Below are 55,661 nucleotides of genomic sequence, written 5' to 3' on the forward strand. Positions count from 1 at the left end.
TGGCGTCGGTGGCCTGCACCGGCTCGCCGCCGCCTGCCGCCACGACGTGGACCTGGGGCTTGCCCTTGGCGTCGGCGCGCACGAAGGCGATGCGCGAGGCGTCGGGCGAGAGCTTCGGGGAGCCGTCGGCGACGCCGCGGGTGAGGCGGCGCGGAGCGCCGTCGGGAAGGTCTACGCGCCACAGCTGGCCGACGGCCCGGTTGGCGGCGATGTCGGGACGCGACGACGCGAAGACGGCGAAGGAGCCGTCAGCGGCGATCTCGGGGCGTCCGACGGAGACGAGGGTCTCGATGTCCTGTGCCCGCATCGATCACTCCGCCCCGAACGACGTGACGTCGCCGACCAGACGGGTGTTGTCGGCAGGCACCGGCTCGAGCGCGGCGAGGGCGACCTCGGCGGCGAACTCGGAGACGTTGTAGAGCTTGCCCGCGTCCTCGCGGCGGGCGGCGATCGCGCCCGGGTTCGCACGCTCGAGCAGCGTCGCGGTGATGGTGCCCTCGATCATGTCGCCCGAGACGACCACGAACTCGACGCCGCGCTCGGTCAGCGCGGGGATCCGCTCGCGCAGGGCGTCCTCGCCGGCGCGCTTGGAGAGGGCCACCGGCTCGTACTCGGGCATCGTCGGAGTCGTGCGGATGAAGTGGGCCTGGTGGCTCGTCACGAACACGACCCTCGAGCCGTCGCCCAGAAGCGGGAGCGCGGTCTCGAGCACGCTCACCTGGGCGTCGCGGTTGAGCAGCAGCGCGTAGTCCTCGGCCATCCCGGACTCCATGCCGCCCGACGCGTTGAGCACGAGGATGTCGAGCGCTCCGAACGTGCGACCGACCTCGTCGAACATCGCCTGGACGGATGCCGGATCCGTGAGATCCGCACCGACGACGAGCACCTGCACGCCGAGTTCACGCAGCTCCGTCGCGAGCTTCTCGGCCCGCGGAGCCTTGTTGCGGTAGTTGATGACGACGTTCGCGCCGGCCTGTGCGAGGTAGCGCGCGGTGTCGGCGCCGATGCCGCGCGACGAGCCCGTCACGAGTGCTGTCTTGCCGCTCAGGGAACTCTCGGGAAGCGGGTTGGATGTCTCAGTCACGTGTAGACCCTACCTGCTAGGTTCGAGCGTAGGAGGCGCATCGTGGAGCTCATCGAGACCGTCGAACAATGGGCGTGGATCGGCTGGCTGGTGCTGATCCTGGTGTTCCTCGTGATCGAGATGCTGACTCTCGACTTCACCTTCCTGATGCTCAGCATCGGCGGTCTGGCCGGCCTGCTCACGGACCTGCTGGGCGCTCCGATCTGGCTCCAGGTGATCATCGCCGCCGGGGTCGCCGCGATCCTCGTTCTGCTGTTGCGACCGCCCTTGCTGCGCCGCCTCCGCCGCGGCGAAGACCCGACGCCCTCCAACGTCGACGCCCTCATCGGGCTGCGCGGCACGGTCGTCTCGTCGGTCGGCGCGCACAGCGGCCAGGTCAAGCTCGCCAACGGCGACATCTGGACGGCCCGGACCGAATCCGGCGACCTCGACCCGGGCACGCCGGTGCGCGTCACCCGCATCGACGGCGCGACCGCGGTGGTGCGGTCCGACTCCCCCACTCCCCTGTCCCCCGCATCTGAGGACCCGCTCGCATGAACGACATCAGCTCGGCCATCCCGACCGCGATCGGATGGATCCTCGCGATCGCGGTCTTCATCTTCGTGCTGGTCGTGATCTTCCGCTCGATCCGCATCATCCCGCAGGCCAACGCCGGCATCGTCGAGCGCCTCGGCCGCTATCACAAGACCCTCATGCCGGGCCTGAACCTGCTGGTCCCGTTCATCGACCGGCTGCGTCCGCTCATCGACATGCGCGAGCAGGTCGTCTCGTTCCCGCCGCAGCCCGTGATCACCGAAGACAACCTGGTGGTCTCGATCGACACGGTCGTGTACTTCCAGGTCACCGACGCGCGTGCCGCCACATACGAGATCGCCAACTACCTCGGAGCGGTCGAGCAGCTGACCACGACCACCCTCCGCAATGTGGTCGGCGGGCTGAACCTCGAAGAGGCGCTCACCAGCCGCGACAACATCAACGGCCAGCTGCGCGTCGTGCTCGACGAGGCCACCGGCAAGTGGGGCATCCGCGTCTCCCGTGTCGAGCTGAAGGCCATCGACCCGCCGCACTCGATCCAGGACTCGATGGAGAAGCAGATGAGGGCCGAGCGCGAGCGTCGCGCGACCATCCTCACTGCCGAGGGCTCGAAGCAGTCCCAGATCCTCGAGGCGGAGGGCCGCCGTCAGGCCGAGATCCTCAAAGCCGAGGGCGACAAGCAGGCCGCGGTGCTGCGCGCGCAGGGCGAGGCCGAGGCGATCCAGACCGTGTTCGACGCGATCCACTCCGGCAACCCCGACGACAAGCTGCTGGCGTACCAGTACCTGCAGACGCTCCCGAAGATCGCCGACAGCGCATCCAGCAAGCTCTGGATCATCCCGAGCGAGTTCACCGAGGCGCTCAAGGGTCTGACCGGGTCGTTCGCCGGTGTGATGACGGATGCCGCGGCCAAGGGTCGCGCGCAGAGCACGGGCACGCCCTCGGGCGGCGCCGCACTCGGCGGCCCGCCGCCCGCAGTCACCCCGCCCACCCCGTGACCCACCCGTGGTTCACCGGCGTCGCGACGCCGCGCGTCCTCGCGCACCGCGGACTGGTGACGCCCGACGCCGCCCGCGGCGGCGTCGTGGAGAACTCCTTCGCCGCCGTGGCCGCCGCCCACTCCGCCGGGGCTCACTACGTCGAGTCGGACTGCCACCTCACCGCGGACGGCGTGGTGGTGCTCTTCCACGACGACGACCTGTCGCGTGTGACCGGCGACCCGCGCAAGGTGGCGGACGTCCGCGTGCGGGAGCTCGAAGAGCTCATGACCGGACGCGGCGGGCTCATCACGCTCGCCCAGGCGCTGGACGCGTTCCCGGTGACGAGGTTCAACCTCGATGTGAAGGCGACGGCCGCCGCGTCCATCGTCGGCCGGACGGTCGCGCCTTTCGGCGATCGCGTGCTGCTGACCAGCTTCTCCGACGCACGTCGGCGGGCCGCCCTCGACGCCGCCGCGGAGAGCGGCCGCGGCGTTCGGCCTGCGACATCTGCGGGCCGCGGCACCATCGGGCGGGTGCTGGCCGCCGTGGCGTCGCGGTCGGACCGGCTGGTGACCCGTGCGCTCGCGGGCATCGACGCCCTGCAGGTGCCGGAACGTCAGGGGCGCCTGCGCATCGTCACGCCTCGGCTCATCGCGGCCGCACACCGGCACGACGTCGAGGTCCACGTATGGACGGTGAACGAGCCCCACGACATGACCCGCCTCGTCTCGATGGGCGTCGACGGCATCGTCACCGACCGCGCCGACGTCGCGCTCTCTGCACTGACATAGCACGCCGGTATGACCGAGCGCGAGCCCCGCTGTGCATCCACTGTGAAAGGTCGATGAACAGGGCTCCTTCGGATGATCCGCACAGGTCACTTCGTTATACCTGTACAGCGACGAGAGGACCACAAAATGGCAGACCGCAGTCTGCGCGGCATCCGACTCGGCGCCCAGAGCCTACAGAGCGAAGAGGGCGTCGTGTTCCATGAGCGCGCACAGCACATCTACACGTGCACGTCGTGTGGACGTGACACGACTTTGACCTTCGCGGCCGACGCCGAGGTTCCGCCCGCCTGGGAGTGCCGCACGTGCGGCGCCGAGGCGCTGCTGCGGGTGGGCGACGGCACCGCGACCGTCGATCACTCGGGCGACAAGACCCCCCGCAGCCACTGGGACATGCTTCTGGAGCGCCGCACCCTTCCCGAGCTCGAAGAGCTTCTGGAGGAGCGACTCGCCTACATCCGCGCCCGCCGCGGAGCCGGTGAGAACGTCACGGCGGACAAGCTCAGCGCCTGACCCGCATCCGCGCGACGCCGGCCCTACGGGGCCGGCGTTTTCGCGTTCCCGGGGCGCAGGCGGCCGAGCACTCCGAGGCAGACCAGCGAGATCACGCCGCCCCACACGAGCAGCAGCTGGATCGCGCCACCGAAGGTCACCGCGGGCGTGAGTCCGGTGCGCAACGGCACGTCCTCCAGCATGTGACCGGCGGTGTCCGCGGGGATCCCGGCGATCTCCGATCCATCGGGGGCGATGATCTGGCTCGTCCCGACCGTGGAGATGTTGACGACCGAGCGACCCGTCTCGACCGCGCGCATGCGAGCGAAGGCGAGCTGCTGCAGGTTCTCGTCGGTGCCGCGGAAGTCGGCGTTGTTCGTCTGGAACATGTAGATCTCGGCGCCGTCCTGCGCGCCGTCCCAGATGACGTCGTCGTAGATCACGTCGAAGCAGATCGCCAGCCCGACGCCGACACCGCCGACGTCGAAGAACGGCCGGGAGCCGCCCGGCGTGTACTCGCGCTGCACGAGATCGATGAGGTCCGGCGCGAACAGCCGGTAGAGCCAGCGATCGGGGACGTATTCGCCGAACGGCACGGGATGCCGCTTGTCGTACACGTCGACCGGGTTCTCGGCATCCTGCTCCCACAGCAGCGATGAGTTGAAGTACTCGTCGCCGCGCTGCGTGACCGCCGCGACCACGAGCGGCGCATCGAGCCGATCCGCCAGCGCATCCAGCGTCGCGGCCGTGCTCGCATTAGCCGTCGGGTCGGAGTCGACGCCGCCCTCCGGCCACAGCAGCACATCTAGGTCTTCGCCGAACAGCGGAGCCGTGGCCTGCAGCTGCGCATTCAGCACGTCGTTGCGGCCGCGCTCGTCGAAGTAGCCGGCGGGACCGTTGCCCTGGACCGCGCCGACGCGCATGGTGCCCGCATCCGTCGTCGGGAACTGCGGCAGCGCGAACAGCAGGATCGCGACGACGACGACGGGAACCGCCGTGCGGAGGTCGCGATACCGGCGCATCCGCGCCCACTCGACCGCGCTCGCGCACACCATGACGATGAAGAACGACAGCCCCGCGACGCCCACCCAGGATGCGACGCTCGCAAGGGGGCCGTCGGCCTGCGAGATGCCGACGCGGCCCCACGGGAAGCCTCCGTACGGCCAGGTGCCGAGCAGCTGCTCGCGCAGCACCCACAGAGCCGCCACGATCGCGGGCAGGGCCACCAGGCGCGCCCAGGCGCCCGTCCGCACCCGCGGGAGCCACCGGTACGCCAGCGCGATCGGGACCGCCGTCACCGCTGTGAGGAGCGCCTCGAGCGTCGCCAGGGCGATCCACGGGACGGGGCCCAGATAGCGCGCGGTGAACGACACGTTCACCAGGAAGAACGCCAGGCCGAAGACCAGGCCGACCAGGACGGCGCTCCAGACCCGGCGGCCGATGAGGCTGATCAGGGTCAGCGGGATCGCGACGAACACCATCGGCCACCACGCGAGGGCCGGGAAGGCGGTCGTGAGGGCGAGTCCGCCGACGGCGGCCGCGATGACCGCCGCCCACAGGGGCAGGAGCGGGCGCGGCAGCGGTGGGCGGGACGGCGCGTCGGGTGGCACGGATTCCACCCTAAGCGAGCGTGACGACGATGCTCTGCGGCCGCAGGGTCAGACGGCCGAATAGGCGACGATGCCGCGACGCACGGCATCCAGCGCCTTGCGGGCGGTGCTCGCGACGGGCTGGTCGGCGACGATCGACAGCTGGTCGAGCAGGTCGATCGTCTGCTTCGCCCAGCGGACGAAGTCGCCCGCGGCCATGTCGGCCTCGGTCAGCACGCGATCCAGCATGCCGCCGCGCGCCCACGTGTGCATCGCCTGGACCAGGCTCGCAGAGACGGGCTCGCTTCCGGGGAGCCGGTGCTCGCGCTCGAGGTCGTCGAGCTCCTGCCACAGCGACGTCGTCGCCTCGAACGCCGGCCGGAACGCCCCGCGCGGCAGCCCGCGCTCCCCCGGCCCGGCATCGTCGCGGCGCGGCTCGTACACCAGCGAGCAGGCGAGGGCCGCCAGGGAGGCGGCATCCAGGTCCTTCCAGATCCCCCGGCGCAGTGACTCGGCGACCAGCAGATCGCGTTCGCCGTAGATGCGTCGCATCGTGCGACCGGCGGGGGTGAGCGTCGTGACCCCGTCGTCGGCGATCGCCACGTACTCGAGCGCCCCCAGCACGTCGACGACGCGGTCGAAGATCCGCGCCACCGTTCCGGTGCGGGTGTCGATCTGACGCCGCATCTTGTCGATCTCGCGCTTGAGCTTCCAGTAGCGCTCGGCCCAGCGGGCGTGATGCTCCCGGTCCGGGCACTGATGACACGGATGCCGCTGCATGCGCTTGCGCAGGCTGGAGATCTGGCGCTGCCGCTCGTCGCGCGTGCGCCGCGAGGCGCTGACGTCCTTGCGGTTCACCTTCTCGAGATCGCTCAGCTCGCGGCGGATGCCGGAGTACTCCGCGAAGTCGCCACGATCGCACGTCATCGCCTTCTCGTACCCCGCGAGCGACTCCTCCTGCTCCCGGACCTGCCTGGCGAGGCCCACCACCGCCCGATCGGCCTGGAACTGCGCGAAGGACGACTCGAGGATCTCGCGCGCCCGCGCCCGCCCGAACTGGTCGATGAGGTTGACCGCCATGTTGTAGGTCGGACGGAAGCTGGAGTTCAGCGGGTACGTGCGCCGCGACGCCAGCGCGGCGACCGCCTGCGGGTCGAGCGCCTCGGTCCACTGGATCACCGCGTGGCCCTCGACATCGATGCCACGACGCCCCGCGCGGCCCGTGAGCTGGGTGTACTCCCCCGACGTGATGGCGACGCGCGCCTCGCCGTTGAACTTCTCGAGCTTTTCGAGCACCACGGTGCGGGCGGGCATGTTGATGCCGAGCGCGAGAGTCTCGGTCGCGAACACGACCTTCACGAGCTTGCGCTGGAAGAGCTCCTCGACCACCTCCTTGAACGCGGGCAGCAGCCCGGCATGGTGGGAGGCGACGCCCCGCTCGAGGTTCTCGCGCCACTCCCAGAAGCCCAGGACGGCGAGGTCCTCCTCGAGAAGGGTGCGGGTGCGTTCCTCGATCACCGCGCGTATCTCGCGGCGTTCATCCTGCGACGTCAGGCGCACGCCGGCACGCCGGACCTGCTGCACCGCTGCGTCGCAGCCCACGCGGCTGAAGATGAAGAAGATCGCCGGCAGCAGGTTCGCCCGCGACAGCAGCTCGACGACGTCCGGGCGATCGAGACGCTCGATGCGCTGCACGTTCGCCGAGCGCACCGGGCGCTTGTTGCCCCGGCTCGGACGACGATGGGATGCCTCGTACCCGCCGCCCGCGTAGCGAGCGCGTTCGCCGCGGTCGCCGCTGCGCAGCTGCTGCGCGCGCCGGTTGTTCTCGAAGTTCGGGCCTTTGAACGACCGGATGCGCATGAGCTCCTGGTTGACCTGTGCCGTCGCGATGCCGGCACGGTCGTCGAACAGCGGCAGGAGGTCGCCGCGCACCAGCACGTGCTGCTCCAGGGGAACCGGGCGGGTCTCGGAGACGATCACCTCGGTGTCGCCGCGCACGGTGTCGAGCCAGTCGCCGAACTCCTCGGCGTTCGACACGGTCGCCGACAGCGACACCAGTCGCACGCCCGGCGCGAGGTGGATGATGACCTCTTCCCACACCGCGCCGCGGAACCGGTCGGCGAGGTAATGCACCTCGTCCATGACCACGTACCGAAGGCCGCGGAGCGCCGGGGAGTCGGCATAGAGCATGTTGCGCAGCACCTCTGTCGTCATGACGACGATGCGCGCGTTGCCGTTGATGTTCGTGTCCCCTGTGAGAAGACCCACCTCATCGGCGCCGTAGACGTCCTGAAGCTCGCGGAACTTCTGGTTCGACAGCGCCTTCATCGGCGTCGTGTAGAACGCCTTGTCGCCCGGCGTCTGCATGGCCAGATGCACGGCGAACTCGCCGACGATCGTCTTGCCGGCGCCGGTGGGCGCGGCGACCAGAACGCTCCGGCCGTCTTCGAGCGCACGGCATCCCTCGATCTGGAACGGGTCGAGCGTGAACCTCTGGGACTCCGCGAACGCGGCCGTCAGGGGGTGCGTGCGGTCGAGCCGGGCGGATGCGCTGGCTCGCGCATAGCGCTCGGCGGGAGCGGGGTCGCTCACGGCGCCTCGGGCGGCAGGAGCGTGGCGGCGCGCTTCGCCTTGCGGCGGTCGAACAGCATGGACAGCCCGACCGCGGCGAAGTACAGCACGCAGAGGATCCCCGCGAGAAGCAGCATCGAGGTGACATCGGCGGCGGGAGTCGCCGCGGCGGCGAAGACCGTGATGATGATGATCGCCACGCGCCAGCCCTTCAGGATGTCGCGGCCCGAGACCACGCCCGCAAGGTTGAGGGCGACGAGGAACACCGGGGTCACGAACGAGACGCCGATCACCAGCAGCAGCTTGAAGACGAAGTCGTAGTACGTGGCGTAGTCGTAGAACTGCGCGATGCCCTGGTCGTTCGGCACGAAGTTCGACATCAGCACGACCATGTGCGGCATGATCAGCCAGCCGACGTAGAGGCCGGCCATGAAGAGCGGGATCGCCGCGGCCAGGAAGCCGACCGTGTACTGGACTTCCTTGCGGGTGAGTCCGGGCATGATGAACGCCCAGATCTGCCACAGCCACACCGGCGCCGAGATCAGCAGCCCGATCGCGAAGGCGATGCGCATGTGCAGATCGAAGCCGCTCGAGACGGTCGTGAAGTTGAGGGCGATGTACTGGTCGCCCCGCTCCCCCGCGATCTCCACGATCGGCTGCGACAGAAGGTCGATCACCCAGCCACTGATGAGGAATGCGACCACCATGCCGACGACGAGGCCGGCTGCCGCGATGAAGAATCGCTTCCGCAGTTCGCGCAGATGCCCGCCGAGGGACATCCGCTTATCGCGCCGAGGCTGCTCGGGCTCCTCGATGCGCGGTGGATCCGTGGTGACCACGCCGGGTCAGGAGGACGGGTCTGCGGTGCTGCTCGAGCTCGCCGGAGTTTCGGCCTTCGGAGCTTCCGACGACACGTTCTCGGCCTTCGACTTGGCCGAGGAGTCGTCCTCCTTCATCGCCTTCATCTCGCCCTTGAACACCCGGGCGGACTGACCGAGGCTCTTGGCGAGAGCCGGCAGCTTTGCAGCCCCGAAGAGGAGCAGGATCACCGCGAGGATGATCAGAAGATGCGGCCATCCGAATGCGCCCATGCGGAGTCTCCTTGTCGGTGCGGATGTGGCTCCAGTGTAACCCTGTGACGGCGGCTCCGAGCCGCCCTCAGCGGTATTGCGCCAACCCGGCTTCGGCCCACTCCGCCACGGCCCTGCGCGCGCCGGGGGGCTCGAGCACCTCGACGGCGCCTCCGCGTCGTGCCGCGAGACGGCGCAGGCTCAGTTCGTCAGCGACCCGCATGGTGGCGATCGTGACCCCGCCGGACGTCTCGAGCGTCGCGCGGTCGAGGTAGTCGCCGAGCAGCGGTGCGACTTCTTCGGGGAAGCGGATACGTGCGACGACGTCTCCGGCGTCGGTGTCGAACCAGTCGGGCGCCTGCTCTCCCGCATGAGTGCTCGGGATGCCGGTGAGTTCGAGGTCGCTGACGCGGTCCAGGTGGAACGTGCGCATCGCCTCACGCAGATGGCACCAGCCCTGCAGATACCACTGCCCGCTCGCGATGTGCACCTTGACCGGGTCGACGGTGCGGGTCGTGGGGGCGGCGTCCGGCGCTTTGTAGGTGAACGAGACGGCGACGCCACGACGCAGCGCGTCGGCTACGAGGTCTCGCACGGCATCGACCGGCTCGGGAGCCAGGATCACCTCCGCCGGCGTGGCGGATGCTCCGCGTGCCAGCTTTGCCAGCAGCCCCGCGTAGAGCTCGGTGTCTCCCACGCCCGGGATGGAGCGCGCCAGCTGCAGGCCCGCGAGGAGCGCGGCGGCTTCTCGGGCCGTGAGCTTCGGCGACCGCTCCAGGCCGACAGAGTTCGTGATGACGATGAGGTCGCGCTCGTCGAGGAGGTCCCAGTCGATGTCGAACAGGTCGTTCGACATCTGCCAGTAGCCCCGGTCGCCGGGAAGGCCGATGACGGTCAGCTTCTCGACCATCGACCGCATCTGCTCGGGTGCGACGTCGAACTCGTCGGCCGCCTCGGCGAGCGAGACCTCGCCCTTGCCGATGAGGTACGGCACCAGCTGCAGCATGAGCGCGGCGCGATCGGTCGCCACCAGTGGCTTACGGGCCGTCATGACCGGCTGCTCCTCATGTCAGTCGACGCTCCGGCATGCAGGTCGCGTGTGGCGGCGAGGCGGTCGATCACGCGGTCGCGCAGGTCGGCGGGCGCGACGACGCGCACCTCGGGCCCGTACGAGGCGAGCTCGTCGGCGAAGATGTGGGCGTCGACATACGGCACGCGGATGCCCTGCTCGGCCGGCTTCGCGCGGCGGGCGAGCCGCAGCGCGGCCTCGGTGCCGGGGTTGACCTCGAGGAGCGCTGAATTGCGGGCGGCGACCTCGTCGAGGCCCGCCAGCGCACGCTCCCCTGCGCCCTCGCGCAGCGCCGGGTCGAACGAGGTGCGCGTGAGGGTGACGGGCCCGACGATGCGCTGGAGCAGGAAGGTGCGGTCGGCGCGCACGTCGAGGTCGATGCCGAACACGTGCCAGCGGCCCTCGTACTCGATGAGCGCCAGAGGCTGCACGCGCCGGATGCGAGGAGCCTCCTCCCCCGGCTTGAGGTACGGGAAGGTGACCACGCGGCTCGACTCGATCGCCTGCTGCAGCCCGGGGAAGGCGGGATCGTGCAGGCTGAGGCGCGGCGAGAATCCGATGATGGGCTCGTCGACGAGGTCGCCGAGCGCGCGGATCTTGCGCAGACCGCTGCGGGCGTCGTCCGACATCGAGCTCTGGCTCCACACGCCGCCGGCGAGTGTGAGGAGCGCCTGCTCGGCGGGCGTGAACTCGATGTCCTCGGGCAGCTCGTACTCGGCGCTCGGCACGCGATAGCGCGCCTCGCGCAGGTCATCGGGGTCGGCCCAGTCGCCGATCGTCTCGATCGGCACGCCGAGGCCGCGGAGCGACTCCTTGTCACGCTCGAACATCTTCTCGAGCGCGTCCTTCGACGCGCCCGCCTCGCTCTGCTCGCGGTATCCGGCGACGGAGGTCAGGATCGTGTCCTTCGTCAGCCCCTGGTCGGTCGCGATGAGGGCCACCACGAGGTTGACAAGGCGCTCCTCGGGCGGGATCTTCGCGGCGGCAGTGGCAGGCACCCGCCTATCTTAGAGCCGCCCGCGACCCGGGTCGCGGACCCCGGTCACTCCGCCGGCGGGACGTCGACGCCGAGGATGTCGATGACGTAGACGAGCGTCGACCCGGCCGGCACGGCGCCGTTCGCGTCGTCGCCGTAGCCCTGGTCGGGCGGGACGACGACCAGCACCTGCGAGCCGACGGTCTGACCTTCGAGCGCCTTGGCGAAACCGGGGACGACCGAGTCGGCGGTGACCGACGCGGGCTGGTCGCCCCATGTGCTGTCGAACGTCTCGTCCTCACCCCAGACGACACCGCTGTAGTGGACGCGCACCGGCGCATCGCCGGTCACCGTCTCGCCGGTGCCCTTCTTGAGGGTCTGGACGACCAGATCGGTCGGCGGGGTGCCGTCGGGGATGATGAGGCCGGGCTGGCCGTCGGGCGCACGCACCACGGTGGGCAGGCCGAAGCCGCTGTTGAACTGGTTCTGGCCGTCCGCAGCGGGCAGGTACACCTTGCGCAGGTCGATGACGGCGACGACGGTGTCCTCCTCGTCGAGGCCGAAACCGACCGAGACGTCGGGCGACATGTCGTCGGGCGACATCGCGACCGCGATGCGCGAGCCCTCGGTGGCGCACTGCAGGGCTTCTTCGAAGCCCGGGAAGTTCGTCGTCCACTGATCCGGCGACGAGACCCGCGACAGGTCGCCGTCGTACGCGGTCGCCACGATCGGCTCGCCGGTCGTGCCGCTGAACAGCGCGACATCCACCACCATGAGCTGGTTCTGCGCGGTGATCGGCGTGCCCTCACCGGTGACGACGTCCTCGTAGGCGAGGTGCGGCGCATGCAGCGGCGTGTACACGTCGACTTCGGGCTGGTCCTCGGTGTCGCCGGTGACGTCGATGAGGTCCATGACGTCGGCGTCGGACACGGCGGGACGGGAGCAGTCGGACGACGAGCCGGGCATCGAGCATCCGGCCAGGCCGACGGTCACCAGTCCCAGGACGGCGAGGGCAGCGGGGATCTTGCGCACCGGAACAGTCTAGGCGGTGCCGTCGGGCTCGCCCGCGCGTCCCGCCGCCTGACGAGCGCCCTCCGCAGCGCGCTCGGCCTCGCGGACGCGCTTGCGCAGATTCTTGTCGGTGATCTGCCGGTCGCCGACCGCCCCGGGCGTCCACAGCTCGACGTCCTCGTCCCCGTAACTGGACTTCGAAGCCCGCCGCTTGACCTCCGGTGCGACGGCCCCCGGTGCGAGGCGGCGCGCCCAGATCAGGAAGCCGGTGTGGGCGACCATGCGGTGGTCCGGACGCACGGCCAGCCCTTCGACGTGCCAGCCCCGCACCATCGTCTCGTTCGCGTCGGGCTCGGTGAACAGCCCGGTGCCGCGGATGTACTCCGCGACGCGGCTCAGCTGGGTCGCGGTCGCGACGTAGCAGACGACCACGCCACCGGGCGTGAGCGCCTCGGCGACCACGTCGATGCACTCCCACGGGGCCAGCATGTCGAGGACGACGCGATCGACGGATGCGGGTGCCACCGTCTCGGTGAGCTCCTCGGCGAGATCGCCGACGACCACATCCCAGTTGGCGGGGACCTCGCCGATGAAGGTCTCGACGTTCGCGCGGGCGACCGCGGCGAAGTCGTCACGACGCTCGAACGACACCAGGCGCCCGTGGTCGCCGATCGCGCGGAGGAGCCACAGCGACAGCGCTCCCGATCCGACCCCGGCTTCCACCACCGTGGCACCCGGGAAGATGTCGGCCTCGGCGAGGATCTGGGCGGCGTCCTTCGGGTAGACGATGGCGGCGCCGCGCGGCATCGACATCACGAAGTCCCGTAGCAGCGGGCGCAGGGCGAGGTACTCGTGGCCGCCGCTGTTGGCCACGACCGACCCGTCCGGCTGGCCGATGAGCTGCGTGTGCTTGAGGACGCCGTGATGCGTGTGCAGTTCGCCGTCCGCGCGCAGCGTGATGGTGTGGAGCCGACCCTTGGGGCCGGTGAGCTGGACGCGGTCGCCAAGACGGAAGGGGCCGCTCGGTCGTGCCGCGGCGGTGGCGAGGTTCTCGGTCATCGGGCGATCTCCTCGGCCGGGTCGGAAGCGTGGACGCGTGCGCGGTGCGCCGCGTGGAAGGCGATGACGTCGTCGGCGGTGCGTCCGTCGAGCGTGTCCCACAGGGTGTGCGCGCCGGCCCCGGTGAGCGAGACCATCAGCGGCACGCCGATCACGGCGGCGCCCGATGCCACGGCCGAGCGCAGGCCGTTCGGGGAGTCCTCGATCGCCACCGTCTCGTGCGGCGCCACGCCGAGCGCCTCGCACGCCTGCAGGTACGGGTCGGGGAAGGGCTTCGGGCGGGTCGCGTCGTCGCCCGCGATCACGACGTCGAAGGCCTCGAAGTCGATGAGGTCGACGACCGTCTGCGCCATGCGCCGCATCGACATCGTCACGAGGCCCGTCTTGATGCCGGCATCGCGGAGGTTCGCGAGCAGCTCGCGCGCACCGGGACGGAACGGCACCCCCGTGACGTTCAGCTGGCGCATGACGTCGTCGGTGAGGTGATCGATGATGGCGTCGGTGCTCATGCGCACCCCCGTCCCCTGCAGGATGCGCGCCGAATCCTCGAGCCCCAGGCCCACCAGGCCGAGCGCCTGCTCGTGCGACCACGTCCCGCCGAAGCTCTCGATGAGCGGCGTCTCCGCCGCCATCCAATACGGCTCGGTGTCGACGAGGGTGCCGTCCATATCCCACAGGACGGCCGAGAGGCGGGGCTCATTCACCGTGCAATCCTACGAGAGGGCTCCGGCCCTCCGTGGAGAGGGGGGCATATCCTGGATGGAGCCCGCGGCCGATGCGGGCGGAGGGGGTCCCGTGGACGGACTGGGTCGTCGTGTTCTCGTCGCCGCATTCGATGGGTGGAACGACGCGGGCGAAGCCGCGTCGTCCGCCATCACGCAGCTGCGCGAGGGCGGGTCGTACGAGACCGTCTTCTCGGTGGATCCCGAGCTCTACTTCGACTACCAGTACACGCGCCCGCACATCGCCGCGGACGGCGACGGACGCCGCACGCTCCGCTGGCCGGAGGCCTCGCTGCTGCGCCCGGCGCGCGCCACCCGCGGCACCCAGCTGTGGCTGCTGACGGGAGTCGAGCCGGCCCGCGCGTGGCAGGCGTTCTCGTCCGAGTTCATCGACATGGCGCTGCGGGAGGACATCACGGGCTTCGTCGCGATCGGCTCGATGATGTCGGACGTGCCGCACACGCGCCCGATCTCCGTGTTCGCGGGCAGCGACAACGAGAACCTGCGCGGCGCCCTCGAACTCGAGCGCAGCTCGTACGAGGGGCCGGTCGGCATCCTGAGCGTGCTCGGCGACGCCGCGGAGCGCGCCGGCATCCCGACGGCCAGCCTGTGGGCGAGCGTCCCGCACTACGTCGCCGGACACACGCCCTCGCCCAAGGCGACGCTCGCGCTCCTCGACAAGCTCGAAGACCTCACGGGCGCGCCGGTCCCCCGCGGCGATCTCGCCACCGAGGCGGCGGCCTGGGAAGCCTCGATCGACGCGGCCGCGGCCGACGACGAGGAGATGACTGAGTACATCCACCAGCTCGAGCGCACCCGTGACACGTGGGACTCGCCCGAGGCGTCGGGCGATGCGATCGCGCAGGAGTTCGAGCGCTACCTGCGCCGCACCGACGGGAAGCCCGGTGACGGGCCGAGCAAGCCCGGACGCGACGACCCGCGCCGCTGAGCGGCATCCGTCTTCCGCACGGTCGCTGAGGCGACCGCGGACCGCACTCCGGCCCCTGGGCCCGTCGAAGCGCCGTTCGACGAACTCAGGGACCGGATCGCGGCTTCTGCGACAGGTAGCCGCTACGGGTTGATGACGCCCATGCTGAGCAGCACCAGGAGCAGCGAGCCCAGCGCGACGCGGTACACCACGAAGGGCAGGAAGCTGTGCTTCGAGATCCAGCTCATGAAGAACGCGATCACGCCCAGCGCCACGATGAACGCGACACCCGTCGCCACGGCCGTCTCACCGAGTGTGAACACGCCCGGCTCGTCGAGGCTCTTGAACAGCTGGAAGAAGCCGCTGCCGAAGACGGCCGGGATCGCGAGCAGGAACGCGTAGCGGGCGGCGGCCGCGCGCTCGTATCCCATGAAGAGACCGGCGGTGATGGTGCCGCCCGAGCGCGAGACACCGGGGATGAGCGCGAGGGACTGGGCGAAGCCGTAGATCACGCCGTGGCCGATGGTGATGTCCTGGAGCTTGCGCTTCTTGGCTCCGACGTGATCGGCGATGCCGAGAAGCACGCCGAAGAAGATCAGCATCCCGGCGGTGATCCACAGCGACCGCAGCACGGTCTCGATCTGGTCCTGGAAGAGGAGGCCGAGAACGACGATCGGGATGCTGCCGATGATGATGAGCCAGCCGAGTTTCGCGTCGGGGTCGTTGCGCGGGATCCGCCCGAACAGGGCGCGGAACCAGTGCCCGATGATCCTCACGATGTCGCGCCAGAAGAACACGACCACCGCAGCCTCGGTGCCGATCTGCGTGATGGCGGTGAACGCGGCGCCGGGATCCTGCGCCGACGGCAGGAACTCGCCGAGGATGCGCAGGTGGGCGCTGGACGAGATCGGCAGGAACTCGGTCAGTCCCTGGACGAAGCCGAGGATGATCGCTTCGAGAAGCATGGGCGCCTTTCAGACGGGCCTGACGGATGCCGCGCTGTCGCGGTGTCCGACGGGGACTTCAGTAGGTGCGGAGCAGGTCGGTGAGCACAGCCTGGCCGAAGACCAGCGCGTCGATCGGGACGCGCTCGTCGACGCCGTGGAACATTCCGGTGAAGTCGAGATCGGCCGGAAGGCGCAGCGGGGCGAAGCCGTAGCCCGCGATGCCGAGCGCGGCCAGCGCCTTGTTGTCGGTGCCGCCGCCCATGAGGTACGGCACGACCGGCGCGCCGGGGTCGTGCCGGCCGAGCGCCGCCACCATCGCGTCCACGAGGTCTCCCGAGAACGGCACCTCGAGGCCGATGTCCTGGTGGACCACCTCGACCTCAACGCCGTCGCCGACGATACGGCGGATGTCGGCGAGGGCGGCCTGCTCGGTGCCCGGCAGCACGCGCACGTCGACCAGGGCCTCGGCGCGGTCGGGGATGACGTTGTGCTTGTAGCCGGCGACGAGTCCGGTCGGGTTCGTGGTGGTGCGCAGCGTCGAGCGGAGGAATCCGGATGCCGCACCCGCGGCCGCCGCGACGGCGTCAGGGTCGTCGGCCGCCTGCCCCGTGAGCGCCGCCAGCCGCTCGGTCATCTCGCGGGTGGTGTCGGTGAGCGTCACCGGCCAGGCGATGCGCCCGAGCGCTGCCACGGCCTCGGCGAGACGCGTCACCGCGTTGTCGGAGTGGAAGCTGGAGCCGTGGGCGGCACGAGCGCGCGCTACGAGCCGGATCCACACGAGGGCCTTCTCCCCCACCTGGAGGAGGTACGCGTGGCGATCGCCGAGCGGGATGGAGTAGCCGCCGACCTCGCTGATCGCCTCCGTCGCGCCTTCGAACCAGCTCGGACGGTTCTCGACGACGAGCGCGGACCCCTCGACACCGCCGTTCTCCTCGTCGGCGAAGAACGCCAGAACGAGGTCGCGCTCGGGCTGCCCGCCGGAGCGGAGGATGTCCGCGACCGAGGTCAGGATCATGGCGTCCATGTCCTTCATGTCCACCGCACCGCGGCCCCACAGCATCCCATCGCGGACGACGCCCTCGAACGGGTCGACGCTCCAGTCCTCTGCGATGGCCGGGACGACGTCGAGGTGGCCGTGCAGCACGAGGGCCGGCTTGTCGCGGTTGCGCCCGGGGACGCGCGCCATCACGTTGGTCCGGCGCGGGATCGGCTCGTAGTACTCGGGCTTCAGCCCGAGGTCCGACAGGTAGGCGCCCACGTACTCCGCGGCCTCGCGCTCGCCCGCGGCGCGGCCGCCGCCGTGGTTCGTGGTGTCGAAGCGGATGAGATCCCGTGCCACCGACGCGACTTCGGGAAGGCCGGGGTCGGGAGAAGGCATGCGGACAAACCTACCGGACCGTACGACCGGCGCGTGGCGCGCCCGGCCGCCTCGCGGCAGCCGGCCGCTGTCTTCCGCCGGCGCCCACGGCTCAGTGCACGGCGTACATGGCGCCGCCCACGAGGAACGTCAGCACCGTCGTCCATCCGACGATCGCGAGCCCCTGCCAGAACAGGATGCGTGCGGTTCGCACACCCGCTCCCGCGAGCATCGTCGCCGTGAACTGCGTGGGCAGCAGAAGTGGTCCGAGCAGACTCACGCCGGGCACGCCGTACCGCTCGAGGGCCCGCTGGAACTTCGCCCGCCGTGCGGTCGTCCTCTCGCCGGCCGGCTCGGCCGGCGACGTCTCGACGATGTCGCCCCCGCCGGCGGCCGTCAGACGGCGCGCGCGGGCATGCGTGACGACCGCCGACCGTGTGCGCGCCGTGAGCAGCACGAGCACCGCGACGCACACGAAGTTGCCGACGATCGCGGCGACGGCGGCGATCACCGGAGGGATGCCGCCGATGATGCCGATCACCGCGGCACCCTCGCCTTCGATGAACGGGACGGCGGCCGCCGCCGCGATGACGAGCGGCTGGACGAGGTCGGGTACCTGGGCGACGAGGTCCTGGAAGGTGTCGACGAGACTCATGAGGTGCTCCTGACGGCAGCTGCGGGCGGGATCCGATGGCGACGGTGCCCGGCATCGTCCGTCGCACAACGAGTCCATCGCCACCCCCGTGATGCCGGAAGTGCCGCGGTGTCACCGCTTTCCGGGCGGTTCGCACGTCTCGGGCATGACATGTGTCATGGACCTATGGTGGGACGCATGACCGGCTCCCCCGTGCCACCCGCGGGCACCGAGACAGCGGCGCAGCGACGAGGGAGGCTGCGCCTGTCTCGCGGCATCACCGCGACCTGGTGGTACACCGTCTCGGCGGTGGTGTTCCTGGAGCTCATGATCGTGGCGGTCTGGACGGGGGCGCTCACCGAAGCGGGCCGCAGCACCGCGGCCATCGCGACGGTCGGCCTCGGCGGCCTCGTGTGGTGGGTCTCGACCTTCCTGCTGATGCGCGAGTACCGGCAGCGCACTGAGCACGAGCGATTCGTTCCCCGGCCGCTGGTCCTCGTCGCGCTGGTGATCGCGGCGTGCTTCGGCCTCGTCGCGGGGCTCGTGTCGGGGTTGTGGCTGTTGGGTGTCGTCCCCCTCGTCCAGACGTCGATGTTCCTCAACTGGCCGCAGGGGATGCGGCTGCGCGTGGTGATCGCCGCGACCGCCCTGCTCGTCGTCCTGTGGTTCAACGACGGCCGCCTGGTCGTTCCGCCCGGCGCGGGGTCGACGTGGTGGCTGCTCGGGTTCTTCTCCGTGTCGCTTCCCGCCATGACGGTGCTGACGCTGTGGTGGTGGGACGTCCTCATGACGGTCGACCGCGCCCGCGCCTCCGAATCCCGCCTCGCAGCGACGCAGGAGCGGTTGCGCGTCGCCACCGACGTTCACGACCTGCAGGGTCACCACCTGCAGGTGATCGCACTACAGCTGGAGCTCGCCGAACGCCTCATGCCGAAGGATCCGGACGCCGCTCTCACGCAGCTGCAGGCCGCTCGGCGCAGCGTCGACGAGGCGCGACAGGGCACGCGAGACCTCGCGCTGCGTTTCCGCTCCGTGCCGTTGACGGTCGAGATCGAGAACGCCGCCGACCTGCTGCGAGCGGCGGGCACGTCGGTGCAGGTGTCGGTGCATGCCGACGCGGACCGGGCTCCGGCATCCGTTCTCGGTCCCGTCATCCGCGAGACCACCACCAACGCGCTGCGGCACGGGGGCGGCCGGTGGGCGCGTCTCTCGCTCACGCGCGACGCGGAGGCCTGGCGCTACGAGATCGAGAACGATGCCACGGATGCCGCGCCGAGCGCCGACGGCGCGGGGCTGGACGGGATCGGCCGTCGCGTCGAGGACGGCGGCGGGTCCGTCCGGATACGGCGCCGACCGCAGGAGTTCGCCGTCGTGGTGCGCGTCCCTGTCGCGGCGGAGGGATCCCGGTGATCCGGGTGCTCGTCGCGGACGACGAGGCGATGATCCGTTCCGCCCTCGCCGCCCTCTTGCGCCTCGAGCCCGACATCGAGGTCGTCGCGGAGTGCGCCGACGGGGACGCGGCCGTGGCCGCAGCACTGCGCCTCTCCCCCGACGTCTGCCTCCTCGACCTCGAGATGCCGGGCCTGGACGGCGTGGAGGTCGCCGCCCGGGTGACGCGCGTCGTCGCGACGCGGTGCATCGTCGTGACGCGGCACGCCCGCCCTGGCGTGCTGCGGCGGGCACTGGCGTCGGGCGTGTCGGGCTTCCTGCCCAAGTCGCGCGGGGCCGACGAAGTGGCGGAGGTCATCCGACGTGTCGCGGCGGGCGGACGCTACGTCGACCCCGAGGTCGCCGCCGACGCGCTGAGCGACGAACGCTGCCCGCTGACCGACCGCGAGCTCGACGTGCTCCGTGCCGGACGCCGCGGCGAGACCACCGGGCAGATCGCCCGCACGCTCTCGCTCGCGCCCGGAACGGTGCGCAATCACGTGTCGGCGGTGTTGAGCAAGCTCGCGGTGAGCACACGCCAGCAGGCCGTCCTGCTCGCCGAGGAGCGTGGCTGGATCTGAAACGGCCGGCGTGCCGCCGCAACGACGAAGGCCCCCTTTCGGGGGCCTTCGACCTTCTGTGCGCGAGGGGGGACTTGAACCCCCACGCCCTATACGGGCACTAGCACCTCAAGCTAGCGCGTCTACCTATTCCGCCACCCGCGCAAGTGGTTTCCGGTTTCGCAACCGAGGAATGACATTACCACGTCACCGGAGGTTCAACGAATCGCCCGGTGCCCGGGCGCGTCACCCCATCGACACTCCGAACAGGAGCCCGAGCACGTAGGTGACGGCGGCGGCGCCGAATCCGATGGCGAGCTGCCGCAGCGCCCGCCGGAGCGGCGGAGCTCCCGACAGGAGGCCCACCGCGGCACCGGTCGACATGAGCGCGATCCCCACGAGAATCAGCGCGAGAACGACTGCGGTGAGACCCGAGAGCCCGAAGATCCAGGGCAGCACCGGGATGATCGCGCCCGAGGCGAAGAAGAGGAAGCTCGACAGCGCTGCCGCCCAGGCGCTGCCCACCACTTCGCCGTGGTCCGCGACGACGATCGGCCCGGTGTCGGCGCTTCCCTGCCCGGCTGCCCGCGCGGCCTCGACGACGCGCCGGGCGCGCGCGGATGCCTCGGCCTCCGGCATCCCGCGCGTCCGGTACACGAGCGCCAGCTCGTTGGCGTCTATGTCGAGATGCGGGATGCCGCTGTCGGCGAAGTCGCTCGGCTCGGTCGCGGCCAGGAGCTCGCGCTGCGACCGCACCGAGACGAACTCGCCCGCCCCCATCGACAGCGCGCCGGCGAGGAGGCCGGCGATGCCGCTGAAGAGCACGAACTGGCTCGACACGCCCGTCGCCCCGATGCCCATCACCAGGGCGAGGTTCGACACCAGTCCATCGTTCGCGCCGAAGACGGCCGCCCGGAAGGTGCCCGACAGACGGCGGCGGCCGCGCGCGGCGAGGCCGCGCACCACCTCGTGGTGCACCTTCTCGTCCGCCGCCATCGTGGCGGTCGCGAAGGGCTCGTCGTCGTACGGCGAGCGGGCCTCGGCGTTCTGCGCGAGGGCCAGCACGAAGATCGATCCGAAGCTCTTCGCCATCCAGCCGAGCAGCCTCGTGCGCACGTCGGGTCGCGGCAGCCGGGCGGGCTCCGCCCCCAGCAGCTCGAGCCAGTGCGCCTCGTGGCGGCCCTCCGCCTCGGCGAGCGCGAGGAGGATCTCGCGCTCCTCGCCGGTGCGCCGACCCGCCAGCTCGCGGTACACGCGTGCCTCGGCGCGCTCGTTCACGAGATACGTCGCCCAGCGGCGCCGGTCGCGATCGGTGGGTGCGGGGGGCGTGCTCACGGAGCCTCCAGTCGGGGTGCGGGACCCGTCAACGCTAGCCACCGCACCGAGGCCGTCCGCCCCGAAATCGATGATTGCCAGCATTTCGGGGCTCCGAACGGCGGCGGGATGGGCAGATGCCCGCGCCCTCGGACGGCCACCCCGGACGAGGGGTACGGGGCGGGCGGGCGCGTCAGGAGCGGACGCGCTTGCGCAGCACGTCGATGCGCGACTGCAGCTGCGCGACCGTGGCGTGCGAGACCGCAGGGCCGCCGCAGATGCGCCGCAGCTCGGCGTGCACCAGCCCGTGCGGCTCGCCGGTCTGCCGGGCATAGAGGCCGACGAGGCTGTTGAGCAGTTGGCGCTGCTCCTTGAGCGTGCGGTGCAGGGCCTGCGGCGGCGCGGGCTGCTGCGGGGCGCCGTCCGATCCGTCCTGCTGAGCCTGGCGGTCGTGCGCTTCGCGGGCGTGGCGGTGGCGCGTCTGGCGCGACTGCCGCTGCATGAGCAGCTCGTGCACGTGCTCGGGCTCGAGCAGGCCGGGGATGCCGAGGAACTCCTCCTCCTCGGGCGTGCCGGGAACGGCGAGCTGACCGAACTCCTTGCCGTCGAACAGCACCCGGTCGAAGTGTGCGAGCGAGCCGAGCGCCTGGTACGTGAACTCCTCGGTGAGCGCGTCAGACGCCTTGTCCTCGCGCTCGGCGGCGTCCATCAGGTCTTCTTCGGCGTTCCACTCGTCCTCGCCGTCGGTGTCGCGGTCGAGCGCGTGATCGCGATGCCGCTCCATCTCGTTGGCGAGCGCGAGCAGCTGCGGCACGTTGGGAAGGAACACGCTCGCCGTCTCGCCGCGACGTCGGGCGCGCACGAAGCGGCCGATCGCCTGCGCGAAGAACAGCGGCGTCGACGCGCTCGTGGCGTACACGCCGACGGCGAGGCGGGGCACGTCCACGCCCTCAGACACCATCCGCACGGCGACCATCCACCGGCTCGTCGACGCGGAGAACTCCTCGATGCGGCTCGAGGCCTCGGCCTCGTCCGACAGCACCACCGTCGGGGCCTCGCCGCTGATCTCGTGCAGGATCCCGGCGTACGCGCGCGCGGCGGTCTGATCCGTCGCGATCACCAGTCCGCCGGCATCCGGCACGTGCTCGCGCACCTCGGTGAGGCGCCGGTCGGCCGACCGCAGCACGGCCGGGATCCAGTCCCCCTCCGGGTCGAGCGCGGTGCGCCACGCCTGCGAGGTGATGTCCTTGGTGTTGTCCTGCCCGAGATGCGCCTCCATCTCGTCGCCGGTCTTGGTGCGCCACCGCATGTGGCCGGCGTACACGAGGAAGATCACCGGCCGGACCACGCCGTCCTCGAGCGCCCGACGGTAGCCGTACGCGTAATCGCTGCGCGAGACCCGGATGCCCTTGGGGTCGGGGTGGTACTCGACGAACGGGATCGGCGCGGTGTCGCTGCGGAACGGCGTGCCGCTGAGCAGCAGGCGCCGGGTCGCCCGCGCGTACGCCTCGCGCAGCGCGTCGCCCCAGCTCAGCGCGTCACCGCCGTGATGCACCTCGTCGAGGATCACCAGCGTGCGCGCGTCCATCGTCAGGCGCTGATGTACGGATGCCTTCACCGCGACCTGCGCGTACGTCACGGCCACGCCGTGGTACTGGCGGGCGGGAGCGACGTGACGGTTGCTGAAGGCGGGATCGAGGCGGATGCCGACGCGGGCCGCGGCATCCGCCCACTGGGTCTTGAGGTGCTCGGTCGGCGCGACCACGACGACGCGGTTGACGATGCGGCGCCGCAGGAGCTCGCTCGCCAGGCGGAGGGCGAACGTCGTCTTGCCGGCGCCCGGGGTCGCCGCCGCGAGGAAGTCGCGCGGACCGCCGCCCGGGCCGTCGGGCCCGTCCATGCCGAAGTACAGGTCGAGCGCCTCGGCCTGCCACGCGCGCAGGCGCTGCGCGGTGCCCCACGGCGCGCGCTGCGGGTAGGTCGGCGACAGGTGCTCGGCCGCGAAGCTGCCGATGTGCGGCTCGGCGCTGTGCGGATCGGCGATCGGGGTCGAGGGGGACGCAGCCTGCGATTCGATCGTCGTTTCGTCCGTCACCGAATGCACCTCCCCCGTAGACAACGAGTCACCACGATAGACGACCGGCACGACATCGAGCGTCGGCGACCGGGGGTAGCCTGACTCTCGGTCACGAGCCGAGGAACGGAAGACGGATGCCCACGACAGAAGATCCCCGCACCCCCTACGTCGAGAACGCCGAGACGCACCCCTGGCGGCGCTACGTCGCCCTGGGCGACTCGTTCACCGAGGGTGTCGGCGATCGCGAGCCGGCGGCCCCGAACGGCGTCCGGGGATGGGCGGACCGGGTCGCCGAGGTGCTGTCGGAGCAGGTGGACGACTTCGCGTACGCCAATCTCGCCATCCGCGGCCGCCTCATCGCCCAGATCGTGCAGGAGCAGGTCGAGCCGGCCATCGCCCTCAAGCCCGACCTCGTGACCTTCTCGGCGGGCGGCAACGACGTCATCCGCCCGAACGGCGACCCCGACAGGATCGCGCAGCTCTTCGAGGACGCCGTCGTGCGCCTCTCGCGCGACGGCGCCACGGTCGTCGTCTTCACGGGCATCGACACCGCATTCACGCCGGTCTTCCGCGGCATCCGCGGCAAGGTCGCCATCTACAACGAGAACATCCGCGCCATCGCCGACAGGTACGACTGCATCGTGGCCGACCAGTGGGCCCTGAAAGAGGTGCAGGACATGCGCTTCTTCGACGACGACCGTCTGCACTACAACACCCTCGGCCATCACGAGGTCGCACGCATGGTGCTGCGGGCGCTGAACGTGCCGAACGACCTGCAGCCGATGCAGCCCGACCCGCTCCCCCTCCGCACGTGGCGCGAGGCGCGCGCGGTCGACCTCGTGTGGGCTCGGGAGTACCTCGTGCCGTGGGTGCTGCGGCGCGTGCGTCACCAGTCGTCGGGCGATCACGTCAAAGCCAAGCGCCCCGACCCGCTGCCGGTCATCACGCTGGCGCCGGCACAGCAGGGTTCCCGGTCGGCGCCCGCGGGCGACGCCGGCCTCGCCGATCGCCCTGAGGAGGTGTGAGGTGACGACGCATCTCGTCACCGGAGCGGGCTCCGGGATCGGCGCGGCGCTCGCCGAACGGCTCGCCGAACGCGGGGACGACCTCTGGCTGCTCGTGCGCGACGCCGGGCGTGCCGCGCAGCTGCGTGAACGCTTCCCGGACGCGCGGACCCTGGTGGGCGACCTCTCCGACCCCGCACGCCTGTCGTGGGCGTTCAGCCACCAGAGCGTGCCGCCGCAGCTCGACTCGCTGATCCACGTCGCCGGCGTCGTGGAGCTCGGCGCCGTCGGCGAGACGCCGGTGGCGACGTGGCAGCATCAGCTCAACGTCAACGCCGTATCGCCGGCCGAGCTCACGCGGCTGATGCTGCCTGCGCTGCGCACCGCGCGGGGGCGCGTGGTGTTCGTGAACTCGGGCGCGGGACTGCGGGTGAGTCCCGAATGGGGCTCGTACGCCGCGAGCAAGTTCGCGGTCCGCGCGATCGCCGATGCGCTCCGCGAGGAGGAGCGCGCCCACGGCGTACGCGTGACGACGGTGTATCCCGGCCGCACGGCGACGCCCATGCAGGAGAAGGTGCACCAGCAGGAGGGCGCGGACTACGACGCGTCGCAGTGGATCGAGCCGGCCTCGGTCGCCGCCGCGATCCTCGCGGCGCTCGATCTGCCGCGGGACGCCGATCTCACCGAGCTGACGATCCGCCCGGGCGCCTGAGCGGACGCCGCCACGCGCCGCCCGGCCGGCGACGGCGGCGCGACGGGGCTCAGCGCGTCCGCAGCTCCCACAGCGCGACCGCGCTCGCCGCGGCCACGTTGAGTGAGTCCACGCCGGCGTCCATGGGAATCGTGACGACGGTGTCGGCGACCTGCAGCGCGCTGCGCGAGAGGCCATCGCCTTCGGCGCCGAGCATCAGCGCGACCCGCTCGGGCCTCCGAGCGCTGAACTCATCGAGCGCGACGGCGTCGTGGGCCAGCGCGAGTGCCGCGAGCACGAAGCCCGACTCGTGCAGGACCGCGCGCGCTTCTCTCCATTCCGGCAGCCTCGTCCACGGCACCTGGAAGACCGTCCCCATGCTCACCCGCACGCTGCGCCGGTAGAGCGGGTCCGCACAGCGCGGGCTGACGAGCACGGCATCGGCGCCGAGCCCGGCCGCCGCGCGGAAGATGGCGCCGACGTTGGTGTGGTCGACGATGTCCTCGAGCACGACGACGAGCCGCGCACCGGCGACCACCTCGGCGACGGTCGGCAGCTCCGGCCGGTGCATCGACGCGAGCGCACCGCGGTGCACGGCGTAGCCGGTCAAGGCTTCGGCGATCTCCGGAGCGACGACGTAGACCGGCACCGCCGCGTCGGCGAGCACCTGCTCGATGTCGCCGAGCCACTTCTCCTGCACGAGCACCGATCGCGGGCGGTGGCCCGCCCGGAGCGCGCGCGCGATGACCTTGGCCGATTCGGCGATGTACAGACCGCCTTCCGGCTCGAGCACGCGGCGGAGTGCGACGTCGGTGAGATCGCGGTAGTCCGCGAGTCGTTCGTCGGCGGCGTCGGTGATGTGGATCGCGTGCATCGCGTCCCATCGTCGCACGCGCCGAGGTTCACACCCGCGTGCCGACCGCCGTCCAGGCCCGCGCCGTCACGGTGAACGGCCCCTCGCCGAACTCGTCACGCAGGGCACTCTCCAGCCGGGCGGCGCCGGATTCGTCCAGCGTCGCCACATAGCGCCCTGCCGGCCCGACGCCGAGGAGGAACGGCTGCCACCAATCGTCGAAGCCGCTCAGCGCCACCGTGCTCTCGACGACCGTCTGCGTCACGTCCGCGAGGCCCGCGCGCTCGAAGATCTCGACCAGCTGCCCTTCGGCGGCACCGCTGAGAGAGGCCTCGCCGCGCACGTCGGGGTCGAGTCGGCGAGCGATGCGCCAGAAGTCCGAGAGCGGTCCGCCGCCTCCGGCGTGATCCCACACGCACGCCGAGACTCGTCCGCCGACGGCGGTCACGCGCGCCATCTCCCCTACGCCCCGCACGGGCTCGGTCATGAAGTGCACGACGAGCTGCGCAAGGGCGGCCCCGAACTCCCGGGCGCCGAAGGGAAGGTCCTCGGCAGCGGCCACGCGCACGTCCACTCCGGGGCATGCGTCGGCGGTCGCCGCGGCGAACACGGGCTCAGGATCCACCGCGCTCACTGCCGCCGCGCCCCTGCGTCGCACGAGCTCGCGCGTGAGCATGCCCGGGCCGCAGCCCACGTCGAGCACACGGGTCTGGGGGGCCACGCCTTCGAGCCCCACCGTGGCGAACGGCACCGCGAGCGGCGTCGAGAAGCGGCCCATGAACCGCGCGTACGCCTCGGCGCTGACATTCCCGAAGCTGCCCACGCGCTCATCCTGGCACGCGGGCGGGCGCCGTAACATCCCGGAAAACCGAGAGGCCTACACTCGACGCGAAGGGGGTGCGCCGTGACGACGATTTCGACCGGACTGGACGCCCGCACGACGGATGCCGTGGCCGAGGCCATCGCGACGCTCTCGGGCCGTCGCATCGCGGTGCTGACAGGGGCCGGTGTCTCCACCGACTCCGGCATCCCCGACTATCGCGGTGCGGGTGCGCCCGTGCGGACCCCCATGACGGTCGAGCAGTTCCTCTCCAGCGACGCCTCGCGGCGGCGCTACTGGGTGGGCAGCCACCTCGGCTGGAAGGCGTTCGCGGCCGCCGAGCCCAACGCCGGCCATCGGGCCATCGCCGACCTGGAGGCGCGTGGGCTTGCCACTGGGGTCGTCACGCAGAACGTCGACGGTCTTCACGTCCGCGCCGGCAGCCGGCGTGTGGTGGAGCTGCACGGCACGATGCGCCGCATCTTCTGCACGCACTGCGGCCAGGTGTTCGACCGCCGCGACCTCGCCCGCCGCGTCGAAGACGACAATCCGTGGATCCGCGTCCCCGCGAATGTCGCACTCGGCCCCGACGGCGACGTGCTCCCCGAGAGCACTGAAGGCTTCCGCATCCCGGCCTGCAGCGTCTGCGGCGGAATGCTGAAGCCCGACGTCGTCTTCTTCGGCGAGTTCATACCGGCGGAGAAGTTCCGGGAGGCCGAGCAGCTGGTGCACACCAGCGGGGCCCTCCTCATCGCCGGATCCTCGCTCGTCGTCAACTCCGGCATCCGGCTCCTGGAGCGTGCGCGCCGCCGGCGCCTGCCGGTCGTGATCGTGAACCGCGGCATCACCCGCGGCGATGCCCGCGCGACGGTCAAGATCGACGCCGGCACGAGCGAGGTCCTCCGGGCACTGGCTGACGGCCTCCCCTCCCTCGCCTGACGCATCTCCCGTTCAGGCGCCCCGGGTAGGGTCGGAGCATGACCGCTCTCACCCTGATCCGCCACGGCGAGACCGACTGGAACCGCGATCGGCGGATCCAGGGTGCGACCGACATCCCCCTCAACGACACGGGTCGCGCACAGGCCCGCGCCACCGCGGCGGTGCTGCGCGGGCGCCTCGACGCGACCGTGCCGGCGAGGATCGTCTCGAGCGATCTCGCCCGCGCCCGCGAGACGGCCGAGATCATCGCCGCCGAGCTGGGCCTCGCCGCACCCCGGACCTATCGCGGATTGCGCGAGCGGTCGTACGGCGAGGCGGAGGGCATCGACGTGGAAGAGTTCCGCGCCCGCTGGGGCGACTGGCACAGTGCGGAGGTTCCCGGCGCCGAGCCGTGGCCGGAGCTGCGCAAGCGGGGCATCGCGGCACTCGGCCGCGCCGTCCGCGATCACCGCCGCACGACCGCGCCGGCGGCCGCGAACCTCATCGTCGTGAGTCACGGAGCGCTGATCCGGGAGCTGATCCGCCACGCGACGGCCGGCGAGCTGCCGCCCGTGGGCGAGCGTCTCGCGAACGGATCGACGCACGACTTCGTCTACGAGCGCGACCACCTCCGGCTCATCGCCTACGCGGGGCTCGGGGCCTGACGCCGGCGGCGTCGCGACTCAGCCGTCTGCCCGGGCCAGGACGCCGCGCGCGTGCCGCAGCACGGGCTCGTCCACCATGCGCCCCTCGTAGGAGAACACGCCGCGCTCGGTCTGCGCGGCGCCGAGCACGCCACGCGCCCACGCGACGGTCTTCTCGTCGGGGCGGTACGCGGCGCGGATGACGGGGACCTGGCTGGGGTGGATGCACGCGGTGGCGCGGAATCCGGATGCCGCAGCATCGGCCGCCTCGATCGCCAGGCGCTTCGCATCGTCGATGTCGAGATGGACGGCATCGATCGCGGCCTTGCCGCGCGCGCCCGCCGCAAGCAGGACCCGCGCGCGGGCGTAGCGCGCGATGTCGCGATAGCGGCCGTTGGGCTTGCGACTCGAGGTGCCGCCGAGGCTCGCCACCAGGTCCTCCGCTCCCCACATCAGCGCCACGACGTTGTCGAGGGCCGCGATACGGTCGGCCTGGGCGACGCCCTTCGCCGTCTCGCACAGTGCGACGACCTCGAAGCGCGCGTCGATGCGTGCGATGCGCTTCGGCGACTCGGACTTGGCCAGCATGATGCGCCGGTAGTCGGTCTGCGAGAGCGTCGCCATGTCGGCCGTGAACGCGTCGGTCTCGGCCGGATTGACGCGCACGATGACGCGCGCGGGGTCGACCTCCGATTCGATGAGGTGACCGCGGGCCGCCGTCTTGTCCGCGGGCGCCACCGCGTCCTCCAGATCCAGGATGACGGCGTCCGCGCGATCGAATGCCTTGGCGTACCGCTCGGGGCGGTCCGCCGGGCAGAACAGCAGCGCGGGGCCGAGGTCGAAGTTCATGGGGTCCTCCCCGGGATCGGCGGCGCGCACCACATCAGGGCGGTCCGCGTGGCCACGGCGACGACCTCGCCGCGCTGGTTGCGTCCGGTGTGACGAAGGGTCACGATCCCCTGCCCGGGACGCGAGGCCGAGAGCCGCTTGTCGACGACCTCCGTCTCGGTGTACAGCGTGTCGCCGTGGAACAGGGGCGCCGGGAACGAGATGTCGGTGAGGCCGAGCTGCGCGACGAGCGTTCCCTGCGTGATCTGCGAGACGGACGCCCCGACCATCGTCGCCAGCGTCCACATCGAGTTCATGAGGCGCTGTCCGAACGGCTGCGACTCTGCGAAGGCGGCATCCAGGTGCAGCGCCTGCGTGTTCATCGTGAGCGAGGAGAACAGCACGTTGTCCGCCTCGGTAGCCGTGCGACCGGGGCGATGCAGGTACGTCGTGCCCACCGCGAGCTCGTCGTACCAGAGTCCCCGCTGCACGACCTCGGGGGAACCGCCGTCGGGGGCGGGGTTCTCGGCGGGGTCAGGCATCACGTCTGTCACGCTACCCTCAGGCCACACCCAGCGCCCGTGCGATCACGAGCAGCTGCACCTCGTTCGTGCCCTCACCGATCTCGAGGATCTTCGAGTCGCGGTAATGACGGGCGACCGGGTACTCGTTCATGAACCCGTTGCCGCCGAACACCTGGGTCGCGTCGCGCGCGTTGTCCATCGCCGCATCGCTCGCGGTGAGCTTGGCTATCGCCGCCTCGGTCTTGAAGGGCTTCCCCGCGTCGCGCAGCCGGGCGGCGTGATGCCACGCGAGACGCGCGTTGTGCACGCGAAGCTGCATCCGGGCGAGGAGGAACTGGATGCCCTGTCTCGTCGCGAGCGCGTCGCCGAACACCGTCCGCTTCTTGGCGTAGTCGACGGCGGCCTCGAGGCATCCCTCCGCGGCACCCGTCGACAGCGCCGCGATGGCGATGCGTCCCTCGTCGAGGATGTGGAGGAAGTTCGCGAAGCCGCGACCCCGCTCGCCCAGCAGGTTCCCCTCGGGCACACGCGCATCCTGGAACGTCAGCGGATGCGTGTCGGACGCGTGCCACCCGACCTTGTCGTAGCCGGGCTCGACCGTGAAGCCGGGCGTGCCCGACGGCACGATGATCGTCGAGATCTGCTTGCGGCCGTCCTGCTCCCCGGTGACCGCCGTGACGGTCACGAACCGGGTGATCGGCGTTCCCGAGTTGGTGATGAACTGCTTCGAGCCGTTGATGACCCACTCGCCGGCCTCGAGCTTCGCCGTGGTGCGCGTGGCGCCGGCGTCGGAGCCCGCCTCCGGCTCGGTGAGCCCGAAGCCCGCGAGCGCCGTGCCGGCCAGGAGATCCGGCAGCAGCGCCTGCTTCTGCTCCTCCGTGCCGAAGCGGAACACCGGCATCGCACCGAGACTGACGCCGGCTTCGAGCGTGATGGCGATGGACTGGTCGACGCGTCCGAGTGCCTCGATCGCGAGGCAGAGTGCGAAGTAGTCGCCACCCTGCCCGCCGTACTCCTCGGGGAACGGCAGGCCGAACAGGCCCAGCTCGCCCATCTGGGCGACGACGTCCATCGGCAGGGTCTTCGTGCGGTCGGCCTCGTAGGCCTGCGGGGCGACGACCTCGTCGGCGAAGTCGCGCACCATGCGGGCGAGCTCTCGCTCGTCGTCGGTCAGGTTGAAGTGGTCCATGGCTGCCTCGGATTTCAGGAGGGGGTGTCGGATGCCTCGTGGGCGGGTTCTGCGGCGGTGACGTGAGCGAGAACCTGGTCGCGGCGCACCTGGTCGCCCGTGACGACGTCGAGACGCACGACGCCCGCGTGGGGCGCGACGACGGGGTGCTCCATCTTCATGGCCTCGATGGTCACGATCCGGTCGCCGGCGGCGACCGCGGCGCCGTCGGCGACGTGGAGGGCGACGACAGCGCCCGGCATCGGGGCGCGCAGCTCCGGATCGGTCGCGGCGGCATCGCGCTCGCGGGCGGCGAGGCGCTTCTCCATCGCCTCCCGGCGCGTGAGAGGGCGCAGCCGGTGTGTCGCGGCGTCGGCGTGCACCCAGATCCACCCTGCGGCGTCCGTCGCCACCGTCACGCCGGAGGCCCTCGCCTGCTCGGTGGTGTGCGATCCGTCGTGCGGTGCGGGGCCGACACGGCCGGACGCTGACGACTCCCGACGCCGCCGTGAATCCATGGCGGAGAACGACGCCGGCGCGAGGTCGGGAGCCGCGACGACGGCGATGGCGCCGCTCTCCGCCTCGACCGCGACCGTGCGACCGACCGGTGCGCTTCCCGCGCGCCAGCCGGTGCCGGTGAGCCACAGCGGGCCGGCCGCTGCTCGGACAGGCTCCGAAGCGCGCACGCGCGCGAGCTCTCCGGCCAGGGCTGCGGCGGTGAGCGCCGCCTGCGACGGTTCCGAGGCCGAATACGGCGGCAGACGGTCGATCAGTCCGGTGTCCATGTCGCCGCCGCGCACTCCCGGATCGGCCAGCAGCGCCCGCAGGAATCCGAGGTTGCTGTCGACGCCGAGCAGCACGGTCTCGGCGAGCGCAGCATCGAGCCGTTCGATCGCCTGCGCGCGATCCGAGCCGTGCGCGATGACCTTCGCGATCATCGGGTCGTAATCGGACGAGACGACGCTGCCCGACTCGACCGCGGCGTCCGTGCGCACCCCTGCGGGCTCGCGCCACACCAGCACGTCGCCGGTCGCCGGCAGGAAGCCGCGCTCGGGGCTCTCGGCGTACACGCGGGCCTCGATCGCGTGACCGTCGAGGCGGATGTCGTCCTGCGCGAGCGCGAGCGGACGGCCTGCCGCGACGAGGAGCTGCTGCTCGACGAGGTCGACCCCGGTCACGAGCTCGGTCACCGGATGCTCGACCTGCAGTCGCGTGTTCATCTCGATGAAGAAGAACTCGTCGGGCCGATCGCCGGCCACGAGGAACTCGACGGTGCCTGCGCCGCGGTAGTCCACGCTCGCGGCGGCCGCGCACGCCGCGGCCCCCAGGCGCGCGCGGGTGGCGGCATCCACCACCGGGGAGGGAGCCTCCTCGATGACCTTCTGATGCCGGCGCTGCAGTGTGCACTCACGCTCGCCGAGATGGATGACGTCGCCGTGCGCGTCGGCGAGCACCTGCACCTCGATGTGGCGCGGGCGCACGATGAGGCGCTCCAGCAACAGGGTGTCGTCGCCGAAAGCCGCCGCAGCCACGCGACGGGCGGTGGCCAGCGCCTCCGGCAGCTCGGACGCCGCTCGCACCACCTGCATGCCCTTGCCGCCCCCGCCCGCCGAGGGCTTGACCAGCAGCGGATAGCCCGTCTCGCCCGCCGCGGCGGCGATGTCGGCGTCCGTCATCCCGACGGCGCTGAAGCCGGGGACGGTCGGCACGCCGTGTGCTGTCACGTGCTCCTTCGCGCGGATCTTGTCGCCCATCACGTCGAGGGCGCGCTCCCCCGGACCGATGAACACGATCCCCGCGTCGGCGCAGGCGCGCGCGAAGCCCGCGTTCTCGGACAGGAACCCGTAACCCGGGTGGATCGCCTCGGCAGCCGTCTCACGGGCGGCGGCGATCACCGCCGCGATGTCGAGGTACGACGCGGATGCCGCAGCCGGCCCGATGCGCACCGCGACGTCGGCCTCCCGTACGTGCGGCGCGTCGGCGTCGGCGTCGCTGTAGACGGCGACCGAGCGGATGCCGAGCCGCCGCAGAGTGCGGATCACGCGGCGTGCGATCTCGCCGCGATTGGCGACCAGGACGGTGGCGAACGGGGGCCCGTCGACGGAATCGGCGATAGTGGGGCGGGCCTCACGGAGGGAGGCGGGAGAGGAGGTCACGGGGATCACATCCGGAAGACGCCGAAGCGCGGTTCGGGCAGCGGGGTGCGCGAGACGACGTCCAGCGCGAGTCCGAGCAGGTCGCGGGTGTCGAGCGGGTCGACGACGCCGTCGTCCCAGAGCCGGGCGGTGGCGTAGTAGGGGCTCCCCTGATCCTCGTACTGGGCGCGGATCGGTGCCTCGAACGCCGCCTGGTCCGCCTGCGACCACTCCTCGCCGCGGGCCTCCAGCTGGTCTCGCTTGACGGTCGACAGCACCGACGCGGCCTGGTTCCCGCCCATCACGGAGATGCGACTCGCGGGCCAGGTCCAGAGGAACCGCGGCGAGTACGCCCGGCCGCACATCGAGTAGTTGCCGGCGCCGAACGAGCCGCCGATGACGACGGTGAGCTTGGGGACGCGCGTGGTGGCGACGGCGGTGACCATCTTGGCGCCGTCCTTCGCGATGCCGCCGGCCTCGGCGTCCCGTCCCACCATGAAGCCGGAGATGTTCTGGAGGAACAGCAGCGGTGTGCCGCGCTGGTCGCACAGCTCGATGAAGTGGGCGCCCTTCTGCGCGGATTCGCTGAACAGCACGCCGTTGTTGGCGACGATGCCGACGGGGTGGCCGTGGATGCGCGCGAAGCCGGTGACCAGCGTGTCGCCGTACTCGCGCTTGAACTCGTGGAACTCGCTCCCGTCGACCAGCCGGGCGATGACCTCGCGCACGTCGTAGGGCTGGTTGACGTCGACGGGGACGACCCCGTACAGGTCGGACGGGTCGACGGCGGGCGGGACGCTCGGCACGACATCCCACGCGGGCGCGGCGGGAAGCGGCAGGGTGGCGACGATGTCGCGGACGATCTCGAGGGCGTGCTCGTCGTCCTCGGCGAGGTGGTCGACGACGCCCGAGCGTCGGGCGTGCAGCTCTCCCCCGCCGAGCTCCTCTGCGGTGACGACCTCGCCGATCGCGGCCTTCACGAGCGGCGGGCCGCCGAGGAAGATCGTGCCCTGGCCCCGGACGATGACCGTCTCGTCGCTCATGGCGGGGACGTACGCGCCTCCGGCGGTGCAGGAGCCGAGGACCGCGGCGATCTGCGGGATGCCGGCGGCCGACAGCCGGGCCTGATTGAAGAAGATGCGTCCGAAGTGGTCGCGGTCGGGGAACACCTCGTCCTGCATGGGAAGGAACGCGCCCCCCGAGTCGACCAGATAGACGCACGGCAGGCGGTTCTCGAACGCGATCTCCTGGGCGCGGAGGTGCTTCTTCACCGTCAGCGGATAGTAGGTGCCGCCCTTCACGGTCGCGTCGTTGCAGACGACCATCACCTGGCGCCCGTGCACGAGGCCGATGCCGGCGATGACGCCGGCGGCCGGGGCCTCCCCGCCGTACAGCCCGTCGGCGGCGAGCGGCGCGATCTCGATGAACGGGCTCCCCTCGTCCAGCAGCCGCGAGACGCGGTCGCGGGGCAGCAGCTTGCCGCGCGCGACATGGCGCTGGCGAGAGGCGGTGGGCCCGCCCAGGGACGCCGTAGCCAGCCGATTGCGCAGCTCTCGAGCCAGCCCCTGCTGACCCTCGTGGATGCGCACGAAGGCCTCGTCGTGCACCGCGGCGGTACTCAGCACGCCCATCTGCGCCCTCCCGTGTCATCTCCGTCGACGTCACGATCGGATCACGTCCGTTGTCCTGACGCGATCGGATTGGTTAGTGTTCACTAACTGAGCTTCAGGTTAGCGACCATTAACTGGAATCACAAGCGGGGAACCGGAATGACAAGCGCCGCCACCGACCGCGATCGCGCGAAGGCCGACCGCCACGCAGCGATCCTCCGCGAGGCGGCCGCGCTGTTCGCCGAACGCGGCTTCAGCGGCGTCAGCCTCGAAGACATCGGCGGGGCGGTCGGCGTCAGCGGCCCTGCCCTCTATCGGCACTTCGCGAACAAGCAGGCGTTGCTGGGCGCCATCCTCGTCGAGGTGAGCGAGCGGCTGCTGGCCGGCGGCCGGGCCGTGCTGTCCGAGCATGATGACCCCGCCGATCAGCTCGACGCGATCATCGCGTTCCACGTCGAGTTCGCGCTCCGCGACGCCGACGTCATCCGAGTCCAGGACCGCGACCTCGCGAGCCTCAGCGACGACGACCGCCACACCGTGCGGCGCCTCCAGCGCGAGTACGTGGAGGTGTGGATCGGCATCCTCTCGACGATCCATCCCGAGCGAGACGAGGACGACCTGCGCGTGCGCGCCCACGCGTGCTTCGGCCTCATCAACTCGACGCCCCACACGGTGCGCGCGTCGCGGTCGCGCCCCGGCGAGCGCGACATGCGCGGCATCCTCCGCTCGATGGCGCGCGCTTCGCTCACCGCCTGACTTCGGCCCTTGGCCTAATCTGGACGGACCATGGCGGGGGATGGCCACACGGACGACGCGCAGCCGAAGGATCACGGCGACGCGGAAGGAGTCGTGCGCCCGCGTGCGGAGAGCACCGACAGCTCGCGTCGCGACTTCCTGAAGCTCGGTGGCATCGCGACCGCGGGGCTCGTGGTCGGCGGCGCGGTCGGCGCAGCGGCGGGCGCCACGATCGGCCACGAGCTCGGCGTCCGCGAGGGATCCCTCGATCTGGCCGCCCTGCCCGCGCGCTCCGAGCCCGGCTTCGACCACGTGGTCGTGGTCATGGGCGAGAACCGCTCGTTCGACAACCTGCTCGGCTGGCTCTATACGCCCGACACGCTCCCCGACGGTGCGACGTTCGACGGGCTCGCGTTCGGCGACTATGCCAACACCGCCCCGAGCGGCGAACCGATCGCGGCGCACACCTACAGCGGCCCCACCGACGAGGTGATGGGCCGCCCGAACCCCGACCCCGGCGAAGAGTTCCCGCACGTCAACACGCAGCTGTTCGGCACGGTCGCACCCGCGTCGAACGCGACGAGCCAGGTCGGCGACATGGCGGCGCCCTTCAATGCACCGCCCTCCGGCACCGCACCGACGATGGACGGGTTCGTGCGCGACTACTGGAACAACGTCGAGCGGCTGCGCCGTGGGAAGGCGCCCACGCTGCAGGAGGCCACCCACATCATGGGCGGCTTCTCCCCCGAGCAACTGCCGGTGCTCTCCACCCTCGCCAAGGGCTTCGCCGTCTTCGACGCCTGGTTCGCCGCCGTCCCGTCGCAGACCTACTGCAACCGGTCGTTCTTCCACGCCTCGACCTCGCACGGCTTCGTCACGAACAAGCACGGCGGCGGCTACGACAAGTGGCTCGACGCGCCCGCGGCGCCGACGATCTTCAACCGGCTGGAGGACGCCGGCATCTCGTGGAAGATCTACTTCGACGAGATGCAGCTGGTGTCACTGACCGGCATGATGCACGCCCCCGTGCTCGAGCAGTACTGGCGCACCGGCCGTTTCGGCCACATGTCGGAGTTCGCCGAGGATGCCGCCGCCGGGCGTCTGCCGGCCTACGCGTTCATCGAACCGCGGATGGTCTACAACCACAACGACTTCCACCCGCCCTTCGGCGTGTACCGCGAGAGCGACGTCGAGGGCACGCCCGTGCTGGATTCCGCCATCTCGGACGTGCGCGCCGGCGAGAAGCTCGTCGCCGAGATCTACAACGCCATCAAGTCCAGCGCCACGCCGGACGGCTCCAACGCGCTGAACACCCTGCTGCTGATCACGTTCGACGAGCACGGGGGCACGTACGACCATGTCCCTCCCCCGGCGGCTGTCCCGCCCGTCGCCGATGATGCACCCGGAGAGATGGGCTTCACGTTCGACCGCCTCGGGGTGCGTGTCCCCGCGATCGCCGTGTCGGCGTACACGCAGAGCGGCACCATCGTGCACGACGAGATGCACCACGGCGCGGTGATCGCCACCTTGGCGCGCCTTCATGGCCTGCGCCCGCTCACCCGGCGCGACGCGACGGCGCGGGACCTTTTCTCGGTGGTCAATCTCGACGCTCCGCGGGATCCGTCGACGTGGCCGGTCGTGCACCCGATGTATGTGCCGCCCAATCCGCACGAGGACGAGCGGATCGACCTCCGTGACGGGCAGCACAAGAACAAGCCGCTCAGCCCGCCCGGCAGGGGGCTGCTGGGCCTGCTGCTCGCGCGCTACGCCGCGCCCGGTGCGCCCGAGCCGGAGACCTACGCCGAGGCGTACGAGGTGCTCCAGAAGCACGGCCTCGGCCTCTTCTACCCGAAGAAGAGCTGACCGGCCGACCCCCAAGGTGCCGGCCGGCCAGCGGCCTTCTAACGCAGCAGCATTGCCCGCCCCGGCTCGCGCAGGATGTCGGCGACATCGACGAGGAAGCGGGACCCCTGCTCGCCGTCCACGAGCCGATGGTCGAACGAGAGGGCGAGCGTCATGACGTCGCGCAGGGCGATCTCGCCGCGGTGCTCCCACGGCTGGCGACGCACGGCGCCGAGGGCGAGGATGCCGGCCTCCCCCGGGTTGATGATCGGCGTGCCCGCGTCGACGCCGAACACGCCGACGTTCGTGATCGAGAACGTGCCGCCCATCATGTCGGCCGGCGCCGTCCTGCCCGAGCGCGCGGTCTCGGCGAGGCCGCGGATGGCGTCAGCGAGCTCGACGAGGGTGAGCTCCTGCGCATCGCGGATGTTCGGCACGACGAGGCCACGCCCGGTCGCCGCGGCGATGCCCAGGTTGACGTAGTGGTGCTCGACGATCTCGCCCGCCGCCTCGTCCCACTTCGAGTTGAGCCCAGGGTGGCGCGCGAGCGCGAGGCACACGGCCTTCGCGGCGACCGCCATGATGCCGATCCGGTGCTCGTGGAGGGCGCGGTCCGCTCGCAGCGACGCGATCAGCTCACTGGTCGCCGTGACGTCGACCGTGAGGAACGTGGTCACGTGCGGCGCCGTGAAGGCGCTGCGCACCATGGCCTCCGCGGTCATGCGCCGGACGCCGCGGATGGGCGTGCGCGTCGTGCGCGCGCTCGCGTCTTCCGACCGCGGCAGCTCGAACGCCTCCACCGGTTCGGCGGACTCCGCCGCCACGGGGGCGGCCGGGACGGCGCCGACGCGCTCCGCGTAGGCCTCCACGTCGGCCCGGGTGATCACGCCGGATGCGCCCGTCGCCTCGACGAGTGCGAGATCCACGCCGAGCTGCTTGGCGAGCTTGCGGACCGGCGGCGTCGAACGGGGACGCTCGACCGCACGCTCCACGACATCGGCGAACTGGATCGCATCGTGCGGAGCCGCTTCGAGCACCGCGGTGTCGGATGCCGCGGCCACCCGCCCCGCGACGCGTGCGCGACGCTGCGGCCGTGCGGCGCTGCGGGGTGCGGCGCCGTAGCCGACGAGGTTCGGCTCGGACGCCGGCGCCGCAGCCGCGCTCGGAGCGTCGGATGCGGCGGCCTCGGCGGCCGATGACTCGGCGGTGGCGTCCGGAGCCGGCGTGGGAGCGGTCGCGGCGCCGGTGTCGAACGAGATCAGCACCGAGCCGACCGCCACCACATCGCCGGGAGCGGCGTGCAGGGCGGTCACGGTGCCCGCGTGCGGCGACGGCAGCTCGACGACGGCCTTGGCGGTCTCGACCTCGGCGATCGTCTGGTTGAGTGCGACGGTGTCGCCCACGGCGACCAGCCACTGCACGAGTTCGGCCTCGGGAAGGCCCTCGCCGAGGTCGGGAAGACGGAAGTCCTGTGCCATCAGTCGCGCACCCCGCTCATGCTGTTGGGCCGGTCCATGACGCGATCGACGGCGTCCAGGATGCGGTCGAGATCGGGCAGATGGTGCTTCTCCAGCTTCGCCGGCGGGTAGGGGATGTCGTGGCCGGTGACCCGCTGCGGCGCGGCCTCGAGGTAGTTGAAGCACCGCTCGGTGACGCTCGCGATGAGCTCGGCGCCCACCCCCGCCTCCCGCGCCGCCTCGTGCGTCACGACGACTCTGCCGGTCTTGCGGACGGATGCCGTCACCGTGCGATAGTCGACGGGCGAGATCGATCGAAGGTCGATGACCTCGATCGAGACGCCGTCGTCCTCGGCCGCGGTCGCGGCATCCATCGCGGTGCCGACCTGCGAGCCGTAGGTCAGGAGCGTCACATCGCTTCCCTCCCGCGCGACGCGGGCGAGACCCATCGGCGGCGCGTCTGCCAACTGCACGTCGAGGTCGACCTCGCCCTTGGAGTGGTAGAGCCGCTTGGGTTCGAAGTAGACCACCGGGTCGTTCGACGCGATGGCCTGCCGCAGCATCACGTACGCATCCTGCGGGTTCGACACCGCGACCACGCGGAGCCCCGACGTGTGGACGAAGTACGCCTCGGGCGACTCGGAGTGATGCTCGGCCGCGCCGACGCCGCCGGCCCACGGGATGCGGATCGTGATCGGCATCGTGACGTTGCCGCGCGTGCGGTAGTGCAGCTTCGCGACCTGGCACACGATCTGGTCGAACGCGGGGTACACGAAGCCGTCGAACTGGATCTCGACGACGGGCCGGTAGCCGCGGAAGGCGAGGCCGACGGCGGTGCCCATGATGCCCGCCTCGGCCAGCGGCGTGTCGACGACCCGCTGCGCGCCGAACTCGTCGAGCAGTCCGTCGGTGATGCGGAACACGCCGCCGAGCTTGCCGATGTCCTCGCCCATGACGAGCACCTTCGGGTCGTCGGCCATCGCGCGGCGGAGTCCTTCGTTGATGGCCTTCGCCATCGTCAGCTGCGCCATCGTCACACCTCCTCGGTGGCCGGGGCGAAACCGTCGAGGTAGGCGCCGAACCACTCGCGCTGCTCGTCGATCCCCGAGTGGGGCTCGGCATAGACGTTGTCGAGCACCGTCAGCGGTGCGCGGGTCGTGGCGGACATGGCTGCCTCGCGGACGCCGGCGGCCAGTGCATCGGCATCGGCCTCGACCGCGCCGACGAATGCCTCGTCGAACTCGCCGCGCGCGCGCAGCAGCGCCTCGAGCCGGGTGATCGGGTCGCGGCGGCGCCACTTCTCGACCTCCTCCTTGTCGCGGTAGCGCGTGGGGTCGTCGGAGGTGGTGTGCGGGCCCATGCGGTACGTCACGGCCTCGATGAAGGCGGGACCCTCGCCGCGGCGCGCGATGTCGAGCGCCCAGCGCATCGCCGCGAAGCAGGCGAGCACGTCATTGCCGTCCACGCGCATGCTCGGGATGCCGAATCCGGGCGCCCGGCCGGCGATCGGGAACTTGGCCTGCACCGTGACGGGCTCCGAGATCGCCCACTGGTTGTTGGTGCACACGAAGACGACGGGCGCGCCGAAGGAGGCGGCGAAGACCATCGCCTCGTTGACGTCACCTTGGCTGGATGCACCGTCGCCGAAGTAGGCGACCGACACCTGGTCGGTGCCGTCGCGCTGCACGCCCATCGCATAGCCGACGGCGTGGAGCGCCTGCGCGCCGATGATGATCTGCTGGGTCGCGGTGTTGATGTCGTAGGGGTTGTACGTCGAGTGCTCTTCGCCGCGCCAGGCGAGCACGAAGTCGGAGGGCTTTCCGCCGCGTGCGTAGACCACGCCCGTCTCGCGGTAGCTCGGGAACGCGAAGTCATCGGCGCGCAGCGCCCGCGCCGTGCCGATCTGGGTGGCCTCCTGCCCCTGACAGGGCGGCCACAGGCCGAGCTGGCCCTGGCGCTGGAGTGCGACGCCCTCGGTGTCGATGCGCCGCAGCAGCACCATGTCGCGGTACAGACCGCGCAGAGTCGTGGCGTCGACGTCGGCCACCCAGCGATCGAGCTCGGGGTCGGCGATGCGCTCGCCGTCGGGTGTCAGCAGTCGCGCGACATCGTCGATGTCCGTGGCGAGGTCCGCTGTCGGTGTCAGGGTGTGCGTCATCGTCATCACTCCTCGTTGCGGGCCCCCTCGTGAGGAGCCGCTTCGCGTCCGCCGGCTCCGTCGCCGACTACCTCGAGGCTACGTCTGCATCGCACCTCGCTCAAGCATTCGCGCTCCGCTTGAGCATGTTGATAAGTCATGACCACCCAGAGCGTGCTAACGTTTCGCACTATGAGTGCCCTCGATCACGTCGACCTGGAGCTGCTCGCAGCGCTCTCCGCCGATCCCCGCGCGACCGTCGTCGCACTCGCCGAACGGCTCGGTCTCTCACGCAACACGGTGCAGGCTCGCATGGCACGACTCGAGAAGGCGGGGGTGTTCCTCTCCTACGAACGGGCGATCTCGTCGGCCTCGCTGGGCTTCCCGATAGAGGCGTTCATCAGCGTCATCGTGCGACAGGCGGATCTCCCCCGCATCGCCGTCGAACTCGCCCGGGTGCCCGAGGTCGTGCAGGCGCACGGCCTGTCGGGTCAGGTCGATCTGCTGGTGCGCGTCGCGTGCCGCGACACGCAGCATCTGTTCGACACCGACGCGCGCATCCTCGCCATCGAGGGCGTCGAGCGCACCGAGACATCCCTCGTGATGGGCGAGGTCATCGCCCACCGCGTCACGCCCCTGATGGACCTGGCTCGACGGGACTGAAGCCTCTCTTCAGGAGAGCACAGCCGCCTCGTCGCGCGGGTGCACGGTCGACGACGCGTCGGCGCGCACCAGCACGACGCCGACGAGGATCAGCGCGCCCCCGGCGAACTGGACCGGTGCGGGCACCTCGGCGAGGAAGATCCACGCGAACATGAGGGCGAACAGCACCTCCGACAGCCCGACGAACGACGCCACGCGCGAGCCGATGCGAGGAACCGCCATCACGCCGAAGGCGTAGCCGAGCGTCGTCGCGACGCCGGCCACCCAGAGCAGCGGCATCCACCACGGCACGGCGGCGCCGGCCAGCACCACCGAGACGGCAGGCGCCTCGAACGGCATGATGCCGGTGACGCAGAGGATCCCCATGACGATCGCGCCGGTCAGGAGGCCGCTCGCCGCCAGCGCCAGCGGCGGCAGATCGTCGCCGGCACGTTCCGAGATCACGAAATAGGCGCACACGCAGACGGCCGCCGCGAGAGCGAGCAGCGTCCCGATCAGATCGAACGACGCGCCCGAGATGTCGACGACCAGCACGAGGCCGACGATCGCGACCAGCGACCCCCACAGCACGAGCGCCGACGGCGCCCTGCGGGTGCGCACCCACACGGCGACCACGAGCATGACGGGCGCGAGGTACTGGATGAGCAGCGCCACGGCCACCGGCATCCGCTGCATCGCGGAGAAGAAGAAGAGCTGGCAGCCGAGCACGGGCATGAGGCCGAAGCCGACGATGAGGCGCCAGTGCCGGCGCACGAAGCCGCGCTGCCGCTTCATGGCCAGGAACAGCGCCGGCGACAGCACGAGGCCCGCGACGCCCATGCGCACGAGCAGCGCCGCACCGAGCGACCAGCCGGCCTCGAGGAGCGGCTTGATGAACGGCCCGCTCGACGAGAACGCGAGCGCCGAGGCGACGCCCATGATCAGGCCGGTGGTGCGCAGCCGGGCGCTCGAGCCGGGCGCCGCGCTCGGGAGGGCGACGGCACGGGACGCGGTCGAGGTCATGGGCGGCATCCGACTGTCAGGAGTGAAAGGTGTTTACACTGGTGACAGTACCGGACCGACTTGTCAGGAGTCAACGTGGTTTTCATTCATGACACGGAGCAGAACCTGCGCGCGGCGTCCTACCTGGTGAACACGCTGCCCGGCTACGACGATGAGGACACTCTCACCACCCTCGAAGACTTCGAGGACTACCTGCGCGTCAACCCCTACACGGGGCTGATCCGGCGTGACGCCGCCGAGCTCGCCGCCCTCCGCGACGTCCGGCCGCGTCTGCGGCAGCTGTGGGAGGTCGACCGCGAGGGCGCCGTTCCCCTGGTCAACGAGATGCTCCGCGACGGCAGGGCACTCCCCCGCCTGGTCATCCACGACGGCTTCGACTGGCACATCCATGCGACCAGCGACGACGCTCCGCTCGCCACCCGGGTGCTCGTCGAGGCGGCGCTGGCGTTCGTCGACGTCATCCGCGCCGACGAGTACGACCGCGTGCGGATCTGCGCCGCGGACGACTGCGACGGTGTCTACGTGGACTTCTCGAAGAACGGCTCGAAGCGCTACTGCGACATCGGCAACTGCGGCAACCGCATGAACGTCAACGCGTATCGGCAGCGGAAGGCCCGACGAACCGCGTGATCGCGCCGGCAGCGGCCGCCGGCGTCTCGTAGTGGATCAGGTGCCCGACGTCGGGGATCTCCACGAGCTGCGCGTCCGGGAACATCGTCGCCAGGCGTCGCTCCGCCTCGATGGGCGTGATGTCGTCGCGCTGCGCGGCCACGAGCAGTGTCGGCTGCGCGATGCGCGGAGCGAACGCGCGCACGTCGTTCGACACCGACGCGAGGAACGCGTCGTGCAGCACGTCGCGGTCGGCGAAGCGCGAGAAGTAGGTGTCGTGCTGATCGTGCACGAATCGACGGATGCCGGGGTCCTTCGTCTTCGCCATCGACACGCTCATCACGCGCACGATCAGGCCGTTGCGCAGCAGCGCGTCGCCGAGCCGCTTCGGAAGCCTCGCCCCCGCCCAGTAGTAGAAGACGGCGAGCCGGGTGAGCACCCCGCGCGGACCCTCCAGCGCGGGCGCTCCGATGGGGTTGACGAGGATCACCTGCGGCGTCTCGAAACCGCCCGCGACCGCGGCCGCCACGACGATCGAGCCGAACGAATGACCCAGGATCACCGCGCCCGGCGCGACCGCCGTCGCGAATTCGCGCAGCCACTCCGCATAGAGACCGAGATCGTGTCGTCGCCGCGGCACCGGCGCGGTCTCTCCGAAACCCGGGAGGTCGGGTGAGATCACCCGCACCGCCGGAAGGTGCGCGACCACCGGCTCCAGGCCATGGTGCTCGCCTCGGAACCCGTGCACCGCGACGATCGTGACGGCCGCATCTGCGGGACCGTAGACCCAGTACGCCGTGTCGCCGCCCAGCACGCCGACCTCGCGCCGCTCGACGGGGATCTCCTCGAGCAGAGGTGCGTAGGGGTTCGGCGTGGTCACCCGTCGAGTCTACGAGTCACACCCGGGCCTCGCCTGTGCGCGGAGCGCCTCGGCGCCGATGTCGGAGGCGACGCATACCGTGATCGGCATGAGCCGCGCGCACCCCGAACAGCTGCCGCTGTGGGATGTGCCGGACTGGGTGCGGATGATCGGAGTCTTCGACCTCGAGACGACCGGCGTCGACGTCACGGCGGATCGCATCGTCACGGCGCACGTCGGGTTGCTGGATGCCGCCGGCCGGGTCATCCGGGCGCGTGACTGGCTCGCCGATCCCGGCGTCGAGATCCCCGAGGGCGCGAGCGCGATCCACGGCATCTCCACCGCACAGGCGCGCGCCGAGGGACGACCGGCGGTCGACGTCGTGGGCGAGGTGGTCGAGGCCGTCCGCGCCCTGCTGGACGCCGGCATCCCGGTCGTCGCCTACAACGCGCCGTTCGATTTCTCGCTGCTGAAGTACGAGTCGCTGCGCCACGGCGTCGTGCCGATCGAGAACCCGTCGCCCGTCATCGACCCGCTCGTGGTCGACAAGGCGTACGACCGGTGGCGCAAGGGCAAGCGCACTCTCCAGGTCGTCGCGGCGCACTATGCCGTGCGACTGGATGCGGCACACGAGGCGTCTGCGGATGCCGTCGCCGCCGGAAGAGTCGCACAGGCGCTCGCCGAGCGCTTCGCCCCGTGGCTTCCCGAGACCGTGCACGAACTCCACACCCGTCAGATCGGCTGGGCACGGGCGCAGGCCGAGAGCCTCACCGAGTACTTCATCGGCATCGGCCGGCTGGATCCCGACGAGCAGCTCGACGGCCGCTGGCCGATCCGCTGAGCCGGCGCAGGATCACGCTCTCGCCGGGTACGGCTGTCCGGCGAAACGAAGAAGACCCCGCCGAGGCGGGGTCTTCTGTTCCGAGGCGGACCGGCAGCCGGTCGCGCGCCGTCGGAGCGGGCGGGCTTACTTGGAAGCGCCGCCGAAGTTCTTGAAGCGCTGGTTGAACTTCTCGACGCGACCGGCCGAGTCCATGATGCGCTGCTTGCCCGTGTAGAACGGGTGCGAGGCGGACGAGATCTCGACGTCGATGACGGGGTACTCGACGCCGTCGAGCTCGATCGTCTTGTCGCTGGTCACCGTCGAGCGGGTGAGGAACGTCTCGCCCGAGCCGAGGTCACGGAACACGACGGCCTGGTAGTCCGGGTGGAGGTCAGTCTTCATGATGGTCCTTTGAGGGTGGTGCCCTGGATTTTGCCAGGGCGGTCAAAGTCTGGGGTGCGAGCGCACCAAAGAAGGATTCTATCAGTCTCGCGAGCGCTTGCCGAACCGGCCCTCGGAGGGCTTCAGTGCGCGGCGCGCGCGGCGAAGCGGCCGCCGTCCTCGGTGAGGCGGATGGGAACGCCGAACGTGTCGGTCAGGGCCTCGGCCGTGAGGGTCTCGCGGATGGGGCCGGACGCCACCGCCTGGCCGTCACGCAGCAGCAGCACGTGCGTGAAGCCGATCGGGATCTCCTCCACGTGATGCGTGACCATGATCATCGCCGGTGTGGTGGGCGCCTGGGCATAGCCGCTGAGCAGGATCAGCAGCTCTTCGCGCGCGCCGAGGTCGAGGCTCGCGGTGGGCTCGTCGAGGAGAAGCAGCTCGGGGTCGGTCATGACGGCGCGCGCGATCTGCACGCGCTTCTGCTCGCCGTCGCTGAGGGTGCCGAACGTCCGATCGGCGAGGTGGTCGAGCTTCCACTCGGCCAGCACCCGCAGGGCGCGCCGCTCGTCGATGTCTTCGTAGTCCTCGCGCCAGCGGCCCAGCACCGAGTACGCGGCCGTCAGCACGACGTTGAGCACCGTCTCCTCGGGCGGCACGCGACGAGCCATCGCAGAGGACGCGAATCCGATCCGCGGCCGCAGATCGAAGACGTCGGTACGGCCCAGCCGCTCACCGAGGATCGTCACGGTTCCCGAGGTCGGGTGAAGGAGCGTGTCGGCCATCTGAAGCACGGTCGTCTTGCCGGCGCCGTTCGGTCCGAGCACCACCCAGCGCTCGTCGTCGTTGATGGTCCAGTTCAGGTGATCGACGATGTTCCGGGCGTTTCGGCGGACGACGACGTCGGAGAACTCGAGCACCTGTGGCATGCTCACAGCCTAACGGCCGTCGGCGGCGACCTCCGCGTAGAGCTCGGCCGTCTGGTCGGCGATGCGCTGCCAGCTGAAGTCCTCCGTGGCACGCCGGCGGCCCGCGGCGCCGTACTCCCGGGCGCGCTCCGGATCGCTGACCACCTCGGTGAGCACGCGCGCGAGATCCGCCACGTACTGCTCGGGATCGGTGGGCGTTCCGGTGCCGTCCTGCACCTGCTCGATGGGCACGAGGCGCCCGGTGACACCGTCGACGACCACCTCCGGGATGCCGCCGGTCGCCGTGCCGACCACCGCGGCGCCGCACGCCATCGCCTCGAGGTTCACGATGCCGAGCGGCTCGTACACCGACGGGCACACGAAGGTCGTCGCCGCGCTGAGGATGGTGCACAGCTCGTGGCGCGACAGCATCCGGTCCAGCCAGACGACACCGCCGCGGGTCTCCTGCAGGCCGCGCACGAGGCCTTCCACCTCCGCCATGATCTGGGGCGTGTCGGGCGCGCCGGCCGCCAGGACGACCTGCACGTCCGCCGGAAGCCGCTCGGCGGCACGCAGGAAGTACGGCAGGCCCTTCTGTCGCGTGATCCGGCCGACGAAGACGACCGAGGGACGCGCGGGGTCGATGCCGAGCTCCCCCAGCAGAGCCGGGTCCTCGACGGGATGCCAGGCGTCGACGTCGATGCCGTTGTAGATCACGCGCACGCGGTCTGGGTCCAGTGCCGGATAGCTGCGGAGGATGTCTTCCCTCATGCCGTTGCTGACCGCGACGATCGCCGCCGCGCCCTCGTAGGCCGATTTCTCGATCCAGCTCGAGACGGCGTAGCCGCCCCCGAGCTGCTCCGCCTTCCAGGGCCGCAGGGGCTCCAGGCTGTGGGCGGTCACGATGTGCGGGATGCCGTGGAGCAGCGACGCCAGCTGCCCGGCGAGGTTCGCATACCAGGTGTGACTGTGCACGACGTCGGCGCCCGCGACATCCGACACGATCTCGAGGTCGGTGCCCAGCGTCTGCACCGCCGCGTTCGCGCCGGAGAGCTCGGCGGGCACGCCGTACGACGTCGTCCCCTGCTCGTCGCGGTCGGCGCCGAACGCGCGCACCCGGACGTCCATACGGGAGCGGAGCGCCTTCACGAGCTCCGTCACGTGCACGCCGGCGCCGCCGTAGATCTCCGGCGGGTACTCCTTGGTGACGATGTCGACTCGCATGTGTCGAACGCTAGTACACGGGCCGGAACGCGTCATAGTGTGGGGGCCATGCCAGCTGCACCCAAGGTCTTCGGAATCATCCTCGCCGGCGGCGAAGGGAAGCGGCTGATGCCGTTGACCGCGGATCGCGCCAAGCCCGCGGTCCCCTTCGGCGGCCAGTACCGGCTCATCGACTTCGCGATCTCGAACCTCATCAACTCGGGCCTGCGGCAGATCGTCGTGCTCACGCAGTACAAGTCCCACAGCCTCGACCGACACATCTCGCAGACCTGGCGGATGTCGGCGCTCCTGGATTCCTACGTCACCTCGGTGCCCGCGCAGCAGCGCCTCGGCAAGCGATGGTTCTCGGGCTCGGCGGACGCGATCCTGCAGAGCCTCAACCTCATCAACGACGAGCAGCCCGACATCGTCATCGTGATCGGCGCCGATCACGTCTACCGGATGGACTTCCGGCAGATGCTCGCCGCGCACATCGAATCGGGGGCGCGGGCCACGGTCGCCGGCATCCGCCAGCCGATCTCGCTCGCGAACCAGTTCGGTGTCATCGACGTCGATCCCGAGGACCCGGTGCGCATCCGCGAGTTCCTCGAGAAGCCGCAGAATCCCGTCGGGCTCGGCGACGCCCCGGACCAGGTGCTGGCCTCGATGGGCAACTACATCTTCGACACCGACGCGCTGATCGAGGCGGTCGAATCCGACGGCGAGCTGCCGACGTCGAACCACGACATGGGCGGCGACATCATCCCCTACTTCGTCGATCGGGGCGAAGCCGGCGTCTACGACATGAACCGCAACGACGTGCCCGGGTCCACCCCGCGCGACCGGTACTACTGGCGCGACGTCGGCACGATCGACTCCTTCTTCGACGCCCACCGCGACCTGATCTCGACGCTGCCGATCTTCAACCTGTACAACACCGACTGGCCGATCCACTCGCAGGCCGTCAACTCACCGCCCGCCAAGTTCGTGCGCGACTCGGTGGGCCGCATCGGCAACGCGATCGACTCGATCGTGTCGCTCGGCTCGGTGCTGTCGGGCACCCACCTGGAGCGCAGCGTGGTGGGTCCCTGGACGCTCGCCGGCGGCGGCTCGACGATCACCGACTCGGTGCTCTTCGACCATGTGCACGTGGGCGCGGGCGCCCGCGTGCACCGCGCGATCCTCGACAAGAACGTGGTGCTCGAAGACGGGGCGACCGTCGGCGTCGATCGCGAGAAGGATCTCGCGCGCGGCTTCACGATCACCGACAGCGGCATCACGGTCGTCGGCAAGGGATTCCGCGTCGAGCGATGACACGCGGTCGGGCGCGGCATGCGCACGCCGCTAGCGTGGAAGGGTGCCTGCCGCTGCCGCCCGCTTCCTCGTCGTGCTCGACGCCGACTCGACCCTCATCCGCAACGAGGTCATCGAGCTGATCGCCGATGAGGCAGGGCGCGGCGCCGAGGTGGCGGCGGCGACCGAAGCGGCCATGCGCGGCGAGGTCGACTTCGCGAGCAGCCTGCGCTCGCGCGTCGAGGCGCTCCAGGGCGTGCCGGTCGCCGCGTTCGCGCGCGTGCTGGCCCGCATCGAGCCCACGCCCGGGGTGCGCGAGCTCATCGCCGCCGTGCACGAGCGCGGCGGCGCCGTGGGCGTCGTGTCTGGTGGGTTCCACGAGATCCTCGACACCGTCGCCCCCGACCTCGGCGTGGACGTCTGGCGCGCGAATCGGCTGGCGACGCGCGGCGGCGTGCTGAGCGGGCACGTCGACGGCGGGATCGTGGATGCCGCAGGCAAGGCCGCGGCGCTGCGCGAATGGGCCGCCGACCGCGGCGTGCCGATCGCGTCCACCATCGCCATCGGCGACGGCGCCAACGACCTCGAGATGATGGCGGTCGCCGGGCTGGGCGTCGCGTTCAACGCCAAGCCCGCGGTCCGCGCGCGCGCCGACGTGGTCATCGGGCCGGTGGACCTCGCCGAGGTCATCGCGCTGCTGCCGTAGGCGGCGCCCCTCCGCTTCGCCGCGGGCGCAAGGGGGGTCCGGATGTCGGTCGCCGTCGCTACCGTCGGAGGATGCACATCATCCTCGTTCCCGGGCTGTGGCTCGACGCGTCTTCCTGGGGCGAGGTCGCCCCTGCCCTCGAATCCGCCGGGCACCGCACCCACGCGCTGACGATGCCGGGCGTCGGCGCGCCCGGCGCCGAGTCGGCCGGCATCGGCATCGCCGACTGGGTCGCCGCCACCGTCGACGCTCTCGATCGGCTCGACGGCCCTGTGGCCGTCGTCGGACACTCCGGCGGCGGCAACGTCGCCTATGGGGCGGTGGACGCGCGCCCCGACCGCGTCGACCACGTGGTGTTCCTCGACACGTTCCCGCCGGGCGAAGGCGGGTCCATCTCCGAGTTCCCGGTCGTGGACGGCGTGGTCCCGTTCCCCGGGTGGGACTTCTTCGACGATTCCGACGTCGCCGACCTCGATCCCCAGACACGAGCGGATGTCGCGGCTCGCGCGAAGTCGGTACCCGAGCGGGTGCCCACCGATCCCATTCGGCTCTCCGACGAACGGCGCCGCGCGGTGCCGGCCACCATCATCACCGGCACGGTGCCCGAGGCGCAGATCAGGGAGATCGTCGAGAAGGCACCCTCGTGGGCGGCAGAGCTCGCCGCGCTCGAGAAGCTCGAAGTGATCGAGCTCGGTGCGCCGGGCGACCCCACCGGCCACTGGCCGCAGTTCTCCCGCCCCGGCGCTGTCGCCGAGGCGATCCTCCGCGCGATCGCGTGACGCCGGTCGCGGGCCTCACGAGCCGGAGGGGCTGTGCGTGCCCGGGTCAGTGCCCCATGCCGAGGCCGCCGTCGACGGGGATGACGGCTCCGGAGATGTAGGCCGCGTCGTCGGACGAGATCCACGTCACCACACCGGCCACCTCATCGGCCGACGCGAAGCGCCCGGCCGGGATGCTCTTCTTGTACTCGGCCTGCGTGTCGTCCGAGAGCTCGGCCGTCATGTCCGTCTCGATGAAGCCGGGCGCCACGACGTTCGCAGTGATTCCGCGTCCGCCGAGTTCACGGGTGAGCGAGCGGGCGAAGCCCACGAGAGCGCTCTTGGACGCGGCGTAGTTGATCTGCCCGGCGGAGCCGTACAGGCCGACGACGCTCGAGATGAGCACGACGCGGCCCCACCGCGCGCGCAGCATCCCCTTCGAGGCGCGCTTGACGACACGGAAGGCGCCGCCGAGGTTCGTGGCGACGACGCTGTCGAAGTCGTCCTCCGTCATGCGCAGCAGCAGGGTGTCCTTCGTGATGCCGGCGTTCGCGACGACGATCTCGACGGGGCCGAGCGCGTTCTCGACCTCGGTGAACGCGGCATCGACGGATGCGGCATCCGTCACGTCCGCACGGACGGTGAGTGTGCCGGCGGGTCCCTCGCCGGAGCGCGCGGTCACCGCGACCTTGTACCCCTCGGCGACGAAGCGCTCCGCGATGGCGCGGCCGATGCCGCGGTTTCCGCCGGTGACGAGGACGACGCGATCGGTGGACATGGTGGCACTCCCGGGGTTGTGGCGGATCCGCACCAGCCTATCGGCGCGCGCCTCGCGCCCCCGGCTCGTTTGACACCCCGGTGCGCCGCTGGGACGCTGGGTCCAGACACCGACGAAAGGCCCGCCGTGAGCGACCCCACCCCTCAGAACCCCGCACGGGAGCCGGGCGCGTACCCGCCCGTTCCGCCCGCTCCGGGAGCAACGCAGCCGGCGCCACCGGCTGCCCCGGGCGCGTACCCGCCGCCCGCACAGGGCGCGTATCCCCCGCCGGCCTACGGCGCCCCCACCCCGGGCGCTGCTGCGTCCTACGGGACCGCGCCGGCGTACGGTGCCGCACCCGCGTACGGCTCCGCACCGGGCTACGGCGCACCGGCCAAGACCAACACCCTGGCGATCGTCTCGCTGATCGCCTCCATCTCGGGCTTCGTCATCCTGCCGTTCATCGGCTCGGTCGTCGGTGTCATCACCGGCCACATGTCGCTCAACCAGCTGAAGACGAGCGGCGAGCAGGGACGCGGCATGGCTCTTGCCGGCACCATCGTCGGCTGGGTCGGTCTGGGCCTGGCGATCATCGGCATCATCGCGGCGATCGCGTTCTTCGCGTTCTTCATGTCGGTCTACCAGCAGACCGGCGGCACGTACTGAATCGCGGAGCCCCGGGACACGTTCCCGGGGCTCCCGAGCGGTGCAACCGGCGTACCCTGGAAGTACCGTGAAGAGCTCGAGCCACGCCCCGTCGGCCACGTCCCTGCCGCGCGCACCGCGCGACGACGTCGACGCGCGCTCGATCCGGTATCTCGTGACGATGGGCATCCGCGTGGCGTGCTTCGTCCTCATGGTCGTCATCACCCCGTACGGCTGGTACACGTGGGTTTTCGGGGCGGCCGCCATCTTCCTTCCGTACATCGCGGTCGTGTCGGCCAATGTGGGCCAGGAGGGGCGCCGCAACCGCCGCGAAGACCCCGAGGCGGCTCTGCCGGCAGCGCCCACGGCACCGCTGCCACCGCCCGCAGCGCGTGTGATCCGCATCGAAGAGACGCGCCCCGCCGCTCCGAACACCCCCGACAGGCCCGCATGAACGAGGTCGTACCCGAGCCGGCCGTCGACGCGACCTGCTCGCGGGCAGGGTGCCGCGCGGACGCGAGCTGGCGCATCGACTGGCGCAATCCCCGCATCCACGCCGAGGACCGACGCAAGACATGGGTGGCGTGCGACGAGCACGTCGGCTACCTGCGCGACTTCCTCGCGGCGCGCGACTTCCCGGTCTGGGTGGCGCCGCTCGTTCCCACGGAGACCGCACGATGAGCCGTCGCTCCGTCAGCATGCAGCACCTCCCCCGCGCGGGTCGCTGGGCGATCTACATCGCGCTCGCCGTGGTGTTCGCCATCGCGTGCGCGTTCCTGTCGAACTGGCAGTTCACGCGCAACCAGGAGCGCTCCGGGCAGCTCGCCCTCGTCGCCGAGAACTACGACGCACCGGCGGTTCCGCTCGCCCAGCTCATCCCGGCCGGCGGCGAGCTGGACCCGCAGGACGAGTGGCGTCCGGTCGTCCTCACCGGGAACTACCTCGCCGATGACGAGCTCCTCGCCCGCAACCGGCCGCACGGCGGCACCTCGGCCTTCGAGGTTCTGGTGCCGTTCCGCCTGGACGACGGCCGGGTTCTGCTCATCGACCGCGGCTGGGTGGCGCCCGGGCAGGACCAGCCCGTCCCCGACGCCGTGCCCGCACCGCCGTCCGGTGAGGCGACGGTCGTCGTGCGACTGCGGCCGGGTGAGGCACTGCCGTCGTCGGGCCGCTCGGCGCCGGAGGGACAGGTTCCGACCATCAACCTCGGGCTGATCGCCGACACCGTCCCCGCCGAGGTGGGCGACGCCCTCGAGCAGAGCGCCTACGGAGTGATGGTCTCGGAGGACCCGTCGCCGGCCACCGTGCCGAGCGCGCTCGAGCCGCCGTCGGACGACCCCGGCCCGCACCTGTCGTACGCGATCCAGTGGATCCTCTTCGCGGTGATGGGCTTCGTCTTCATCGGCTACGTCATCCGCACCGAGCGGCGGCACCGCCGCGAGGACGCCGAGGATGCCGAGATCGCCGGGGCGGAATCATCGGATGACGCTCCCCCGGCCCCGCCGGCTCCCCGTCGTCGCCGCGACCGCGACGCCGAGGACGAGGACGCCCTGCTCGACGCCGCCGGCCGCTGACCGCGAGCGAGCGCGTCGAGAGCGGACGCCCGGAGGTTCTCGACGACACGCCGGTTCGCGGCATCCGTCTCCGACGCGTGCCGCCTCATCTGCGCGTCCGTGCGCGCGACGGCGTCAGGCGAGGGTGACGAGGTCGACGTAGTCGCGACCCCAGATGTCTTCGACACCGTCGGGCAGGATCAGCACGCGCTCGGGGTTGAGCGCCTCGACGGCGCCCTCGTCGTGCGACACCAGCACCACGGCGCCCTCGTAGTGCGCGAGCGCACCGAGGATCTCCTCCCGCGACGCCGGGTCGAGGTTGTTCGTGGGCTCATCGAGCAGGAGCATGTTCGCCGACGACACCACGAGCGTCGCGAGCGAGAGACGCGTCTTCTCGCCGCCGGAAAGCACACCCGCGGGCTTGAGCACGTCGTCGCCGGTGAACAAGAACGAGCCGAGCACCTTGCGCGCCTCGGTCGCCGTGATGTCCGGCGCCGCCGACATCATGTTCTCGAGCACCGAGCGCGAGACGTCGAGGTTCTCGTGCTCCTGCGCGTAGTAGCCGATCTTCAGGCCGTGGCCGGGCTCGAGCTGCCCGGTGTCGGGCTGGTCGACACCGGCGAGGATGCGCAGCAGCGTCGTCTTGCCGGCGCCGTTGAGCCCCAGGATGACGACCTTCGAGCCGCGGTCGATCGCGAGGTCGACGTCGGTGAAGATCTCGAGCGAGCCGTACGACTTCGACAGTCCCGACGCCATGAGCGGCGTCTTGCCGCACGGAGCCGGCTTCGGGAAGCGCAGTTTGGCCACGCGCTCCTCCTGGCGCACCTCGTCGAGCCCGGCGAGCATCTTCTCGGCGCGCGCCACCATCTGGTGGGCCGCTGCCGCCTTGGACGCCTTGGCACCGAACCGGGCCGCCTGCTGCTGGAGCACCGTGGCCTTCTTCTCGACGTTGGCGCGCTCCTTCTTGCGGCGCTCCTCGTCGGCCACCCGCTGGCGCAGGTAGTTCTTCCAGTTCATGTTGTAGACGTCGATGATCTGGCGGTTCGCGTCGAGGTAGAACACGCGGTTCACCGTCTCGCCGACGAGCTCCACATCGTGGCTGATGACGATCAGGCCGCCCTTGTAACCCTTGAGGAATTCGCGCAGCCATACGACGCTGTCGGCGTCGAGGTGGTTGGTGGGCTCGTCGAGGATCATCGTCTGTGCATCCGAGAACAGGATGCGGGCGAGCTCGATGCGGCGGCGCTGACCACCCGACAGGGTCTTCAGCGGCTGGTCGAGGATGCGATCCGGCAGCGACAGGTTGTGAGCGATCGACGCCGCCTCCGCCTCGGCCGCATAGCCGCCGAGCGCTTCGAAGCGCTCCGTGAGGTTGGCGTACTTGCGCATCGCGCGAGCGGCGACGGCCTCGTCCTCGCTGGCCATCGCGAGCGACGCGTCGTGCATGCCGATCGCCAGGGTGCCGAGGCCGCGAGCATCGAGGATGCGGGTGCGGGCGAGCATCTCGGGATCGCCCGACCGGGGGTCCTGGGGCAGATAGCCGAGTTCGCCGGAGCGCTCCACCTTGCCGTCGGCGGGGATGAGGTCTCCCGCGAGCACCTTGGTCAGCGTCGTCTTGCCGGCGCCGTTGCGGCCGACCAGTCCGATCTTGTCGCCGTCCGACACGCGGAAGGAGACGTCCGACATGAGCACGCGAGCGCCCACGCGGATCTCGAGGTCGTGCACGGCGAGCACAGCGGATGTCCGTTCCGTCGGTGGAGAGGGGTGATGACCGAATGGCCAGCCATCCAGTATACGGGGCGTCCTCCGCGCCCGATCGACCGAATACCTCCGCAGAGGGATCCGGTCGATACCTCAGAGGGATGCCGCGCCACATACCCCGCGCATAGTTTTCCGGGGTGGATCTCATCACCGACCTCGTCTTGCAGGCTGTCTCCTCGCCGTGGCTGTACCTCGTGATGCTCGTCGTCGCCATCGTCGACGGCTTCTTCCCGCCGGTGCCTAGCGAGACCGTGCTGGTCGCCGCGGCGGCGGTCGCAGCATCCTCGGGCAGCCCGGATCTGCTGCTCCTCGGCGTCGTGGCGGCCGCCGGAGCCGCGGTCGGTGACAACATCGCCTTCGCCATCGGCCGGCGCACGGGTACGACCAGGTTCGCCTGGATGCGGCGGCCGCGGGTCGCCGGCGCCTTCGCATGGGCGGGCTCCGCACTGGACCGTCGCGGTGCAGGCCTCATCCTCGGCGCGCGCTTCATCCCGGTCGGGCGGGTGGCGGTCAACCTCTCCGCGGGCGCACTGGGCTATCCGTGGCGGCGGTTCGCACTCCTGAGCGTGGCGGCGGGGCTGTGCTGGGCCGCCTACAGCATCGCGATCGGCCTCCTGGCCGGCGCCTGGCTGAAGGACCAGCCGCTCCTCAGCGCGGTGGTGGGCATCGTGCTGGCCCTCGCGATCGGTCTCGTCGTCGATCGGGTCATCGCGCTCCGCGCGCGCCGTGTCGCGGCGCCCGTGTGAACGCCGACGGCTGACAGGATGACAGGATGCGCGCGACCTCCTCACCGGCAGCTGCCGAGACCGCGAAGCGCCGGCTGAGCCCGCGGACGTTCGCGTTCGGTGCGCTGGCGCTGGCGTCGGTCGCGCTCTTCTCCGTGCTGGTGCCGGTGCACATCGCTCTGTACCTGCAGCCGGCGCCGCTGGCGTTCCTGTTCGGCGCGCTGCTGTGCGCCGCTCCCGTGGTCGCGGTCTGGTTCCCGCGGTCGTCGATCGCGCTGTTCGCTGTCGCCGCGGTCGCCCTGCCGCTTCCCGCCGCAGAGGCGGCGGCCACCACGTGGCCGTGGCCGTGGTCGGTTCCGGCGATGCTCGTGCTCATCCTCTTCGTCGGCGTGCTCGCGATCGTGCACGGCTGGCGTCTCGCGCTCGTCGCGTGGCTGCTCGCCATCGTGGGCACGCTCA

The 55,661-nt window shown here is 71.0% G+C and carries 58 protein-coding genes and 1 tRNA gene (2 of these 59 cut by a window edge); 25 read left to right on the forward strand and 34 right to left on the reverse strand.

The features are described 5' to 3' along the window. Positions 1-307: the start of a S9 family peptidase gene (locus Q9R08_RS07875; RefSeq protein WP_308867344.1), read on the reverse strand. 1,679 nt of this gene lie to the left of the window's left edge; only the first 307 of its 1,986 coding nucleotides appear in the window; the start codon lies at positions 305-307; its stop codon lies off the left edge, out of view. Positions 308-310: 3 nt separating this feature from the next. Continuing rightward, positions 311-1,084: an SDR family oxidoreductase gene (locus tag Q9R08_RS07880; RefSeq protein WP_308867345.1), complete on the reverse strand. Its 774-nt coding sequence runs from the start codon at positions 1,082-1,084 to the stop codon at positions 311-313. 42 nt (positions 1,085-1,126) lie between these two features. Between Q9R08_RS07880 and Q9R08_RS07885 the strand changes: the two genes are divergently transcribed. From Q9R08_RS07885 to Q9R08_RS07900, 4 genes are all read left to right on the forward strand, one after another. Further along, positions 1,127-1,621: an NfeD family protein gene (locus Q9R08_RS07885; protein WP_308867346.1), complete on the forward strand. Its 495-nt coding sequence runs from the start codon at positions 1,127-1,129 to the stop codon at positions 1,619-1,621. After that, entirely contained in the window at positions 1,618-2,616 is a 999-nt protein-coding gene (locus Q9R08_RS07890; protein WP_308867347.1) for an SPFH domain-containing protein, read from the forward strand. Before Q9R08_RS07885 ends, Q9R08_RS07890 begins: the two co-directional genes overlap by 4 nt. Beyond that, positions 2,613-3,389 (forward strand): glycerophosphodiester phosphodiesterase family protein, encoded by a 777-nt coding sequence (locus Q9R08_RS07895; RefSeq protein ID WP_308867348.1) that lies wholly within the window; start codon positions 2,613-2,615, stop codon positions 3,387-3,389. Before Q9R08_RS07890 ends, Q9R08_RS07895 begins: the two co-directional genes overlap by 4 nt. Positions 3,390-3,515: 126 nt before the next feature. Continuing rightward, on the forward strand, positions 3,516-3,899 hold the full coding sequence (locus tag Q9R08_RS07900) for an RNA polymerase-binding protein RbpA (protein WP_308867349.1): 384 nt from the start codon (positions 3,516-3,518) through the stop codon (positions 3,897-3,899). 23 nt (positions 3,900-3,922) lie between these two features. On the opposite strand, the gene lnt is transcribed toward Q9R08_RS07900, so the two are convergent. The 9 genes from lnt to Q9R08_RS07945 all read right to left on the reverse strand — a co-directional run bounded on the left by lnt (position 3,923) and on the right by Q9R08_RS07945 (position 13,927). Further along, positions 3,923-5,488 (reverse strand): apolipoprotein N-acyltransferase, encoded by a 1,566-nt coding sequence (gene lnt, locus Q9R08_RS07905; RefSeq protein WP_308867350.1) that lies wholly within the window; start codon positions 5,486-5,488, stop codon positions 3,923-3,925. 48 nt (positions 5,489-5,536) lie between these two features. After that, a complete protein-coding gene (locus Q9R08_RS07910) occupies positions 5,537-8,059 on the reverse strand; it encodes a DEAD/DEAH box helicase (protein WP_308867351.1) in 2,523 nt (840 codons plus the stop codon). Further along, on the reverse strand, positions 8,056-8,817 hold the full coding sequence (tatC, locus tag Q9R08_RS07915; RefSeq protein ID WP_308867689.1) for a twin-arginine translocase subunit TatC: 762 nt from the start codon (positions 8,815-8,817) through the stop codon (positions 8,056-8,058). The genes Q9R08_RS07910 and tatC overlap by 4 nt, the downstream gene beginning before the upstream one ends. A 66-nt stretch (positions 8,818-8,883) precedes the next feature. Beyond that, positions 8,884-9,129, reverse strand: a complete 246-nt coding sequence (gene tatA, locus Q9R08_RS07920; RefSeq protein ID WP_308867352.1) for a Sec-independent protein translocase subunit TatA — start codon at positions 9,127-9,129, stop codon at positions 8,884-8,886. 67 nt (positions 9,130-9,196) lie between these two features. Beyond that, on the reverse strand, positions 9,197-10,159 hold the full coding sequence (locus Q9R08_RS07925; RefSeq protein WP_308867354.1) for a helix-turn-helix transcriptional regulator: 963 nt from the start codon (positions 10,157-10,159) through the stop codon (positions 9,197-9,199). Beyond that, entirely contained in the window at positions 10,156-11,175 is a 1,020-nt protein-coding gene (locus Q9R08_RS07930; protein ID WP_308867355.1) for a helix-turn-helix transcriptional regulator, read from the reverse strand. The genes Q9R08_RS07925 and Q9R08_RS07930 overlap by 4 nt, the downstream gene beginning before the upstream one ends. Positions 11,176-11,219: 44 nt before the next feature. Then, positions 11,220-12,185 (reverse strand): FKBP-type peptidyl-prolyl cis-trans isomerase, encoded by a 966-nt coding sequence (locus Q9R08_RS07935; protein WP_308867356.1) that lies wholly within the window; start codon positions 12,183-12,185, stop codon positions 11,220-11,222. Between the two features lie 9 nt (positions 12,186-12,194). Beyond that, positions 12,195-13,223, reverse strand: coding sequence for a tRNA (adenine-N1)-methyltransferase (locus Q9R08_RS07940; protein ID WP_308867357.1), 1,029 nt, complete (start codon positions 13,221-13,223; stop codon positions 12,195-12,197). Then, on the reverse strand, positions 13,220-13,927 hold the full coding sequence (locus Q9R08_RS07945) for an HAD family hydrolase (protein WP_308867358.1): 708 nt from the start codon (positions 13,925-13,927) through the stop codon (positions 13,220-13,222). Before Q9R08_RS07945 ends, Q9R08_RS07940 begins: the two co-directional genes overlap by 4 nt. Before the next feature lie 91 nt (positions 13,928-14,018). Here Q9R08_RS07945 and Q9R08_RS07950 point away from each other — a divergent pair, with 91 nt between their 5' ends. After that, a complete protein-coding gene (locus Q9R08_RS07950; RefSeq protein ID WP_308867359.1) occupies positions 14,019-14,894 on the forward strand; it encodes a PAC2 family protein in 876 nt (291 codons plus the stop codon). 122 nt (positions 14,895-15,016) lie between these two features. Here the strand turns inward: Q9R08_RS07950 and Q9R08_RS07955 are convergent, their stop codons facing one another. From Q9R08_RS07955 to Q9R08_RS07965, 3 genes are all read right to left on the reverse strand, one after another. Continuing rightward, positions 15,017-15,838 carry an undecaprenyl-diphosphate phosphatase gene (locus Q9R08_RS07955; RefSeq protein ID WP_308867361.1) on the reverse strand — a complete coding sequence of 274 codons (822 nt, stop codon included), beginning with the start codon at positions 15,836-15,838 and terminating at the stop codon, positions 15,017-15,019. A 58-nt stretch (positions 15,839-15,896) separates the two neighbouring features. Then, positions 15,897-17,198: a M20/M25/M40 family metallo-hydrolase gene (locus tag Q9R08_RS07960; RefSeq protein ID WP_308867363.1), complete on the reverse strand. Its 1,302-nt coding sequence runs from the start codon at positions 17,196-17,198 to the stop codon at positions 15,897-15,899. A 91-nt stretch (positions 17,199-17,289) separates the two neighbouring features. Beyond that, complete coding sequence (locus tag Q9R08_RS07965) at positions 17,290-17,832, reverse strand: small multidrug efflux protein (protein ID WP_308867364.1); 543 nt, start codon at positions 17,830-17,832, stop codon at positions 17,290-17,292. Between the two features lie 177 nt (positions 17,833-18,009). Between Q9R08_RS07965 and Q9R08_RS07970 the strand changes: the two genes are divergently transcribed. Beyond that, positions 18,010-19,221, forward strand: a complete 1,212-nt coding sequence (locus tag Q9R08_RS07970) for a sensor histidine kinase (protein ID WP_308867366.1) — start codon at positions 18,010-18,012, stop codon at positions 19,219-19,221. Continuing rightward, on the forward strand, positions 19,218-19,820 hold the full coding sequence (locus Q9R08_RS07975; protein WP_308867367.1) for a response regulator: 603 nt from the start codon (positions 19,218-19,220) through the stop codon (positions 19,818-19,820). The genes Q9R08_RS07970 and Q9R08_RS07975 overlap by 4 nt, the downstream gene beginning before the upstream one ends. Before the next feature lie 59 nt (positions 19,821-19,879). Here the strand turns inward: Q9R08_RS07975 and Q9R08_RS07980 are convergent. From Q9R08_RS07980 to Q9R08_RS07990, 3 genes are all read right to left on the reverse strand, one after another. Further along, a tRNA-Leu gene (locus Q9R08_RS07980) sits at positions 19,880-19,964 on the reverse strand. Positions 19,965-20,045: 81 nt separating this feature from the next. Beyond that, on the reverse strand, positions 20,046-21,134 hold the full coding sequence (locus tag Q9R08_RS07985) for a VIT1/CCC1 transporter family protein (RefSeq protein WP_308867369.1): 1,089 nt from the start codon (positions 21,132-21,134) through the stop codon (positions 20,046-20,048). Between the two features lie 172 nt (positions 21,135-21,306). Further along, complete coding sequence (locus tag Q9R08_RS07990; RefSeq protein ID WP_308867690.1) at positions 21,307-23,157, reverse strand: DEAD/DEAH box helicase; 1,851 nt, start codon at positions 23,155-23,157, stop codon at positions 21,307-21,309. Positions 23,158-23,324: 167 nt separating this feature from the next. On the opposite strand from Q9R08_RS07990, the gene Q9R08_RS07995 reads away from it, so the two are divergent. Both Q9R08_RS07995 and Q9R08_RS08000 read left to right on the forward strand, forming a co-directional pair. Beyond that, positions 23,325-24,215: an SGNH/GDSL hydrolase family protein gene (locus tag Q9R08_RS07995; RefSeq protein WP_308867370.1), complete on the forward strand. Its 891-nt coding sequence runs from the start codon at positions 23,325-23,327 to the stop codon at positions 24,213-24,215. Position 24,216: 1 nt separating this feature from the next. After that, positions 24,217-24,906, forward strand: coding sequence for an SDR family oxidoreductase (locus tag Q9R08_RS08000; protein ID WP_308867372.1), 690 nt, complete (start codon positions 24,217-24,219; stop codon positions 24,904-24,906). A 49-nt stretch (positions 24,907-24,955) separates the two neighbouring features. Here the strand turns inward: Q9R08_RS08000 and Q9R08_RS08005 are convergent, their stop codons facing one another. Together Q9R08_RS08005 and Q9R08_RS08010 are read right to left on the reverse strand one after the other, a co-directional pair. Next, on the reverse strand, positions 24,956-25,759 hold the full coding sequence (locus tag Q9R08_RS08005; RefSeq protein ID WP_308867691.1) for a TrmH family RNA methyltransferase: 804 nt from the start codon (positions 25,757-25,759) through the stop codon (positions 24,956-24,958). 28 nt (positions 25,760-25,787) lie between these two features. Then, a complete protein-coding gene (locus Q9R08_RS08010; RefSeq protein ID WP_308867373.1) occupies positions 25,788-26,561 on the reverse strand; it encodes a class I SAM-dependent methyltransferase in 774 nt (257 codons plus the stop codon). Between the two features lie 81 nt (positions 26,562-26,642). Here Q9R08_RS08010 and Q9R08_RS08015 point away from each other — a divergent pair, with 81 nt between their 5' ends. Continuing rightward, entirely contained in the window at positions 26,643-27,497 is an 855-nt protein-coding gene (locus Q9R08_RS08015) for a Sir2 family NAD-dependent protein deacetylase (protein WP_418001329.1), read from the forward strand. A gap of 38 nt (positions 27,498-27,535) precedes the next feature. Continuing rightward, positions 27,536-28,141 (forward strand): histidine phosphatase family protein, encoded by a 606-nt coding sequence (locus Q9R08_RS08020; protein ID WP_308867374.1) that lies wholly within the window; start codon positions 27,536-27,538, stop codon positions 28,139-28,141. 18 nt (positions 28,142-28,159) lie between these two features. Here the strand turns inward: Q9R08_RS08020 and Q9R08_RS08025 are convergent, their stop codons facing one another. From Q9R08_RS08025 to Q9R08_RS08045, 5 genes are read right to left on the reverse strand one after another with little or no spacing between them, the layout of a single operon-like run. Further along, on the reverse strand, positions 28,160-28,969 hold the full coding sequence (locus tag Q9R08_RS08025; RefSeq protein WP_308867375.1) for an HpcH/HpaI aldolase/citrate lyase family protein: 810 nt from the start codon (positions 28,967-28,969) through the stop codon (positions 28,160-28,162). Beyond that, positions 28,966-29,490, reverse strand: coding sequence for a MaoC family dehydratase (locus Q9R08_RS08030; protein ID WP_308867376.1), 525 nt, complete (start codon positions 29,488-29,490; stop codon positions 28,966-28,968). Before Q9R08_RS08030 ends, Q9R08_RS08025 begins: the two co-directional genes overlap by 4 nt. Before the next feature lie 19 nt (positions 29,491-29,509). Next, positions 29,510-30,661, reverse strand: coding sequence for an acyl-CoA dehydrogenase family protein (locus Q9R08_RS08035; RefSeq protein ID WP_308867377.1), 1,152 nt, complete (start codon positions 30,659-30,661; stop codon positions 29,510-29,512). A 14-nt stretch (positions 30,662-30,675) separates the two neighbouring features. Continuing rightward, positions 30,676-32,796, reverse strand: coding sequence for an acetyl/propionyl/methylcrotonyl-CoA carboxylase subunit alpha (locus Q9R08_RS08040; RefSeq protein WP_308867378.1), 2,121 nt, complete (start codon positions 32,794-32,796; stop codon positions 30,676-30,678). Between the two features lie 5 nt (positions 32,797-32,801). Next, complete coding sequence (locus Q9R08_RS08045; RefSeq protein ID WP_308867379.1) at positions 32,802-34,406, reverse strand: carboxyl transferase domain-containing protein; 1,605 nt, start codon at positions 34,404-34,406, stop codon at positions 32,802-32,804. Positions 34,407-34,544: 138 nt separating this feature from the next. Here Q9R08_RS08045 and Q9R08_RS08050 point away from each other — a divergent pair, with 138 nt between their 5' ends. Both Q9R08_RS08050 and Q9R08_RS08055 read left to right on the forward strand, forming a co-directional pair. Next, positions 34,545-35,141: an SACE_7040 family transcriptional regulator gene (locus Q9R08_RS08050; protein ID WP_308867380.1), complete on the forward strand. Its 597-nt coding sequence runs from the start codon at positions 34,545-34,547 to the stop codon at positions 35,139-35,141. Positions 35,142-35,171: 30 nt separating this feature from the next. Then, a complete protein-coding gene (locus Q9R08_RS08055) occupies positions 35,172-36,983 on the forward strand; it encodes an alkaline phosphatase family protein (RefSeq protein WP_308867382.1) in 1,812 nt (603 codons plus the stop codon). 38 nt (positions 36,984-37,021) lie between these two features. Here the strand turns inward: Q9R08_RS08055 and Q9R08_RS08060 are convergent, their stop codons facing one another. Genes Q9R08_RS08060 through pdhA form a run of 3 tightly spaced genes read right to left on the reverse strand, consistent with a single transcriptional unit; the run spans position 37,022 to position 40,583 of the window. Next, the gene (locus tag Q9R08_RS08060) at positions 37,022-38,440 is read right to left on the reverse strand and encodes a dihydrolipoamide acetyltransferase family protein (protein WP_308867383.1); all 1,419 of its coding nucleotides are present in this window, start codon (positions 38,438-38,440) and stop codon (positions 37,022-37,024) included. Next, entirely contained in the window at positions 38,440-39,450 is a 1,011-nt protein-coding gene (locus Q9R08_RS08065) for an alpha-ketoacid dehydrogenase subunit beta (protein ID WP_308867384.1), read from the reverse strand. The genes Q9R08_RS08060 and Q9R08_RS08065 overlap by 1 nt, the downstream gene beginning before the upstream one ends. 2 nt (positions 39,451-39,452) lie before the next feature. Then, positions 39,453-40,583: a pyruvate dehydrogenase (acetyl-transferring) E1 component subunit alpha gene (pdhA, locus tag Q9R08_RS08070; RefSeq protein ID WP_308867385.1), complete on the reverse strand. Its 1,131-nt coding sequence runs from the start codon at positions 40,581-40,583 to the stop codon at positions 39,453-39,455. Positions 40,584-40,748: 165 nt separating this feature from the next. Between pdhA and Q9R08_RS08075 the strand changes: the two genes are divergently transcribed. Continuing rightward, positions 40,749-41,219: an Lrp/AsnC family transcriptional regulator gene (locus Q9R08_RS08075; RefSeq protein WP_308867386.1), complete on the forward strand. Its 471-nt coding sequence runs from the start codon at positions 40,749-40,751 to the stop codon at positions 41,217-41,219. 9 nt (positions 41,220-41,228) lie between these two features. On the opposite strand, the gene Q9R08_RS08080 is transcribed toward Q9R08_RS08075, so the two are convergent. Continuing rightward, on the reverse strand, positions 41,229-42,221 hold the full coding sequence (locus Q9R08_RS08080) for an EamA family transporter (RefSeq protein WP_418001330.1): 993 nt from the start codon (positions 42,219-42,221) through the stop codon (positions 41,229-41,231). A 75-nt stretch (positions 42,222-42,296) separates the two neighbouring features. Here Q9R08_RS08080 and Q9R08_RS08085 point away from each other — a divergent pair, with 75 nt between their 5' ends. Beyond that, positions 42,297-42,851, forward strand: a complete 555-nt coding sequence (locus Q9R08_RS08085; RefSeq protein WP_308867387.1) for a CGNR zinc finger domain-containing protein — start codon at positions 42,297-42,299, stop codon at positions 42,849-42,851. Here Q9R08_RS08085 and Q9R08_RS08090 read toward each other — a convergent pair. After that, positions 42,811-43,710: an alpha/beta fold hydrolase gene (locus tag Q9R08_RS08090; RefSeq protein ID WP_308867388.1), complete on the reverse strand. Its 900-nt coding sequence runs from the start codon at positions 43,708-43,710 to the stop codon at positions 42,811-42,813. The two genes, Q9R08_RS08085 and Q9R08_RS08090, sit on opposite strands and share 41 nt — an antisense overlap. Positions 43,711-43,798: 88 nt before the next feature. Here Q9R08_RS08090 and Q9R08_RS08095 point away from each other — a divergent pair, with 88 nt between their 5' ends. Further along, positions 43,799-44,530 carry a 3'-5' exonuclease gene (locus Q9R08_RS08095; protein WP_308867389.1) on the forward strand — a complete coding sequence of 244 codons (732 nt, stop codon included), beginning with the start codon at positions 43,799-43,801 and terminating at the stop codon, positions 44,528-44,530. A gap of 126 nt (positions 44,531-44,656) precedes the next feature. On the opposite strand, the gene Q9R08_RS08100 is transcribed toward Q9R08_RS08095, so the two are convergent. From Q9R08_RS08100 to glgA, 3 genes are all read right to left on the reverse strand, one after another. Further along, a complete protein-coding gene (locus Q9R08_RS08100; protein WP_194415598.1) occupies positions 44,657-44,914 on the reverse strand; it encodes a type B 50S ribosomal protein L31 in 258 nt (85 codons plus the stop codon). Between the two features lie 122 nt (positions 44,915-45,036). Then, positions 45,037-45,822: an ABC transporter ATP-binding protein gene (locus Q9R08_RS08105; RefSeq protein WP_308867390.1), complete on the reverse strand. Its 786-nt coding sequence runs from the start codon at positions 45,820-45,822 to the stop codon at positions 45,037-45,039. Between the two features lie 9 nt (positions 45,823-45,831). Next, positions 45,832-47,025, reverse strand: coding sequence for a glycogen synthase (glgA, locus tag Q9R08_RS08110; protein ID WP_308867391.1), 1,194 nt, complete (start codon positions 47,023-47,025; stop codon positions 45,832-45,834). 48 nt (positions 47,026-47,073) lie between these two features. On the opposite strand from glgA, the gene Q9R08_RS08115 reads away from it, so the two are divergent. From Q9R08_RS08115 to Q9R08_RS08125, 3 genes are all read left to right on the forward strand, one after another. Continuing rightward, the gene (locus tag Q9R08_RS08115) at positions 47,074-48,318 is read left to right on the forward strand and encodes a glucose-1-phosphate adenylyltransferase (RefSeq protein WP_308867392.1); all 1,245 of its coding nucleotides are present in this window, start codon (positions 47,074-47,076) and stop codon (positions 48,316-48,318) included. 43 nt (positions 48,319-48,361) lie between these two features. Beyond that, positions 48,362-49,003, forward strand: a complete 642-nt coding sequence (serB, locus tag Q9R08_RS08120) for a phosphoserine phosphatase SerB (RefSeq protein ID WP_308867393.1) — start codon at positions 48,362-48,364, stop codon at positions 49,001-49,003. 71 nt (positions 49,004-49,074) lie between these two features. Then, positions 49,075-49,782, forward strand: a complete 708-nt coding sequence (locus Q9R08_RS08125) for an alpha/beta fold hydrolase (RefSeq protein WP_308867394.1) — start codon at positions 49,075-49,077, stop codon at positions 49,780-49,782. A gap of 46 nt (positions 49,783-49,828) precedes the next feature. Here the strand turns inward: Q9R08_RS08125 and fabG are convergent, their stop codons facing one another. Continuing rightward, positions 49,829-50,539 (reverse strand): 3-oxoacyl-ACP reductase FabG, encoded by a 711-nt coding sequence (fabG, locus tag Q9R08_RS08130; RefSeq protein WP_308867395.1) that lies wholly within the window; start codon positions 50,537-50,539, stop codon positions 49,829-49,831. A gap of 126 nt (positions 50,540-50,665) precedes the next feature. On the opposite strand from fabG, the gene Q9R08_RS08135 reads away from it, so the two are divergent. From Q9R08_RS08135 to Q9R08_RS08150, 4 genes are all read left to right on the forward strand, one after another. Then, positions 50,666-51,184 carry a DUF4190 domain-containing protein gene (locus Q9R08_RS08135; protein ID WP_308867396.1) on the forward strand — a complete coding sequence of 173 codons (519 nt, stop codon included), beginning with the start codon at positions 50,666-50,668 and terminating at the stop codon, positions 51,182-51,184. 67 nt (positions 51,185-51,251) lie between these two features. Next, entirely contained in the window at positions 51,252-51,617 is a 366-nt protein-coding gene (locus Q9R08_RS08140; protein WP_308867397.1) for a DUF3099 domain-containing protein, read from the forward strand. After that, positions 51,614-51,844 (forward strand): hypothetical protein, encoded by a 231-nt coding sequence (locus tag Q9R08_RS08145; RefSeq protein ID WP_308867398.1) that lies wholly within the window; start codon positions 51,614-51,616, stop codon positions 51,842-51,844. The genes Q9R08_RS08140 and Q9R08_RS08145 overlap by 4 nt, the downstream gene beginning before the upstream one ends. Further along, entirely contained in the window at positions 51,841-52,737 is an 897-nt protein-coding gene (locus Q9R08_RS08150) for an SURF1 family cytochrome oxidase biogenesis protein (RefSeq protein ID WP_308867399.1), read from the forward strand. The genes Q9R08_RS08145 and Q9R08_RS08150 overlap by 4 nt, the downstream gene beginning before the upstream one ends. 114 nt (positions 52,738-52,851) lie before the next feature. Here the strand turns inward: Q9R08_RS08150 and Q9R08_RS08155 are convergent, their stop codons facing one another. Continuing rightward, the gene (locus tag Q9R08_RS08155) at positions 52,852-54,450 is read right to left on the reverse strand and encodes an ABC-F family ATP-binding cassette domain-containing protein (RefSeq protein ID WP_308867400.1); all 1,599 of its coding nucleotides are present in this window, start codon (positions 54,448-54,450) and stop codon (positions 52,852-52,854) included. Positions 54,451-54,614: 164 nt separating this feature from the next. On the opposite strand from Q9R08_RS08155, the gene Q9R08_RS08160 reads away from it, so the two are divergent. Beyond that, on the forward strand, positions 54,615-55,223 hold the full coding sequence (locus Q9R08_RS08160) for a DedA family protein (RefSeq protein ID WP_308867401.1): 609 nt from the start codon (positions 54,615-54,617) through the stop codon (positions 55,221-55,223). A 26-nt stretch (positions 55,224-55,249) separates the two neighbouring features. Then, on the forward strand, positions 55,250-55,661 hold the 5' portion of the coding sequence (locus tag Q9R08_RS08165; protein WP_308867402.1) for a sensor histidine kinase. 851 nt of this gene lie beyond the right edge of the window; 412 of the gene's 1,263 nt are visible here — the first part of the coding sequence; the start codon lies at positions 55,250-55,252; its stop codon lies off the right edge, out of view.

The sequence above is a fragment of the Microbacterium psychrotolerans genome, from assembly GCF_031085295.1.
Taxonomy (GTDB): Bacteria; Actinomycetota; Actinomycetes; order Actinomycetales; family Microbacteriaceae; genus Microbacterium; species Microbacterium psychrotolerans.

Bases quoted from the DNA above. Each gene is read 5' to 3' on its own strand.
- Q9R08_RS08025 (WP_308867375.1), bottom strand. From the start codon at position 28,969: ATGAACTTCGACCTCGGCCCCGCGCTGCTGTTCTGCCCGGCGGACCGC.
- Q9R08_RS07940 (WP_308867357.1), bottom strand. From the start codon at position 13,223: ATGACCGAGAACCTCGCCACCGCCGCGGCACGACCGAGCGGCCCCTTC.
- Q9R08_RS08020 (WP_308867374.1), top strand. From the start codon at position 27,536: ATGACCGCTCTCACCCTGATCCGCCACGGCGAGACCGACTGGAACCGC.
- Q9R08_RS08050 (WP_308867380.1), top strand. From the start codon at position 34,545: ATGACAAGCGCCGCCACCGACCGCGATCGCGCGAAGGCCGACCGCCAC.
- Q9R08_RS08105 (WP_308867390.1), bottom strand. From the start codon at position 45,822: ATGCCACAGGTGCTCGAGTTCTCCGACGTCGTCGTCCGCCGAAACGCC.
- Q9R08_RS07890 (WP_308867347.1), top strand. From the start codon at position 1,618: ATGAACGACATCAGCTCGGCCATCCCGACCGCGATCGGATGGATCCTC.
- Q9R08_RS08125 (WP_308867394.1), top strand. From the start codon at position 49,075: ATGCACATCATCCTCGTTCCCGGGCTGTGGCTCGACGCGTCTTCCTGG.
- Q9R08_RS07995 (WP_308867370.1), top strand. From the start codon at position 23,325: ATGCCCACGACAGAAGATCCCCGCACCCCCTACGTCGAGAACGCCGAG.
- tatC (WP_308867689.1), bottom strand. From the start codon at position 8,817: ATGTCCCTCGGCGGGCATCTGCGCGAACTGCGGAAGCGATTCTTCATC.
- Q9R08_RS08075 (WP_308867386.1), top strand. From the start codon at position 40,749: ATGAGTGCCCTCGATCACGTCGACCTGGAGCTGCTCGCAGCGCTCTCC.
- Q9R08_RS07970 (WP_308867366.1), top strand. From the start codon at position 18,010: ATGACCGGCTCCCCCGTGCCACCCGCGGGCACCGAGACAGCGGCGCAG.
- Q9R08_RS08150 (WP_308867399.1), top strand. From the start codon at position 51,841: ATGAGCCGTCGCTCCGTCAGCATGCAGCACCTCCCCCGCGCGGGTCGC.
- Q9R08_RS07925 (WP_308867354.1), bottom strand. From the start codon at position 10,159: ATGACGGCCCGTAAGCCACTGGTGGCGACCGATCGCGCCGCGCTCATG.
- Q9R08_RS08060 (WP_308867383.1), bottom strand. From the start codon at position 38,440: ATGGCACAGGACTTCCGTCTTCCCGACCTCGGCGAGGGCCTTCCCGAG.
- Q9R08_RS07965 (WP_308867364.1), bottom strand. From the start codon at position 17,832: ATGAGTCTCGTCGACACCTTCCAGGACCTCGTCGCCCAGGTACCCGAC.
- Q9R08_RS07955 (WP_308867361.1), bottom strand. From the start codon at position 15,838: ATGCTTCTCGAAGCGATCATCCTCGGCTTCGTCCAGGGACTGACCGAG.
- tatA (WP_308867352.1), bottom strand. From the start codon at position 9,129: ATGGGCGCATTCGGATGGCCGCATCTTCTGATCATCCTCGCGGTGATC.
- Q9R08_RS07960 (WP_308867363.1), bottom strand. From the start codon at position 17,198: ATGCCTTCTCCCGACCCCGGCCTTCCCGAAGTCGCGTCGGTGGCACGG.
- glgA (WP_308867391.1), bottom strand. From the start codon at position 47,025: ATGCGAGTCGACATCGTCACCAAGGAGTACCCGCCGGAGATCTACGGC.
- pdhA (WP_308867385.1), bottom strand. From the start codon at position 40,583: ATGACGATGACGCACACCCTGACACCGACAGCGGACCTCGCCACGGAC.
- Q9R08_RS08035 (WP_308867377.1), bottom strand. From the start codon at position 30,661: ATGGACCACTTCAACCTGACCGACGACGAGCGAGAGCTCGCCCGCATG.
- Q9R08_RS08055 (WP_308867382.1), top strand. From the start codon at position 35,172: ATGGCGGGGGATGGCCACACGGACGACGCGCAGCCGAAGGATCACGGC.
- Q9R08_RS08030 (WP_308867376.1), bottom strand. From the start codon at position 29,490: ATGCCTGACCCCGCCGAGAACCCCGCCCCCGACGGCGGTTCCCCCGAG.
- Q9R08_RS08115 (WP_308867392.1), top strand. From the start codon at position 47,074: ATGCCAGCTGCACCCAAGGTCTTCGGAATCATCCTCGCCGGCGGCGAA.
- Q9R08_RS08145 (WP_308867398.1), top strand. From the start codon at position 51,614: ATGAACGAGGTCGTACCCGAGCCGGCCGTCGACGCGACCTGCTCGCGG.
- Q9R08_RS08100 (WP_194415598.1), bottom strand. From the start codon at position 44,914: ATGAAGACTGACCTCCACCCGGACTACCAGGCCGTCGTGTTCCGTGAC.
- Q9R08_RS07900 (WP_308867349.1), top strand. From the start codon at position 3,516: ATGGCAGACCGCAGTCTGCGCGGCATCCGACTCGGCGCCCAGAGCCTA.
- fabG (WP_308867395.1), bottom strand. From the start codon at position 50,539: ATGTCCACCGATCGCGTCGTCCTCGTCACCGGCGGAAACCGCGGCATC.
- Q9R08_RS08005 (WP_308867691.1), bottom strand. From the start codon at position 25,759: ATGCACGCGATCCACATCACCGACGCCGCCGACGAACGACTCGCGGAC.
- Q9R08_RS08045 (WP_308867379.1), bottom strand. From the start codon at position 34,406: ATGGGCGTGCTGAGTACCGCCGCGGTGCACGACGAGGCCTTCGTGCGC.
- Q9R08_RS08065 (WP_308867384.1), bottom strand. From the start codon at position 39,450: ATGGCGCAGCTGACGATGGCGAAGGCCATCAACGAAGGACTCCGCCGC.
- Q9R08_RS08095 (WP_308867389.1), top strand. From the start codon at position 43,799: ATGAGCCGCGCGCACCCCGAACAGCTGCCGCTGTGGGATGTGCCGGAC.
- Q9R08_RS08080 (WP_418001330.1), bottom strand. From the start codon at position 42,221: ATGACCTCGACCGCGTCCCGTGCCGTCGCCCTCCCGAGCGCGGCGCCC.